50 protein-coding genes and 2 riboswitches (2 of these 52 running past the window's edge) are annotated in these 56,298 nt (G+C 72.6%); of the genes, 21 read left to right on the top strand and 29 right to left on the bottom strand.

Translation table 11 applies throughout. The annotated features are described in order from the left end of the window. On the top strand, window positions 1-71 hold the final stretch of the coding sequence (locus tag FXF60_RS16715) for a DUF3253 domain-containing protein (RefSeq protein ID WP_238335647.1). 331 nt of this gene lie to the left of the window's left edge; the window shows 71 of its 402 coding nt (coding positions 332-402); its start codon lies off the left edge, out of view; the stop codon is at window positions 69-71. A gap of 12 nt (window positions 72-83) precedes the next feature. Here FXF60_RS16715 and FXF60_RS02085 read toward each other — a convergent pair whose 3' ends face one another. From FXF60_RS02085 to FXF60_RS02045, 9 genes are all read right to left on the bottom strand, one after another. After that, window positions 84-839 (bottom strand): iron ABC transporter ATP-binding protein, encoded by a 756-nt coding sequence (locus FXF60_RS02085; protein ID WP_151523564.1) that lies wholly within the window; start codon window positions 837-839, stop codon window positions 84-86. Beyond that, window positions 836-1,888, bottom strand: coding sequence for an iron chelate uptake ABC transporter family permease subunit (locus FXF60_RS02080; protein ID WP_238335646.1), 1,053 nt, complete (start codon window positions 1,886-1,888; stop codon window positions 836-838). Before FXF60_RS02080 ends, FXF60_RS02085 begins: the two co-directional genes overlap by 4 nt. Then, a complete protein-coding gene (locus FXF60_RS02075) occupies window positions 1,881-2,801 on the bottom strand; it encodes an ABC transporter permease (RefSeq protein ID WP_238335655.1) in 921 nt (306 codons plus the stop codon). Before FXF60_RS02075 ends, FXF60_RS02080 begins: the two co-directional genes overlap by 8 nt. Window positions 2,802-2,872: 71 nt before the next feature. Continuing rightward, complete coding sequence (locus tag FXF60_RS02070) at window positions 2,873-3,943, bottom strand: siderophore ABC transporter substrate-binding protein (RefSeq protein ID WP_151523562.1); 1,071 nt, start codon at window positions 3,941-3,943, stop codon at window positions 2,873-2,875. A 124-nt stretch (window positions 3,944-4,067) separates the two neighbouring features. Continuing rightward, window positions 4,068-4,931, bottom strand: a complete 864-nt coding sequence (locus FXF60_RS02065; protein ID WP_238335645.1) for a serine protein kinase RIO — start codon at window positions 4,929-4,931, stop codon at window positions 4,068-4,070. A gap of 162 nt (window positions 4,932-5,093) precedes the next feature. Then, window positions 5,094-6,731, bottom strand: a complete 1,638-nt coding sequence (locus FXF60_RS02060; protein WP_151523561.1) for a Na+/H+ antiporter NhaC family protein — start codon at window positions 6,729-6,731, stop codon at window positions 5,094-5,096. 41 nt (window positions 6,732-6,772) lie between these two features. Further along, entirely contained in the window at window positions 6,773-8,278 is a 1,506-nt protein-coding gene (locus FXF60_RS02055; protein WP_151523560.1) for a tripartite tricarboxylate transporter permease, read from the bottom strand. A 2-nt stretch (window positions 8,279-8,280) separates the two neighbouring features. Further along, window positions 8,281-8,775, bottom strand: a complete 495-nt coding sequence (locus FXF60_RS02050) for a tripartite tricarboxylate transporter TctB family protein (RefSeq protein WP_151523559.1) — start codon at window positions 8,773-8,775, stop codon at window positions 8,281-8,283. Further along, the gene (locus FXF60_RS02045; RefSeq protein WP_238335644.1) at window positions 8,772-9,776 is read right to left on the bottom strand and encodes a Bug family tripartite tricarboxylate transporter substrate binding protein; all 1,005 of its coding nucleotides are present in this window, start codon (window positions 9,774-9,776) and stop codon (window positions 8,772-8,774) included. The genes FXF60_RS02050 and FXF60_RS02045 overlap by 4 nt, the downstream gene beginning before the upstream one ends. Window positions 9,777-9,853: 77 nt before the next feature. Here FXF60_RS02045 and FXF60_RS02040 point away from each other — a divergent pair, with 77 nt between their 5' ends. Continuing rightward, window positions 9,854-10,201, top strand: a complete 348-nt coding sequence (locus tag FXF60_RS02040) for a universal stress protein (protein ID WP_151523558.1) — start codon at window positions 9,854-9,856, stop codon at window positions 10,199-10,201. A gap of 74 nt (window positions 10,202-10,275) precedes the next feature. Beyond that, the gene (locus tag FXF60_RS02035) at window positions 10,276-11,058 is read left to right on the top strand and encodes an inositol monophosphatase family protein (RefSeq protein WP_367889951.1); all 783 of its coding nucleotides are present in this window, start codon (window positions 10,276-10,278) and stop codon (window positions 11,056-11,058) included. On the opposite strand, the gene FXF60_RS02030 is transcribed toward FXF60_RS02035, so the two are convergent. Both FXF60_RS02030 and FXF60_RS02025 read right to left on the bottom strand, forming a co-directional pair. Next, window positions 11,046-11,423, bottom strand: coding sequence for a DUF2304 domain-containing protein (locus tag FXF60_RS02030; RefSeq protein WP_151523557.1), 378 nt, complete (start codon window positions 11,421-11,423; stop codon window positions 11,046-11,048). The two genes, FXF60_RS02035 and FXF60_RS02030, sit on opposite strands and share 13 nt — an antisense overlap. A gap of 9 nt (window positions 11,424-11,432) precedes the next feature. Further along, complete coding sequence (locus FXF60_RS02025; protein ID WP_151523556.1) at window positions 11,433-12,116, bottom strand: glycosyltransferase family 2 protein; 684 nt, start codon at window positions 12,114-12,116, stop codon at window positions 11,433-11,435. Here FXF60_RS02025 and FXF60_RS02020 point away from each other — a divergent pair. The 4 genes from FXF60_RS02020 (at window position 12,115) to FXF60_RS02005 (ending at window position 16,390) form a co-directional block, all read left to right on the top strand. Continuing rightward, window positions 12,115-12,768: an acyltransferase gene (locus FXF60_RS02020; protein ID WP_202879517.1), complete on the top strand. Its 654-nt coding sequence runs from the start codon at window positions 12,115-12,117 to the stop codon at window positions 12,766-12,768. The genes FXF60_RS02025 and FXF60_RS02020 overlap by 2 nt on opposite strands. Continuing rightward, on the top strand, window positions 12,765-13,889 hold the full coding sequence (locus FXF60_RS02015; protein WP_151523554.1) for a DegT/DnrJ/EryC1/StrS family aminotransferase: 1,125 nt from the start codon (window positions 12,765-12,767) through the stop codon (window positions 13,887-13,889). Before FXF60_RS02020 ends, FXF60_RS02015 begins: the two co-directional genes overlap by 4 nt. Window positions 13,890-13,957: 68 nt before the next feature. Next, entirely contained in the window at window positions 13,958-14,929 is a 972-nt protein-coding gene (locus tag FXF60_RS02010) for a Gfo/Idh/MocA family protein (protein ID WP_202879523.1), read from the top strand. 156 nt (window positions 14,930-15,085) lie between these two features. Next, window positions 15,086-16,390: a glycosyltransferase gene (locus FXF60_RS02005; protein WP_151523552.1), complete on the top strand. Its 1,305-nt coding sequence runs from the start codon at window positions 15,086-15,088 to the stop codon at window positions 16,388-16,390. A gap of 21 nt (window positions 16,391-16,411) precedes the next feature. On the opposite strand, the gene FXF60_RS02000 is transcribed toward FXF60_RS02005, so the two are convergent. Then, the gene (locus FXF60_RS02000) at window positions 16,412-16,600 is read right to left on the bottom strand and encodes a hypothetical protein (protein WP_151523551.1); all 189 of its coding nucleotides are present in this window, start codon (window positions 16,598-16,600) and stop codon (window positions 16,412-16,414) included. A 142-nt stretch (window positions 16,601-16,742) separates the two neighbouring features. On the opposite strand from FXF60_RS02000, the gene FXF60_RS01995 reads away from it, so the two are divergent. After that, complete coding sequence (locus tag FXF60_RS01995) at window positions 16,743-17,246, top strand: DnaJ family domain-containing protein (RefSeq protein WP_151523550.1); 504 nt, start codon at window positions 16,743-16,745, stop codon at window positions 17,244-17,246. Between the two features lie 97 nt (window positions 17,247-17,343). On the opposite strand, the gene thiD is transcribed toward FXF60_RS01995, so the two are convergent. The 4 genes from thiD to FXF60_RS01975 form a co-directional block, all read right to left on the bottom strand. After that, the gene (thiD, locus tag FXF60_RS01990; protein WP_151523549.1) at window positions 17,344-18,192 is read right to left on the bottom strand and encodes a bifunctional hydroxymethylpyrimidine kinase/phosphomethylpyrimidine kinase; all 849 of its coding nucleotides are present in this window, start codon (window positions 18,190-18,192) and stop codon (window positions 17,344-17,346) included. Then, window positions 18,189-18,848, bottom strand: coding sequence for a thiamine phosphate synthase (gene thiE, locus FXF60_RS01985; protein ID WP_367889950.1), 660 nt, complete (start codon window positions 18,846-18,848; stop codon window positions 18,189-18,191). Before thiE ends, thiD begins: the two co-directional genes overlap by 4 nt. Then, window positions 18,845-19,651 (bottom strand): hydroxyethylthiazole kinase, encoded by an 807-nt coding sequence (gene thiM / locus FXF60_RS01980; protein WP_151523548.1) that lies wholly within the window; start codon window positions 19,649-19,651, stop codon window positions 18,845-18,847. The genes thiE and thiM overlap by 4 nt, the downstream gene beginning before the upstream one ends. Beyond that, window positions 19,640-19,733: riboswitch (TPP riboswitch) on the bottom strand. It overlaps the preceding gene by 12 nt. Window positions 19,734-19,790: 57 nt before the next feature. Next, window positions 19,791-21,008: a glycosyltransferase gene (locus tag FXF60_RS01975; RefSeq protein ID WP_151523547.1), complete on the bottom strand. Its 1,218-nt coding sequence runs from the start codon at window positions 21,006-21,008 to the stop codon at window positions 19,791-19,793. A 40-nt stretch (window positions 21,009-21,048) separates the two neighbouring features. On the opposite strand from FXF60_RS01975, the gene FXF60_RS01970 reads away from it, so the two are divergent. From FXF60_RS01970 to FXF60_RS01960, 3 genes are read left to right on the top strand one after another with little or no spacing between them, the layout of a single operon-like run. Continuing rightward, window positions 21,049-22,824, top strand: a complete 1,776-nt coding sequence (locus FXF60_RS01970; RefSeq protein WP_151523546.1) for an ABC transporter ATP-binding protein — start codon at window positions 21,049-21,051, stop codon at window positions 22,822-22,824. Further along, the gene (locus FXF60_RS16710) at window positions 22,821-25,229 is read left to right on the top strand and encodes a glycosyltransferase (protein WP_238335643.1); all 2,409 of its coding nucleotides are present in this window, start codon (window positions 22,821-22,823) and stop codon (window positions 25,227-25,229) included. Before FXF60_RS01970 ends, FXF60_RS16710 begins: the two co-directional genes overlap by 4 nt. Beyond that, window positions 25,219-26,367 (top strand): glycosyltransferase family protein, encoded by a 1,149-nt coding sequence (locus FXF60_RS01960; RefSeq protein ID WP_238335642.1) that lies wholly within the window; start codon window positions 25,219-25,221, stop codon window positions 26,365-26,367. The genes FXF60_RS16710 and FXF60_RS01960 overlap by 11 nt, the downstream gene beginning before the upstream one ends. Window positions 26,368-26,448: 81 nt before the next feature. On the opposite strand, the gene wecB is transcribed toward FXF60_RS01960, so the two are convergent. Further along, entirely contained in the window at window positions 26,449-27,507 is a 1,059-nt protein-coding gene (wecB, locus tag FXF60_RS01955) for a non-hydrolyzing UDP-N-acetylglucosamine 2-epimerase (RefSeq protein ID WP_151523545.1), read from the bottom strand. Between the two features lie 95 nt (window positions 27,508-27,602). Here wecB and FXF60_RS01950 point away from each other — a divergent pair, with 95 nt between their 5' ends. Next, window positions 27,603-29,951: a glycosyltransferase gene (locus FXF60_RS01950; protein WP_151523544.1), complete on the top strand. Its 2,349-nt coding sequence runs from the start codon at window positions 27,603-27,605 to the stop codon at window positions 29,949-29,951. 154 nt (window positions 29,952-30,105) lie between these two features. Here the strand turns inward: FXF60_RS01950 and FXF60_RS01945 are convergent, their stop codons facing one another. Continuing rightward, window positions 30,106-31,059, bottom strand: coding sequence for an alpha/beta hydrolase (locus FXF60_RS01945; protein WP_151523543.1), 954 nt, complete (start codon window positions 31,057-31,059; stop codon window positions 30,106-30,108). A gap of 104 nt (window positions 31,060-31,163) precedes the next feature. Here FXF60_RS01945 and FXF60_RS01940 point away from each other — a divergent pair, with 104 nt between their 5' ends. Next, a complete protein-coding gene (locus FXF60_RS01940) occupies window positions 31,164-32,498 on the top strand; it encodes a nucleotide sugar dehydrogenase (RefSeq protein ID WP_151523542.1) in 1,335 nt (444 codons plus the stop codon). Beyond that, the gene (locus tag FXF60_RS01935) at window positions 32,495-34,546 is read left to right on the top strand and encodes a DUF6541 family protein (RefSeq protein WP_151523541.1); all 2,052 of its coding nucleotides are present in this window, start codon (window positions 32,495-32,497) and stop codon (window positions 34,544-34,546) included. The genes FXF60_RS01940 and FXF60_RS01935 overlap by 4 nt, the downstream gene beginning before the upstream one ends. Here FXF60_RS01935 and FXF60_RS01930 read toward each other — a convergent pair. Genes FXF60_RS01930 through FXF60_RS01920 form a run of 3 tightly spaced genes read right to left on the bottom strand, consistent with a single transcriptional unit; the run spans window position 34,530 to window position 38,664 of the window. Further along, on the bottom strand, window positions 34,530-34,955 hold the full coding sequence (locus tag FXF60_RS01930; protein ID WP_151523540.1) for a hypothetical protein: 426 nt from the start codon (window positions 34,953-34,955) through the stop codon (window positions 34,530-34,532). The two genes, FXF60_RS01935 and FXF60_RS01930, sit on opposite strands and share 17 nt — an antisense overlap. A gap of 54 nt (window positions 34,956-35,009) precedes the next feature. Next, window positions 35,010-36,017, bottom strand: coding sequence for a ribonucleotide-diphosphate reductase subunit beta (locus FXF60_RS01925; RefSeq protein ID WP_151523539.1), 1,008 nt, complete (start codon window positions 36,015-36,017; stop codon window positions 35,010-35,012). A 40-nt stretch (window positions 36,018-36,057) separates the two neighbouring features. Continuing rightward, window positions 36,058-38,664: a ribonucleoside-diphosphate reductase subunit alpha gene (locus FXF60_RS01920; RefSeq protein ID WP_151523538.1), complete on the bottom strand. Its 2,607-nt coding sequence runs from the start codon at window positions 38,662-38,664 to the stop codon at window positions 36,058-36,060. A 123-nt stretch (window positions 38,665-38,787) separates the two neighbouring features. Beyond that, a riboswitch (cobalamin riboswitch) is annotated at window positions 38,788-39,027 on the bottom strand. 90 nt (window positions 39,028-39,117) lie between these two features. Here FXF60_RS01920 and FXF60_RS01915 point away from each other — a divergent pair. The 4 genes from FXF60_RS01915 to FXF60_RS01900 all read left to right on the top strand — a co-directional run bounded on the left by FXF60_RS01915 (window position 39,118) and on the right by FXF60_RS01900 (window position 45,627). Continuing rightward, window positions 39,118-41,175 (top strand): NAD(+) synthase, encoded by a 2,058-nt coding sequence (locus FXF60_RS01915; RefSeq protein WP_151523537.1) that lies wholly within the window; start codon window positions 39,118-39,120, stop codon window positions 41,173-41,175. 159 nt (window positions 41,176-41,334) lie between these two features. After that, the gene (cysI, locus tag FXF60_RS01910; protein WP_151523536.1) at window positions 41,335-43,047 is read left to right on the top strand and encodes an assimilatory sulfite reductase (NADPH) hemoprotein subunit; all 1,713 of its coding nucleotides are present in this window, start codon (window positions 41,335-41,337) and stop codon (window positions 43,045-43,047) included. A gap of 19 nt (window positions 43,048-43,066) precedes the next feature. Beyond that, window positions 43,067-43,813 carry a phosphoadenylyl-sulfate reductase gene (locus FXF60_RS01905; protein WP_151523535.1) on the top strand — a complete coding sequence of 249 codons (747 nt, stop codon included), beginning with the start codon at window positions 43,067-43,069 and terminating at the stop codon, window positions 43,811-43,813. Next, a complete protein-coding gene (locus tag FXF60_RS01900) occupies window positions 43,810-45,627 on the top strand; it encodes an assimilatory sulfite reductase (NADPH) flavoprotein subunit (RefSeq protein ID WP_151523534.1) in 1,818 nt (605 codons plus the stop codon). The genes FXF60_RS01905 and FXF60_RS01900 overlap by 4 nt, the downstream gene beginning before the upstream one ends. A gap of 21 nt (window positions 45,628-45,648) precedes the next feature. Here FXF60_RS01900 and FXF60_RS01895 read toward each other — a convergent pair whose 3' ends face one another. Genes FXF60_RS01895 through FXF60_RS01870 form a run of 6 tightly spaced genes read right to left on the bottom strand, consistent with a single transcriptional unit; the run spans window position 45,649 to window position 50,768 of the window. Continuing rightward, a complete protein-coding gene (locus FXF60_RS01895) occupies window positions 45,649-45,984 on the bottom strand; it encodes a YnfA family protein (protein WP_151523533.1) in 336 nt (111 codons plus the stop codon). Beyond that, window positions 45,981-46,706: a MerR family transcriptional regulator gene (locus FXF60_RS01890; RefSeq protein ID WP_151523532.1), complete on the bottom strand. Its 726-nt coding sequence runs from the start codon at window positions 46,704-46,706 to the stop codon at window positions 45,981-45,983. The genes FXF60_RS01895 and FXF60_RS01890 overlap by 4 nt, the downstream gene beginning before the upstream one ends. Before the next feature lie 42 nt (window positions 46,707-46,748). Further along, the gene (locus FXF60_RS01885) at window positions 46,749-47,534 is read right to left on the bottom strand and encodes a glycerophosphodiester phosphodiesterase family protein (RefSeq protein ID WP_151523531.1); all 786 of its coding nucleotides are present in this window, start codon (window positions 47,532-47,534) and stop codon (window positions 46,749-46,751) included. Between the two features lie 31 nt (window positions 47,535-47,565). Then, window positions 47,566-48,384, bottom strand: a complete 819-nt coding sequence (locus FXF60_RS01880) for an HAD-IIA family hydrolase (protein WP_151523530.1) — start codon at window positions 48,382-48,384, stop codon at window positions 47,566-47,568. Between the two features lie 58 nt (window positions 48,385-48,442). Beyond that, entirely contained in the window at window positions 48,443-49,237 is a 795-nt protein-coding gene (locus tag FXF60_RS01875; protein ID WP_151523529.1) for a spermidine synthase, read from the bottom strand. A gap of 1 nt (window position 49,238) precedes the next feature. Continuing rightward, complete coding sequence (locus tag FXF60_RS01870; protein WP_151523528.1) at window positions 49,239-50,768, bottom strand: helix-turn-helix domain-containing protein; 1,530 nt, start codon at window positions 50,766-50,768, stop codon at window positions 49,239-49,241. Between the two features lie 126 nt (window positions 50,769-50,894). On the opposite strand from FXF60_RS01870, the gene FXF60_RS01865 reads away from it, so the two are divergent. Both FXF60_RS01865 and FXF60_RS01860 read left to right on the top strand, forming a co-directional pair. Next, entirely contained in the window at window positions 50,895-51,536 is a 642-nt protein-coding gene (locus FXF60_RS01865) for a DUF3000 domain-containing protein (RefSeq protein WP_151523527.1), read from the top strand. A 1-nt stretch (window position 51,537) separates the two neighbouring features. Continuing rightward, window positions 51,538-52,800, top strand: a complete 1,263-nt coding sequence (locus FXF60_RS01860) for an HRDC domain-containing protein (protein WP_151523526.1) — start codon at window positions 51,538-51,540, stop codon at window positions 52,798-52,800. 102 nt (window positions 52,801-52,902) lie between these two features. On the opposite strand, the gene hemE is transcribed toward FXF60_RS01860, so the two are convergent. Together hemE and FXF60_RS01850 are read right to left on the bottom strand one after the other, a co-directional pair. Beyond that, window positions 52,903-53,970 carry a uroporphyrinogen decarboxylase gene (hemE, locus tag FXF60_RS01855; protein WP_151523525.1) on the bottom strand — a complete coding sequence of 356 codons (1,068 nt, stop codon included), beginning with the start codon at window positions 53,968-53,970 and terminating at the stop codon, window positions 52,903-52,905. Further along, on the bottom strand, window positions 53,967-54,890 hold the full coding sequence (locus tag FXF60_RS01850; protein ID WP_151523524.1) for a DUF4349 domain-containing protein: 924 nt from the start codon (window positions 54,888-54,890) through the stop codon (window positions 53,967-53,969). The genes hemE and FXF60_RS01850 overlap by 4 nt, the downstream gene beginning before the upstream one ends. 161 nt (window positions 54,891-55,051) lie before the next feature. On the opposite strand from FXF60_RS01850, the gene hemG reads away from it, so the two are divergent. Next, window positions 55,052-56,298, top strand: the 5' portion of a protein-coding gene (hemG, locus tag FXF60_RS01845; RefSeq protein ID WP_151523523.1) for a protoporphyrinogen oxidase. 169 nt of this gene lie beyond the right edge of the window; only the first 1,247 of its 1,416 coding nucleotides appear in the window; its start codon is at window positions 55,052-55,054; the stop codon falls past the right edge of the window.

Below are 56,298 nucleotides of genomic sequence, written 5' to 3'. Positions count from 1 at the left end.
TCGACCCCTCGCGGGCCACCGGCCCGATCCGCCTGCGCCGGGGACCGGACTGGGGCCACCAGCCATCCTGAGCGGCGGATCGCTCAGTAGTAGACCGCGAGCGGGCCGTCCGGGCCGTCGATGACCTTGACCGGGGTGTGGAAGACCCGGCTCAGGGTCTCGTCGGTGAGGATCCGCTCGGGGGGTCCGAACTCGGTGATCCGCCCGTCGTTCATGGCCATGATCTGGTCGGCGTAGCGGGCCGCGAAGTTGATGTCGTGGAGCACGATGACCACGGTCCGACCGAGCTCGTCGGCGGCCGCGCGCAGCTGCCGCATCATCTGCACCGAGTGCTGCATGTCCAGGTTGTTGAGCGGCTCGTCCAGCAGGATGTAGTCGGTGTCCTGGGCGAGCACCATGGCGACGTAGGCCCGCTGCCGCTGCCCACCGGACAGCTCGTCGAGGTAGCGGTGCTCGAGGCCGGTGAGGTTGAGGAAGTCGATCGCCTCGCTGATGTGCCGCTCGCAGTCCGGCGTGAGCCGCCCGTGGGAGTGCGGGAAGCGGCCGAAGCCGACCAGCTGGCGGACGGTCAGCCGGGTGATGAAGTGGTTCTCCTGGCGCAGGATCGACAGGATCTTGGCGACCGCCCTGGACGGCGTGTGGACCACGTCGTGCCCGGCGACCGTGATGGTGCCCTGGTCCAGCCCGAGCAGCCTGCCGATCATGGTGAGCACCGTCGACTTCCCGGCCCCGTTCGGCCCGATGAGCGCGGTGATGCCGCCGGCTGGGATCTGCGTGGTGAGCGGTCCGATGAGGGTCTCGGTGCTGTAGCTCTTGGTGACGTCGGTCAGCTCGATCACAGCCGCCCCTTTCGCATGATGTAGACGAGGAAGGTCAGTCCGCCCACGAGCTCGATGATGATGGTGACCATGCCCTGGGCGTAGAACACGTGGCGCAGCACGAAGTAGGCACCGGTCAGCACGACGTAGCCGAGGAGGAACGCCATCGGCAGCAGCAGGCGGTGGTGGTAGGTGTCGGCGAACTGGTAGGCGAGCATGGCGACCAGGAAGCCGAGGAAGGTCATCGGCCCGACCAGTGCGGTGGTCATGGCCATGAGCACCGAGACCAGGAAGAGGACCACGATGACCTCACGCTTGTGGTTCAGCCCCAGGTTCGTCGTCGCGTCCCGGCCGAGCGAGAGCACGTCGAGCCGGCGGGCGCGCCACCACAGGGCGCCCCCCGCGGCGAGCGCGATCGGGACGGCATAGGGCAGGTATGCCGCGTCCGCGTTGCCGATGTTGCCGAACAACCGGGCGGTGAGGATGTCGAACTCGCTCGGGGTGAGCAGACGTTGCATGAAGGTGGACAACGACCCCAGCCCGCCGCCCAGGATGACCCCGACCAGCAGCATGATGTGGATGTTGCCGAACCGGCCGCTGAGCAGCCAGCTGTAGAGGATGGTGGCGACCACGATCATCAGCCCCGCCTGCAGCAGGAACTGCGTCGTGCCGGTGACCATCGCCACCCCGGAGGCCCCGAGGAAGAAGACCGCGCCGGTCTGGACCACGATGTAGAGCGCCTCGAAGCCCATGATCGACGGCGTGATGATGCGGTTGCTCGTCGCCGTCTGGAAGCTGACCGTGGCGAAGGCGTGGCAGAAGGCCACCACGAGGATGACCGCGATGCTGGTGACGCGGAGCTCGGCGATCCGCCAGAACCCGTCGCTGCCGACCGGCATCGGGTTGTCGTAGGCCAGGATGCCCGCGGTCAGGGCCACGGCGAGCAGCGCCAGCGCGACCATGGTCACGGCATACCTGATCCGGTCGCGCCGGCGGACGAACGCGCCCGTGCGCCGGGTGGGCTCGCCGACGGGCGGTGCGGCGGGCCTCACCCGCGTCGCCTCAGCCACGGCGCTGCCGGATCACGAGCAGGGCGATGAAGAAGACCGCGCCGATGACGCCGAGGATGAGCGACACCGGCACCTCGAACGGCATGATGATGGTGCGTCCGATGATGTCGCAGACGGTCACCACCCAGACCCCCAGCAGGCAGACCCAGGGCAGGTTGCTGCGCAGGTTGTCACCCCGGACGAGGGACACCACGTTGGGGACGATGAGGCCGAGGAAGGGCAGCGAGCCGATGACGACGGTGACGATGCCGGTGGCGACGGACACCATCGCCACGCCCGCGAGGATGATCCGGTCGTAGTTGAGCCCCACGTTGGTCGCGATGTCCTTGCCCAGCCCGGCGACGGTGAGCCGGTCGGCCAGCAGGAAGACCAGCAGCGTCACGAGCAGGACGATCCAGAGCATCTCGTAGCGCCCGCGGACCACGGAGGTGAAGCTGCCGGCGAACCAGATGCCCATCTGCTGCAGCATGTTGGTCGCCATCGCCAGGTAGGTGGACACCGCGCCCACCACGGCGCCGATCATGATGCCCACGATCGGCACGATGAGGGAGGACTTGAGCGAGACCCGGCGCAGGAAGAGGAAGAAGATCGTGGTGCCGATGAAGGCCATGACCACGGCACCGGTCATCTTGGTGAGCAGGCTCGCCCCGGGCACCAGGATGAAGACGAGGAGCAGGCCCAGGCCGGCCCACTCGGTGGTGCCGGTCGTGGTCGGCTCCACGAAACGGTTCTGGGTGAGCAGCTGCATCACCAGCCCGCACATGGACATGGCAGCCCCGGCCAGCACCAGCGAGATGGTGCGCGGGGCCCGGGTGATCCCGAACATGTCCCACCCGTCCTGCCCGTCGGTGATGTCGTAGACGCCGACGGAGAGGGACACCGCGAGCAGGCCGAGGGTGAGGACGGCCGCCAGCGCGAGGAACCACGCCGAGGACCCCCGGGTGTGGCGTCCCGGGGATCCTCGGCGGGCGGACTGGACGGTCGTCAGCGCGCCGAACCCATGGCGTCGGCCATGGAGGTGAACAGCTCGGTGTAGGCCTGGATGTCCTCGGTGAGGTAGAAGTCGGCCGGCAGGTAGACGATGTTGCCCTCCTGGACCGCGGTGACGTTCTGCAGCGCCTCGGACCCGGTGATGAGCTCCTCGGCGCTGGAGTACTCGTCGCCCTCGGCGGCGATCGCCGCGTCCCGGTCCATGACCACGATCCAGTCAGGGTTGGCGTCCGCGATGGCCTCCACCGAGATGTCGTCGCCGTGGCTGGTGTCGTCGGCCGCCAGCTCCAGGGCTGGGTTGAGGCCCAGCACCTCGAAGACCGGGCCGATCGAGCGACCGGTCACCGGCGCGACGTAGGAGATGTCACCGCCGGAGGTGAGCAGCCCCATCACCGTCGACTCGCCGTCGTAGGCCTCGGTGGCGGCGGCGATGGAGGACTCGAACTCCTCGACCAGCGCGGCCGCGTCGTCCGGACGGTCCAGCGCGTCGCCGACGAGCGTGATCTGACGGATGAGCTCCTCGTCGAGCGGGGCGTTCTCGTAGTCCGTGGTGGTGTCGACGATGGCGGCCTCCGGCGCGAGCTCCTGGATGTCGCCGTAGTAGTCCTGGAAGCGGTAGCCGTTGAAGACCAGGTCGGGGTCGGCGGCGACGACGGCCTCCAGGTCCGGCTCGCCGTGGTTGCCGAGGTTCATCACCGCGTCGTCGCTGGCGTAGGACAGGTCGCTCGGGAAGACGTCCAGGGGAGCCGCGACGATGTCGACGCCCCACTCGTCCAGGGCGCGCACGACGCGGTTGTCCGTGACCATGACCCGCTCCGCGGGGACCGGGACCTCGACCGTGCCCTGGAAGTCGGTGACCTCGACCGTGCCGGCGGCGGCCTCGTCCGCTGCGGCGTCCTCCTCGCCCGCGTCGTCGGCGGACTCCTCCTCGGCCCCGTCGTCGGCGGCGGACTCGCCCTCGGCGGCCGCGGTGTCGGCCCCTTCGTCGCTCCCGCAGGCGGCGAGGGTCAGGGCGGCGGCGGTCGCGACGGCGACGAGGCCTCCGCGGGAACGTCGCAGGTGCATGGTGTCTCTCCTCAGGTCAGGGTGGTCCGCACCGGGACCCCGGCACGGACAAGGTAACCCTAACCTAAGTTGGAATATCGCCGAAGCATCAGGGCTAATGATGTGGTGCAGGTCACGCCGGTGATCAGGTGGCCAGGGCCAGGGCCTCGGCGAACAACGCCTCGCCGTCGGCACCTACCCCACGTTGGCCGAACCACGCCGCGACGGTGGTGCAGTCGCGGTGCAGCAGCTCCGGACCCTGGGGGTTCGTGATCACGTCCACCACCTGAGGCAGGTCGATGACCACGAGCCGGTGCCGGTGCGCCAGCAGGTTGTAGGCGGACAGGTCGCCGTGCGCCCACCCGCGCTCGGCGAGCTGGAGGACCACCTCCCGGGCCTGCTGCCACAGGTGGTCCAGCAGGTCGGCGTCGTGACCGCACGCGGCCAGGCGCGGGGCGGCCTCCCCGTCGTCGTCACCGATGAACTCCATGAGGATCTCGGTGCCGTCGAGGGACACGGGATAGGGCACGGGGACGCCGTGCTCCCAGGCCCGGCACAGCGCCTCCCACTCGGCGTACGCCCACCGCCCGGCCGCGACCTGGCGGCCGTAGGCGGTGCCCTTGGCGAGGGCGCGCTGGTCCCTGGAGCGGCGCACCCCGCGACCTTCGGCATAGATCGCGCTGCGGTGGAAGGACCGGTGGTCGGCGTCGCGATACCGCTTGGCGGCCAGCAGGCAGGAGCTGTCGGACGCCCCCGTCACGGTGGCGCGTTCGACGAGGAAGACATCCGCCTCCTTGCCGGTCTTGAGGACGCCCAGGTCCGTGTCGACGGCTCCTGAGTCCTGCACCAGCCAGGTGGGGACGGGCGCGGGGCCGCGGTTGCCGGCCTCGACGTCCCAGTAGGTGGTCAGGCGTTGGTCGGTGGTGAGATGGTCCGCCGCGTCGAGCGGCGTGTAGTCGAAGACGAAGAACGGGTCGACGTCATCGATGCGGTGCGAAGAGTGCTGCACGGGTGCTCCTGCGAGGAAGAAGAGGGTGGGGCGGACGCCCCGGGGCGGGGTGTGGCACGGGTCGCCCCCTTCCTTGCACGGAGCACGCCGGGTGCGCGCTCGCCGATCACCGCAGACTGTGCCGCAGTTGGCGCGCCGCGGCAACGGGTTTTCGGCACGGCCTCAGGTGAGGGACCGCTCGGCCTGCTCCTCCTGCGGGATCTCGTCCTCGAGCCGTTGCAGCACCGTCTTGCCCAGCACCGCCACCACGGCCAGACCGACGAGCACCGCGACGAAGCCGGCCCAGCCGCTGCCGGTGAGGGCGAAGACGACATACCCCAGCAGCGCGATGAGGGCGCCCGAGATCGCATAGGGCAGCTGGGTCGTCACGTGGGTGATGACGTTGCAGCTCGCACCGGTGCTGGACAGGATCGTGGTGTCGCTGATGGGGGAGCAGTGGTCGCCCCACACGGCCCCGGCCAGCACCGCGCCGAAGGCGGCCAGCAGCAGCTCGTCACCTCCGCTGACGTTGTTCATGATGTCGCCGGCGATCGGCAGCAGGATCCCGAAGGAGCCCCAGGAGGTGCCGGTGGAGAAGGCCATCGCCCCGGCGAGGACGAACATCACCGGGATCAGCCACTGCGGTGCCATGTTGGCGCTCTCCACGAGCCCGCCGAGGTACTCACCGGTGCCGAGCTCGCTGATCAGACCGCCGAGGATCCACGCCAGCAGCAGGATGTAGACCGCGGGGAGCATCGACTGCAGCCCGCTCCACACGCCACGCCCCAACGTGCTCGTGGAGAACTTGGGGTTGGAGGAGGTGTAGCGCACGTAGTAGTAGAACGCCGAGGCCAGCCCGAGCACGGCGCCGTAGATGAGCGCCTCGGTGACGTCGGTGGAGGCCATGATGTCCAGGACGGTGACGCCGCTCCCGGCGACGAACTCGTCGGCCGTGACGGTGCCGCGGTAGCCGGTCCAGATGATGCCGCCGAGGACGCCGGCGACGAGCAGCAGGAACGGGATGACCAGGGCCCGCTTGTGCCCGGGGGCGTGGACCGGCAGGTCCGCCGCGATCTCGCCGGGGATCTCCTCGGTGGCGTCGTAGGTCTCGCCGTCGGTGATCGCGCGTCGCTCCTGGCCCCGCATCGGGCCGAAGTCGATCCCGAAGACGACCACGATCCACACCAGCAGCACCGCCGCGATCGCGTAGTAGTTCATGCCGGCGGCTCCGAGGAAGGCACCCACGTCGCTGACGGTCAGCGCCGAGGCCGCCACGAGCGGTGCCATGATCCCGATGATGCTGGCGCCCCAGCTGGAGAAGGGCACCAGCACGGCGACCGGTGCCGAGGTGGAGTCGATGAGGTAGGCCAGCTTGGCCCGCGCGACGTGGTGCCGGTCGGTGACCGGGCGGGCGACCTGGCCCACCGCCAGGGCGTTGAAGTAGTCGTCGATGAAGATCGCGATGCCCAACCCAGCAGCCAGGGACTGCGCACCCCGCCGGGTCCGGATCCGCTGGATCGCCCAGTCGGAGAAGGCCTGGCTGCCTCCGGACATGAGGATCAGCGAGGCGATCACGCCGAGCGCGAGCGTGAACAGCAGGATGTAGACGTAGTAGGTGTTGACCGCGCCCTCGTCCCAGAAGATGGACGAGAAGCCGGTCCAGACCAGGCTCAGCGTCTCGAGCGGGTTGAAGTTCGCCACCAGCAGCGCGCTGGCCAGCACACCGGCACCGAGGCTCAGCAGCACCTTCTTGGTGGCGATGACCAGCGCGATCGCGATGATCGGTGGCAGCAGCGTCAGGATCGGCAGGTTGTCGGTCATGGTGCCTCCTCGACGGCGGTGATGCCCCAGGCTAGACCCAACTAGACGTCGGTGGCACGACGTCCGCGGAGTTTCGTCCGCACGGTGACGACGAGCACGACGGCGAGGATGCCGTAGAGCAGCCAGGCGATCCAGCTGCTCACCAGGACCGAGTAGTCACCGTTGGAGGACAGCAGCGCCTCGCGCAGGGAGCTCTCGGCGAGCGGACCGAGCACCATGCCGATCATCAGCGGCGCCAGCGGGATGTCGTAGCGACGCAGCAGGAAGCCGACCAGCCCGATGAGCAGCAGCAGGTAGAGGTCGAACTGGGCGGCCGAGAGGGCATACACCCCGAGCCCGCAGAAGACGGTGATCCCGGCGTAGAGGTAGGGCGCGGGGATGAGCAGCAGCTTGGCCCACAGCTGCGCGAACGGCAGGTTGATGATGAGCAGCACGACCAGGGCGACGAAGAAGCTCGCCAGCAGCGACCACACCAGGTCCGGTGCCCGGTCGAAGAGCAGCGGCCCGGGCTGCAGGCCGTACTGCTGGAAGGCCGCCAGCATGATCGCCGCGGTCGCCGACACCGGGAGGCCCAGCGCCAGCAGGGCGCCCATCGCGGTGCCGGTGGTGGCGTTGCCCGCCGCCTCGGGGGCGGCCAACCCCCGGATCGCGCCCTTGCCGAACATCGGCCGGGGGCGCCGTCGGTCGATCCGGCGCTCCAGGTCGTAGGCCATGAAGGTGGGGACCTCGGAGCCGCCCACCGGGATGATGCCGAAGGGCAGGCCGATCGCCGTGCCCCGCGCCCAGGCGGGACCGGCCTCGCGGAACTCGGCTCGGGAGAGCCAGGCCCGCCCGCTGGTCTTCATCGCCACCGTCTTGGGGTCGCGCCGGACCCGGGAGGCGATGTGGAAGACCTCGCCGAGCGCGAGCACCGCCACCGTGACGGTGACGATGGAGATGCCGTCGAACAGCTCGGGTATGCCGAGGGTCGACCGCTCGGTCGCCGAGATCCCGTCCATGCCGATCGTGGCGAGCCCGAGGCCGATGACGAGGGCCGCCAGACCCTTGGCCACCGAGTCACCGACGATCGAGGAGGTCGCCACGAAGGCGAAGAGCGCCAGCGCGAAGTACTCCGCCGCCCCGAATCCCGCGGCGAAGTCGGCCAGCCCCGGCGCGAGGAAGACCACGACCACGGCGGCGCAGAACCCGCCGAGGAAGGCGCCGATCGCCGCGGTCGCCAGGGCCTGCGGGGCACGGCCGTCCTTGGCCATCCGGTGCCCCTCGAAGGTCGAGGCGATGGCCGACGCCTGGCCCGGGGTGTTCATCAGGATGGCCATCGTCGAGTCGCCGAAGAGGCCGCCGAAGTAGACCCCGGCGAACATGATGAAGGCGGCGGTCGGCTCCAGGGCGAAGGTCATCGGCAGCAGCAGGGCCACCGCCATCGAGCTGCCCAGGCCGGGCATGACGCCCACCGCGGTGCCGAGGAGGCACCCCAGCACCACCCAGAGCAGGTTCATCGGGGTGAGGGCGCCGGCGAAGCCCTCCATCAGCAGCGACAGGGACTCCATGCTCACATCCCTCCCAGGAAGCCGGCGGGGAGGTTGAGCCCCAGGCCCTGGGCGAAGGCCAGGTAGATCACCGAGGAGACCAGCAGCGCGAGGGAGGCGTCGAAGAGCGGGCGGGCCGAGCCGATGCCGCGGGCGACGCACCAGAAGAGGACCGCGGCCGCGATGATCCAGCCCAGCAGCTCGATCGTCAGCGCGAAGACGAGGAAGCCGCCGACGCACCAGGCGACGGCCCGCCAGTCGGTGAACGTGCGCCACCTGCCCTCACCCTCGCCGACCTCGACCGGCTCGGGGTGGCGCAGGTAGTGCAGCACCAGCAGGGCAGCCAGCAGGTAGCCCGCGGTGATGAGGATGATCGGGAAGAAGCGCGGCCCGGGGAAGTCGGTGCCCTCCGGCACCTCCATGGTCAGCACACCGACGAGCAGGTAGGTGACGAAGGCGGCCAGCAGGGCGGGCACCGCCAGGCCGGAGCGACCGTGCCAGAAACCGACGTCGGTCACAGTCCCAGCTCCTCGACGAGCTGCTCGTTCTGACGGGTGTCTTCCTCGATGAAGTCGAGCAGGTCCTGCCCGGTGAGGAAGACGTCGGTCCACTTGTTGCGCTCCATCGCCTCCTGCCACTCGGGGCTCTGCGCCGTCTCGGTGACGATGGCCTCCAGCTCGGCGAACTCCTCGTCGGTGATGCCGGACGGCGCCAGGAACCCGCGCCAGTTGGTCATCGACACCTCGTACCCCTGCTCGATGAGGGTCGGCAGGTCGATGCCCTCGACCCGCTCCGGCGACACGATCGCCAGGCCTCTCATCCGCCCGGCCGCGATCTGGTCGGCGAACTCGTTGTAGCCGGACACGGCCGCCTGGGCGTCGCCGGAGGAGAGCACCTGGATGGCCTCCCCGCCGCCGGACTGCGGGATGTAGGTGATCTGGGTCGGGTCGATCCCGGCCTTGATCGCCAGGTCCGCGACGATGAGGTGGTCCAGGCCCCCGGCAGAGCCGCCGGTGAAGGGGAAGGCGCCGGGGTCCTGCTCCCAGTCGGCGACGAGGTCCTCGATGCTCTGGTAGGGCGAGTCCGCCGGGACGACGATGATGTCGTACTCCTCGCTGATCCGGGCCAGCGGCCGGACGTCGGTCATCGCGACCGGCGAGTCGTTGAGCGCGATCGCGCCGGACATCACCGTGCCGGTCGTGAGCAGGTTGGTCGCCCGACCGTCGAGGGTCGAGAACTTGCCGAGCCCGATGGTCCCTCCCGCCCCGGCGATGTTCAGCACCGTGGCGTTGTTGACGATCCCGTTGGCGCGCATCGCCGCCTGCTGCTCCCGGGTGAAGGTGTCCCACCCGCCGCCCGGGCTGGCCGGCGCGATGAGGGTGAGGGTGGACCGCAGGTCGTCCCCCTGCTCGGCCGACCGTGCGGACACGGTGAGGGCCCAGCCGACGACCAGTGTCGCCACCACGGCATACACGATCATCCCCCACCCCCGACGACGGCTGCTCGCGTCCCCGCTCATCATGCTCCTTTGCTGGTCAGCGTCTGCGACTACTATCACTGACGCAGCGTCAAGAGACAAGGAAGCGGGGACAGGACATGACCGTGGTGCTCGCGTGGACGACCACACCGGAGGGACAGGCGGCGCAGGAGACGGCGCTCGCCGAGGCACGCCGGCGGTCCCGGGCGTTGGTGGTGGTGCCGCTCCAGGAGGGCGAGCCCGACGTGCGGGCCGACGACGTGGAGGTGCGTGTGCACGCGCCGGACGCGCGCGACCGGGACGTCGTCGGAGACTTCCTGGACATCGCGGCCGAGGAGGACGCCACCCTCATCGTCATCGGCGTCAAGCACCGCTCGGCGATCGGCAAGCTGATCCTGGGGTCGACGGCGCAGCAGATCCTGCTCGAGGCGGCCGCGCCCGTGCTCGCCGTGAAGACGCCGCGCTGACGCGGAGGGCCGCCAGCGGCCCTCCGCGCGGGATCGCCCGCACGCCGTCCGACGCCTCGTGACATGGTGGTGCCGTGGCCGCGCTGACGACGGATGCCGTGCTGACCCTCCTGCAGGAGGTCGCCGACCAGGTCATCACCCCTCGGTTCCGCGCCCTGTCCGAGGACCAGATCAGCTCCAAGACCCACCCGGGCGACCTCGTGACGGTCGCCGACCGCGAGGCGGAGGTGCTCATCACGGCCGAGCTGCGGGCCGCCTACCCGCAGGCGGTGGTCCTGGGCGAGGAGGCCTTCGCCGACGACCCGGACAGCCTGGAGCGGTTCCGCGCCGCCGAGCACGCGTTCACCGTCGACCCGGTGGACGGCACGCGGAACTTCGTGCACGGGTCCCCGGACCATGCGGTGATGGTGGCCGAGACCCGGGACGGGCAGACCGAACGCGCCTGGATCTGGCAGCCGCAGCACCGGCTCGCGTTCGTCGCCGAGCGTGGCTCGGGCGCGACCCGCAACGGTGAGCCGCTGCCGCGGCTGCAGGTCGGCCCGGACCCGCGCGGCTGGCGGGTGCGCACGTCATCCCGGCGGCAGGTCGGGGAGCGGCTGGCGGACACACCGCCGATGGAGCTGACCTGGGTGAGCTGCGGCATCGACTACCCCAAGCTGGCGCAGGGCGAGTGCGACGCGCTGCTCTACCGCGGGACCCGCCCGTGGGACCACGTGCCCGGCGCGCTGCTGGTCAGCGAGGTCGGCGGCGTGGTGGGCGCGGCCGACGGCGGGCCCTACACCCCGCGCAGCGACCCGCAGGGCATCCTCGCGACGTCCGGCCCGGCCGTCTTCGAGCACCTCCGTCAGGAGTCGTGAGCCCCTGGCGGGTCGTGCTCGGTGCTGTCGTGGACGGCCGCGCGCAGCGCCAGCTCGCGGGCGAGGGTGGTGACCTGCTGCTCCAGCTGCCGCATCCGGCGGTAGGAGGCCGCGACATACCCGAGGAAGACCACGGTGAGGCCGTAGAGCAGCAGGTCGGCACCACGTCCGACCCCGAGCAGCTGGGCCACCTGCGTCATCAGCCGGGGGAAGAGGATCGCCAGGGCCGCCAGCACGACGAAGCCGACGAGCAGCAGCCGGCGGACCGCCTGGTGCCGCACCCCGGCGGTGGACCGGGTGAGCATCGCGGTCACGACGACCACGCTGACCAGCAGCACCAGCTTGATCACGGGTTGGTCCAGCATCTCAGCGCCTCACTTCAGGATGGAGTCGACGAGGATGTTGACGGAGTTCATCAGCGACTGCCCCTTGGTCCGGCTGTAGTCGGTGTAGAGGACGTGCACGGGGTGCTCGGCCCACGGGAGCCGGGTCCGGCCCAGCTGCAGCACGATCTCGGTGGCGTGCGCCATCCTGTTCTGCCGCAGGTCCAGACGGGTCGCGGCGTCCCGGCGGATGACCCGCAGCCCGTTGTGCGCGTCGGTCAACCGCATCCCCGTCTGCTGGTTGGTGAGCCAGACCGCGACCTTGAGCACGAGCTTCTTCAGCCACCCGGGCCGGGTGCGGTCGTCCAGGAAGCGCGACCCGAAGACGATCGCGAGGTCCTCGTCCCTGGCCCGCTGCACCATCGCGGCGGCGTCGACGGGCTGGTGCTGGCCGTCGGCGTCGAAGGTGACGAGGTATGCCGCGTCCGTCGCCTCCAGCACGAACCGCATACCGGTCTGCAGCGCCGCCCCCTGACCGAGGTTGAACGGGTGCCGCACCACCACCGCGCCGGCGGCGCGGGCACGTGCCGCCGAGTCGTCGCGCGAGGCGTCGTCCACGCAGACGACGTGCGGGAAGTAGGCCCGTGCCTCGCGCAGCACCTCCTCCACCACCTGCGCCTCGTCGAACAGGGGGATCACCAGCCAGGTGTCCTCCTGCGCGGGCGTTAGAGTCATGACTGCATTGTCCCCCACCGACACCACCGGGAGTCCCGTGACGACACGCATCGTCGACAGTGCCGATGTCGCCGACAGCGCCAGCATCGGCGAGGGCAGCTCGATCTGGCACCTGGCCCAGGTGCGCGAGGACGCCGTGCTGGGCGCCGGGTGCGTCGTGGGCCGGGGAGCCTACGTCGGGACCGGGGTGCGGCTCGGCGACCACTGCAAGATCCAGAACTACGCGCTCGTCTACGAGCCCGCCGAGCTGGGGCACGGCGTCTTCGTGGGCCCGGCCGCCGTCCTGACCAACGACACCTTCCCGCGGGCGGTCAACCCGGACGGGTCGCTGAAGGCTGCCGACGACTGGGACGCGGTCGGCGTGACGGTCCGGGAGGGTGCCTCGATCGGTGCCCGCGCGGTCTGCGTCGCGCCGGTCACCGTGGGCGCGTGGGCGACGGTCGCGGCCGGCGCGGTCGTCACCAAGGACGTCGCGCCGCACGCGCTCGTGGTCGGCGTCCCGGCACGTCAGGTGGGCTGGGTCGGGCACGCGGGGCGCCCGCTGGAGCCCACCGGCACACCGGGCCGGTGGCGGTGCACGCAGACGGGCGACACCTATGTCGAGAGCGACGGCACCCTGCGCCGGGCCGACGTCGAGGAGGAGACCTCATGACCGAGCAGCCGATGATCCCTGCCGCCAAGCCGCTCATCGGCGAGGACGAGCGGGCCGCGGTGGATCGTGTCCTGCGCTCGGGCATGGTCGCCCAGGGCCCGGAGGTCGCCGCCTTCGAGGGCGAGTTCGGTGCACAGCTGGTCGGGGGGCGCACCTGCGTCGCGGTCAACTCGGGGACGTCCGGGCTGCACCTGGGGCTGCTGGCCTGCGGGATCGGCGCGGGTGACGAGGTCGTCGTGCCCAGCTTCACCTTCGCGGCGACCGCGAACGCCGTCGCGCTGACCGGGGCGACGCCGGTCTTCGCCGACATCAGCCCGGACACCTTCAACCTGGACCCGGAGTCCGTGCGTGCCGCGCTGACCGACCGGACCGCGGCGGTCATGCCCGTGCATCTCTACGGCCATCCCGCGGAGATGGATGCGCTGCGCGCGGTGACCGCGGAGCACGGCATCCAGCTCTTCGAGGACGCCGCGCAGGCCCATGGGGCCACCTACCACGGGAAGCCGGTGGGCAGGTTCGGCTCGTTCGCCATGTTCAGCCTCTACCCGACGAAGAACATGACCTCCGGCGAGGGCGGGATGGTCGCCTGCGCCGACGAGGAGATCGCCCGCGGGGTGCGGCTCCTGCGCAACCAGGGGATGGAGCGGCAGTACGCCAACGAGGTCGTGGGGCTGAACAACCGGATGACCGACATCCACGCCGCGATCGGGCGGGTCCAGCTGACCAAGGTGGGGGCGTGGACCGAGGCGCGGCAGGCGAACGCCGCCTGGCTGGACGAGCGCCTGTCCGGCGTCGCCGGAGTCGTCGTCCCGCCCGTCCGGGAGGGCTGCACGCACGTCTATCACCAATACACGGTGCGGATCGACGGGGCCACGGGTGAGCAGCGGGACGAGATGGTCACCGCGCTGCGCGAGGAGCACCGGGTCGGCTGCGGGGTGTACTACCCGACGCCGAACCACGAGCTGGTCTCGCTGGCCCGGTTCGCGCCGGCCGGCGAGCTCCCGCACACCTCCCGCGCGGCGGCCGAGGTGATCAGCCTGCCGGTGCACCCGTCGCTGACGCGGGACGACCTGGAGCGGGTCGCGACGGCGCTGCACGCGGTGGTCGGGGCGGGCGCGTGATGACGGACGGTCAGGCAGAGACCGGGCAGAGGGCCCCGGCCGTGCTCCCGGACGGGCAGACCGTCCGGATGGGGTTGATCGGGCTGGGCTCCATGGGTCGGCACCACGCCCGGGTGATCCGCGAGGTCGAGGGGATGGAGCTGGTCGCGGTCGCGGACCCCTACGGGGACAAGCACGGCGTGGCCGGGTCGCTCCCGGTGCTGGAGGACGTCCAGGGCCTGATCGCCGAGGGCATCGACGCCGCGATGGTCGCGGTCCCGACCTACCTGCACGAGGAGGTCGCGCTGGCGCTCGCCGAGGCCGGGGTCCACACGATGGTGGAGAAGCCGATCGCCGCCACGGTGGAGTCCGGTCGGCGGGTCGCCGAGGCGTTCGCCGGGTCGGGGCTGGTGGGCACGGTTGGCTACGTCGAGCGCTGCAACCCGGCGCTGCTGGAGATGCGGCGGCGGATCGCGGCGGGGGAGCTGGGCGAGGTCTACCAGATCACCACCTCCCGACAGGGTCCCTTCCCGGCCCGGATCGCGGACGTCGGGGTGGTGAAGGACCTGGCCACGCACGACATCGACCTGACGGCGTGGATCGCCCGCTCGCCCTACGCGAGCGTCGCCGGTCAGGTCACCCACCGGTCCGGGCGGGAGCACGAGGACATGGTCGTGGCCACGGGTCGGCTGGAGAACGGCATCATCGTGTCCCACGTCGTCAACTGGCTCAGCCCGCTCAAGGTGCGCGCCACCGTCGCCACGGGGGAGAAGGGCGCCTTCGTCGCGGACACGCTGCAGGGTGACCTGACCTTCGTCGCCAACGGTGACGTGCGCTCGGAGTGGGATCGCGCCGCCACCTTCCGCGGGGTGTCCGAGGGCGACTCGATCCGGTATGCCATCGCCCGTCGGGAGCCGCTGCGGGTGGAGCAGGAGAACTTCCGGGACGCCCTGTGGGGCCGCGAGGCGGACGTGGTCTCGATGGCCGAGGGCGTGCACACGCTCGAGGTGGTCGAGGCGGTGCTCGCCTCGGCCGCCACCGGCAGCACCCAGACGCTGTGACCCACCGGGCGTCGCCTGTGGTTGCCCAGGCACCGACCGGGCGTCGCCTGTGGTTGCCCAGGCACCGACCGGGCGTCGCGTGTGGTTGCCCAGGCACCGACCGGGCGTCGCGTGTGGTTGCCCAGGCACCGACCGAGCGTCGCTCGTGGTTGCCTCATGAGTGACCGGGCGTCGCGTGTGGTGCTCGCGACCCGGATCTATGCCCCCGAGGCGGCGGCCGCGACCTTCCGCCTGGGTGCCCTCGTGCGCTCTCTGTCCGCCCGGGCCCGTGTGCGCGTGCTCACCACCACGCCTCCCCCCGCACTGCGGCAACCACGAGCGACGCCCGGTGGGCCGCAGAGCAACCACGGGAGACGCCCGGTCGGGACGGGGGCGGCGGGCCAGGAGTGCGACAGAGCAGGTCTCGGTGGGGTCACGGTGTCCCGCTGGCCGGTGCTGCGGGACCGCACGGGCTACGTGCGCGGCTACCTGCCCTACCTCTCCTTCGACCTCCCGCTCGCGCTCCGCCTGCTGGTCGGCCCGCGACCGGACGTCGCCGTCGTCGAGCCGCCGCCGACGACCGGGGCCGTCACCAGGGTGGCCCTGGCCGTCCGGTCGCTCGTCCCGCCGGCCCGCCGCATCCCGTACGTGTACTACGCCGCGGACGTCTGGTCCGACGCCACCGCGTCCATGGGTGCTCCCCGGCCCGTGGTCCGGCTGATGCGGGCGGTGGAGGCGTTCGCGCTGCGCGGGGCGAGGGACGTCATCGCCGTCAGCGACGGGGTCGCCGAGCGCGTGCGCGTGCTGGCCGGTCCGGACGCACCGGTGACGGTGGTGCCCAACGGGATCGACACCGACGTCTTCACCCCCGACGGCGAGCAGCACCCGGACGCGCCGAGGACGGCATACCTGGTGTATGCCGGGACCGCCTCGGAGTGGCAGGGGGCCGAGATCTTCGCCGAGGCGATGCGCGAGGTGGTGGCGGCGGTCCCCGGCGCGCGCCTGGTGTTCGTCGGGCAGGGGTCGTCCTGGCCCGCGCTGCGACGGATCGCGGCCGGGCTGCCGCCCGGCACGATCGAGCTGCGGCCGCTGGTGCCGGCCGAGGAGGCCGCAGCCTGGCTGCGCGGTGCCGCGGCGGCTCTGGTGGGGGTGCGACCCGGGGTGGGCTACGACTTCGCCTACCCGACCAAGGTGGTCGCGGCCCTGGCGTGCGGGACCCCGGTGGTCTTCGCGGGCCCGGGGCCGGCGGGCGACGACGTGCGGGAGCACCGGCTGGGTCTCGCGGTGGAGCACGAGGTCGGTGCCGTCGCGCAGGCTCTCGTGCAGGTGCTGCGGACGGCGCCGGACGGGGCGGAGGCCCGACGCCGTGTCGAGTGGGTGCGGGAGCACCGCAGCCTGCGCGCGACGGGCGACGGCGCGGCCGAGGTGGTGCTGGCGGTGGGGTCCGACACCCGCCCGGTCAGCTCTCCCGCGGGCCCCTGACCCCGGGCGCTTCCCAGCACGTCACCTCGTGCCGTCCGGCGTGCTCTCCTCGGGCCTGCGGAGCTGGAGCACTCTGGCGACGGCCATGGCGATGACCCCGGCGAGTCGGAGATAGACGGACGCGTCGCGATCCTCGATCTCGGACACCAGGGAGAGGAGAAGGAGGGTCGACACCAGGAAGGCGCCGATCACGGTGAGGCGGTTCCTCATGATGCCTTTCACGGACGTGGGGGAGAGGTGTCCACACAGTGTGCGGCACCGAGCTCCGCTCGGCCACGCCAGCCATCGACCGGGAGGGCTGCCCCCGGACCCGCCCGGTAGACTGGAGCGCCCCACGACGAGGAGGGCGACCATGACGCGTTGGGGCAAGGAGGGCGAGCGCCCGGGTGCCCCGGAGGCCCGGGACCAGCTCGAGCAGCAAGGGGTGGTGCCGCGCCGTCCGCCGGCCGCGACGACAGCCCGTGCGGTGCAGTCGTGGGTCGACCAGAGCATCGAGTCGGCGCAGCGACGAGGGGCCTTCGACAACCTGCCCGGGTCGGGCCGGCCGCTGCGCGAGGTGGACACCCGGGCCGATCCCGACTGGTGGGTCAAGGACCTCATCGCGCGTGAGCAGCTGGACCTCTCCGGAGCGCTGCCGGGCGTGATGCAGCTGCGTCGGGAGAAGGCGACCTACCCCCAGGCGCTGTTCGCCCTGGAGGACGAGGTGGCCGTGCGCGCCCGGGTGGAGGACTTCAACGAGCGGGTGCTCGCCGACCGTCGCCGTCCGCACGCGGGGCCGACCTCGCCACCGGTCGTGGGCCGGCTCGACGTCGAGGAGATGGTGCAGGCGTGGCGGGAGGCGCGGACGCAGGGCTGAGACCCGCCCCGCGCCAGGGCCGGCCCCGCCATCGGACCCGGATGGAGTGCGCCGTCGAGGACAGCTGCCACCTGAAGATCAGGTTCGGGCAGATGGCCTACGCCCAGGAGACGTGGGACGACTCGGTGCTGCCCGTCCCAGCGGCACCCTGACGCCAGAAGTGGTGGACCGGGCCCGGGCCGTGGCCGACGCGGAGCTCGTCGGCGTGGGCCAGGGCACCGGTCAGCCACTCCTTGGCCCCGACCACGGCCGAGGCCCAGTCGGGCAACCGGGGTCGCAGCGCCACGATCGCCGAGGACAGGGAGCACCCGGTGCCGTGCGTGTGCCGGGTCCGGACGCGGCGCCCGGCCAGCACCCGGACACCGGTGGCGTCGCCCCAGATGTCGCTGGACGTGTCGCCGTCGAGGTGCCCGCCCTTCAGCAGCACCCGGCGGGCACCGAGGTCCTGCAACCGGCGGGCGTGCTCCTTCATCGTGGCCAGGTCCTGCGCCTGCTCGGCCGGATCGAGCCCGAGCAGCACGGCCGCCTCCGCCAGGTTGGGGGTGACGAGGGCGACGTGCGCCAGCATGCCGCGCACCTGGTCCACCGCGTCGCGGTCCAGCAACCGGGATCCAGCGGTGGACACCATGACCGGGTCGAGCACGACCTGCGGCAGGACACCCTGCCGGCACAGGGCGCCGACCGTCGCGGCGACGGTGGCGGTGCCGAGCATCCCGATCTTGGTCGCGTGCAGGGTGATGTCGGCGACGAGCGTGCGGACCTGATCCTCGACGAACTCCGCCGGCACGGGGTGCACCCCGGTGACGCCCTGCGTGCTCTGGGCCGTCAGCGACGTCAGGACGGCGCAGCCGTAGGCGCCCAGAGCGCCGAACGTCTTGAGGTCCGCCTGGATGCCGGCCCCGCCGGACGGGTCCGACCCGCCGATCGAGGCGACGACGGGGATCACCGGTCGGCCCCGCTGCGTGCGGCGTCCACCCTGACGCGGAGGTCGCGGGCGGCGTCGGCCGGCCGGTCGGAGGCGCAGATGGCGCTCACGACCGCGATCCCTCCGACCCCGGCGCGCATCACCTCGTCGGTGCGGGAGGCGTCGATGCCCCCGATGGCCACCGTCGGCATCGCCGCTCGGCTCGCCTGCCTGGTGAGCTCGGCGAGCCCGTCCGGACCGATCGGGCGGGCGTGGTCGGGCTTGCTCCGGGTCGGCCACACCGGTCCCAGGCCGAGGTAGTCCGCGGTGCCCGGTGGCAGCTCGCTGGCGCTCCGGACCTGGTCAGCGCTGCTGCAGGACAGGCCGAGCACCGCACCGGTGCCCAGCAGGGCGCGGGCCTCCAGCGGGGGCAGGTCGCGCTGGCCGACGTGGGCTCCCGCCGCGCCGATCGCCCGCACCAGGTGGACCCGGTCGTCGACCACGAGCGGCACCCCGCTGCCGGCCAGGGCGCGCGCCAGGAGCCGGCCCAGCATGACGAACTCCTCGTCGCCCACGGTGTGGTCGCGTAGCTGCACGGCGGTGACGCCCCCGTCGACGGCGTCCCGGACCGTGGGCACCAGGCCTCGGCGGGAGGCCAGCGCCGTGTCGGTGACCAGATAGAGCCGAAGGTCGATCACGACAGCTGCACCCGGTCCTCGAGCGCCTCCGGCGTGAGGGTCGACAGCTCGTCCACCAGGACCACCGCGAAGCTGCCCGGCGCCGCGGCCCGGTCCGCGGCCGACTCGGCGGCGAGGGTCAGGGCGACGGTGGCGGTGACGGCCGCGACCAACCGGTCGGTCGAGACTGCGCAGCAGGCGGCCATCAGGGCGCCGAGCCCGCAGCCGACGCCGGTGACCCGGGTCATCAGCGGGTGCCCGTGCGGGACGCGGACGACCCGGCGTCCGTCGGTGAGGTGGTCCACCGGGCCACTCACCGCGACGACGCACCGGTGGTGCCGCGCCAGCTCCTCCGCGACCGGCGCGGTGGTCTCGACCGTGTCCGTCGCATCCACACCGCGCCCGCCGGCACCACCGGCGAGCGCCGAGACCTCCGAGGCGTTGCCGCGGACGACCGCCGGCCGGGACCGCTCTACCAGCTCGTGCGCCAGGGCGGTGCGCCAGCCCAGCGCTCCTGCGGCGACCGGGTCCAGGACCCATGGGGTGTTCGCGGAGGCGGCGGACGCGACGGCGACGCGCATACCCTCGGCGGTGCCGTCCGAGGGGGTGCCGAGGTTGACCAGGAGCCCACCGGCCGCAGCGGCGAACTCGCCCGCCTCGTGCAGGTTGTCGACCATGGCCGGCGCCGCACCGGCGGCGAGCAGCAGGTTCGCGCTCAACGGTGCGGCCACGATGTTCGTGATGCACTGGGTGAGCGGTGAGTCTCGTCGCAGCAGCGCCCAGCAGGAGGCGAGCTGGTCGGGCAGGACAGGTGCAGACGTCATCGACGTTCCCTTCGCTAGTACGAGCTAGATCAGGTTCGACGGGTGTGATCTCAGCCGCACAGCGGCACCCCGCGTCGAGATCGAGGCTAACGCAGCCCGCCCCGCTCCCGCTGCGGGGGGAGTGAGCCGAGGGATCGGCTCAGCGCGACAGCAGCACCTGGTCCAGCACTGCGGCGGCGCGTCGTCCGTCGTGGTGCCGTCGTGCCCAGTCAGGGCCCCGGGCCGCCAGCTCGGCGTGCCCGGCCCGGTCGGCGAGGACGTCCAGCAGCGCGCTCTCCAGGGTTTCCGGGTCGGCCTCGACCACCGGCACGACGCCCTCGCCGCCGAGGTCACGGTCGGCCCGGGACATGCGCTCGCGCACCGCAGGACCCAGGTGGGCCACCGCCACGCGGCCGGCGGCCATCGTCTCCGCCAGCAGCACCCCGGGGTTGCCGAGGACGACCTGGTCCACCACCACGTCGGCCGCGCCGACGAAGGAGGCCATCTGCTCGTGCGGCACCCCGGCGAGCCGGCGGTACTCCACCAGCCCGGCCGCCTGCATACCCTCCAGGACCCGCTCGATCACCGCCGTGCCCTTGAGCCGCGGGTTGGACGGTGCGTGCAGGACGACCGGGCGCCGACGCCGCAGCACCGGGCTGTCCGCGGCCGCGGTGAAGCGGTCGCCGTCCACCACCAGGGGCAGCCAGGTCGCCTCCGGCAGCACGTCCAGCAGGTCAGGGGTCGAGACGAGCACCGGTCCGGCGTAGGCGGACAGGTCGCGGGTGTTGCGCTGCACCACCGAGGCCAGGGTGCGGACGTACTCGTCCCACGCGGCGGCGAACGGGCTGTGCGGCTCGCGGTCGGCGTGCTCACGCGGGCCGCGGATCTCGCTGCCGTGGAAGAGCACGGCGTGCGCGATGCCGGCCTTCTCCAGGGCAGCGACGTCGTCCAGCATCGACCCGGCATGCAGGTTGCCGAGCACCGGCCGGCCGGACTCGAAGAGCACGTGCGTCGCCTCGCGCAGCACCCGCTCCCCGTGGATCTGCCGGACGTGCCCGCGCTGCGCGAGCACGGAGAGCTCGTGGTCGGCGGGGAACCGGAACGGCGAGGTCGTGGCCGAGCGCGCGGCGACCAGGCTCTGGGCGGCGACGTCCGGCAGGTGCATGCGCGCTGCGCGGGCCCAGCCCGACCCCTGTCCGGCGGTGTTCCACGGCCCGATGTAGAGCCGGCGCCCAGCCCCCGGCATGGGGGTGAGCGCCCGGAGCTGCCGGTCGGCCCGCCGACGGACCGGGACGCTCGCGAGCTCGCGCACGGGGCCGGGCAGGGCGGCGACGCCGCGCCAGGCGAGGCGGCGCAGGCGGTTGACGGGTGCGGCCACGCCCGCAGCCTACGATGGAGGCCATGACCAGGCGGCCCGCATGATCCGGTTGCTGCGGGCCCTGCGTCGCCTGCTGCCGCTGCTGCCGCCGAGCACCCGCTGGTTCCTCCTCGGCTTCACGGCCGCCTCCAGCGTGCTGGCCGTCGTCGACATCCTGGCCCTGTCGCTGCTCGCGCTCACCCTGGCCCCGATGATCCAGGGCAACCCGGTCCAGCTGCCGGTCCTGGGGGCCGTGCCGCCGGAGCGGTATGCCTGGCTGCTCGGCACCATCTGCGCCCTCGTCGTGGTCAAGGGGCTCGCGACGATGGCGCTCCAGTGGGCGGTGGCGAAGCGGCTCGCGGCCTACGACCTCGTCATCGGGGACCGCCTGTTCGGGGCATACATCCGGGCGCCGTGGACCGAGCGGCTGCGCCGGAACACCTCCCAGCTGGTGCGTCTGGCCGACGTGGGGATCGCCAACACCACGACCGGGCTGCTGCTCCCGGCCGCCTCGCTGCCGGCGGAGCTCGCGACCTTCGGTGCCGTCCTCGTCGTCCTGCTCGTGGCCCAGCCGCTCACCGCGCTGGTGACCTTCGCCTACCTCGGCGGTCTGGCCGTGCTGATGTATGTCGTCATCTCCCCGCGTGCGGTCGTGGCCGGCCGGGTGGGGCGCGACTACTCGTTCAAGGTCGCCGGGCTGATGACCGAGATGATGGGCGCGCTGAAGGAGGTGACCCTCCGCGGCAAGGCGGATGAGGTCGCGGCGGAGGTGCACGCCAACCGGGTGCACGCCACCCGGGCCCGGTCGCACCTGATGTTCCTCAACACCGTCCCCAAGTTCGTCACCGACACCGGGCTGGTGCTCGGCTTCGCGGTCGTCGGGGGAGTCGCCTTCCTGCTGGGGGGCCGGGACCAGGCGTTCGAGGCGATCGCGCTCTTCGCCGTCGCCGGGATGCGGATGATCCCCAGCGTCAACCGCTTCCAGTCGATCATCACCCAGACCGCCTCGACGCTGCCGCACGCCGAGGCCGTCATCACCGACATCCAGGACGCGCAGGGCTATGTCGCGGCGGCGGAGCAGCTCGGCACCGAGCCGCTGCCGGACGACCCCCGGCTGCTCGCGCTGCGCGAGGTCTCCTTCAGCTATCCGGGTGCTGCCGAGCCGGCCCTCCGGGAGGTCGACCTGGACATCCCGCTCGGCTCGTCGGTGGCCCTGGTCGGCGCCTCCGGCGCCGGGAAGTCGACCCTGGTGGACGTGCTGCTGGGCCTGCTCACGCCCTCGGCCGGAGAGATCCGGGTGGACGAGCGTCCGCTGCCGGAGGTGCTCGGCGCCTGGCGGGCGCGGGTCGGCTACGTGCCGCAGGAGGTCAACCTCTTCGACGGCACCATCGCCCAGAACGTCGCCCTCACCTGGGGCGAGGACATCGACGAGGCGGCCGTCACGCGCGCCCTGGAGCGCGCGCAGCTGATGGACGTCGTCACCGAGCGGGGCGGGCTGGGCGTGCGGGTCGCGGAGCGGGGCCTGGCCCTGTCCGGTGGCCAGCGTCAGCGGCTCGGGATCGCCCGCGCGCTCTATGCCGACCCGCTCGTGCTGGTCCTGGACGAGGCCATGTCGGCGCTCGACACCACGACCGAGGACGCCGTGGCCACCGCGATCCGGGACCTGCACGGCCAGGTGACGGTCATCGCGGTCGCCCACCGGCTCTCCACGGTCCGGCACAGCGACCAGGTCTGCTTCATGAAGGACGGCACGATCGTGGCCCGGGGCAGCTTCGAGGAGGTGGTCGCGGCGCACCCGGAGTTCGCGACCCAGGCGCGGCTGTCGGGGCTGGCATGACCTCGGGAGAGCCCGCCCGAGGACCGGTCCTGCCGGCGGTGGACGTGGACGTCGTCGTCGCGGTGCACGACCTGACCCGGCCGGTCTGGCGGGTGGTGCACTCGGCCCTGCGCGGCGCCGACCTGCGCGGGGTGGTCGACGGGGGACCCCGGGTGCGGGTCACCGTGGTCGCGCACGAGGTCGGGCAGCGGGAGGTGCGGCGTGCGGTCGAGGACGCGCTGGTGGCGCGTGGTGAGGACGCGGCCGAGCTCGCGGCGCACGTGCGCTACCTCTCCGTGCAGGACGGGCTGCGCAGCCCCGCCGGCCCGTTCAACGCGGGGATCCTGGCGGCCGACGGTCGCTACCTGAGCATCATCGGCTCGGACGACTGGTATGCCGACGGTGCCCTCGCCGCCTGGGTGCGGCTCGCCGACGAGCTCGGGTCGGCGTGGCTGATGGCGCGGGTCGAGACCGAGGACGGCGAGCAGGTGCCGACCCCGCGGACCCGGCCGGGCCGGAGCCGGGACCTGGACCTGGTGGCCGACCGGCTGGCCTACCGCACCGCACCGCTGGGCCTGCTGCGCCGGGCCACGCTCGACGAGCTGGGGCTGCTCGACGGCGAGGGTCCGCTGACCCCCGGCCTGCAGACGGGGGAGGACGTCGAGCTGTCGCTGCGGCTGTCCAGCTCCGGTGAGCGCGTCGACCTCGCGCGGGAGGCGCCGGCCTACGTGATCGGCACCCGCGGCGAGGGGCGGACCACGTCGACCGCCCGCCCCGTGTCCGACGAGCTCGCGGCGCACGCCCGCCTCCTCGACCAGCGCTGGGTGCGCGCCCTCCCCGGCCCGGCCCGCCAGGCGATCGTCGTCAAGACGCTGCGGATCCACGTGCTCGGCGCGGTGCGCCGCCGCCCCTCGCCGCTGGACTGGGCACCCGGCGAGGCCGCCGACGTGCGCCGGCTCACGCGGGACCTGCTGGCGATGGCGCCGGACGCGCCGCGTGCCCTGCACCGGGCGGACCAGGCCCTGCTGGACGCGGTGCTGGTGGCCGCCGACACCGACGCCCTGGCAGCAGCCGCGGCCCGACGCGCCGAGGCCTCGCGCTGGGACATCCTGCTCACCCCCGACCCGCTCGCCAACCTCGCACCGGAGGCCACGCTGCGGGCCCACGCCGAGGCCGCGGCGACCGGGCTCCTGGGTGGGGTGCGCGCCACGGTCGGCGGTCGGCATACCCCGGACGGACTCCACGACGCGTCGCGGCCACGCGTGCTCATCCTGTCCTTCAGCCCGGTCGCCCGCGACGCGCGGGTGCTCAAGCAGGTCCGCCACCTCGCCCGCGAGTTCGACGTCGTGACCTGCGGCTACGGACCGGCGCCGGAGGGGGTCTCGGGCCACGTCGAGGTGCCGGAGGGCGCGCAGAACGCGCTGGACGGCCGGCTGATCACGCTGCGCAGCTACCGCGCCGCCTATGCCGCCCAGCCGGGCGTGCGGTGGGTGCTGCGTCAGCTGCGACGCGGGTCGGCGGACGTGGTCCTGGCCAACGACCTCGACGCCGTGCCGCTGGCCCTGTGGCTCGCGCCCCGCGCGGGGGTGCACGCCGACCTGCACGAGTACTTCCCGCTGCTGCACGAGGAGGACCCGGCGTGGATGCGGCGCATCTCGCCCTTCCAGGAGTGGCTCTGCCGGACCTTCCTGCCGCGCTGCGCCGCGGTCACCACGGTCAGCGAGCGGATCGCCGAGGAGTACTCCGCACGCTTCGGGGTGGAGGTCGGCGTCGTCACCAACGCCGCGCCGTATGCCGACCTCGCCCCGACGCCGGTCCGCTCACCGGTGCGGCTGGTCCACTCCGGCGCGTGCCTGCGCAACCGGCACCTGCAGGTCATGGTCGACGCGGTGGCGGGCGCGGCCGCCCAGGGCGTGCCCGTGACCCTCGACCTCTACCTCACCCCGAACGATCCCGGCCACCTGGCCGAGCTGCGGGAGCGCGCGGGCGCGAGCGGCGGCGTGGTCACCGTGCGGGACGCCGTGCCCTACGCCGACCTGGTAGGGGTGCTCAACCGTCACGACGTCGGGATCCACGTGCTCCCCCCGCTGTCCTTCAACAACACCAACGCCCTGCCCAACAAGGTGTTCGACTACGTTCAGGCGCGCCTCGGGCTGCTCGTCGGGCCGAGCCCGGAGATGGCGAAGCTGGTGACCGGGCACGGCCTGGGGGTGGTCGCCGACGGCTTCGACGTCCATGCCGTCACCGCCGCCGTCGCCGCCGTGGGCGACGGGCGGGTCGCCGACCTCAAGGACGCCGCGGCCGCGGCCGCAGAGGGTCTGTCGGACGAGCACCAGTCCCGGCGCTGGGTGGAGTCGGTGCGCTCGATCGTCCGCTCGGCCGCCGCTCGCGCCGCCCCCACCTCGGAGCGTGGCCGTGCGCGCTGATCCCCGGCCCCGGCTGCTCGTCATGGCGTGGAGCACGCTGCGCTCGGACGCACGGGTGCTGCGGCAGATCCGCCTGTTCTCCACCCGGTATGCCGTCACCACCCTCGGCTACGGCGAGGCCCCGGACGGTGTGGTCGAGCACCTGCGGCTGCCGGACGAGGTCGTGCACTGGCACAAGGACCGCCGGCTGCTCGTGCAGCGCCGGTTCGAGCGGGCATACCGGAGCGCGCCGGTGACCGAGGCGGCGGCGGCGCTGCTGGCCGACCAGCGCCGCTTCGTGGTGGTCCTCGCGAACGACATCGACACCCTGCCCCTGGCGCTGGACCTGGCGCCGACCGGAGGGGTGCACGCCGACCTGCACGAGTACCACCCGCGGCAGAACGAGGAGTCGCGCCGGTGGCGTGCCTTCGTCGCGCCCTACTACCGCTGGCTGGTGCGCCGCTACGGACCACGCGCGGCCTCGGTCACCACCGTCGGCGACGGCATCGCCCGGGAGTACCGCCTGCGCTTCGGGCTGCGCGCCGGTGTGGTCGTCAACGCGCCGGACTTCGTCGACCTCGACCCGGTGCCGGTCGAGCCGGACGCGCCGCTGCGCCTGGTGCACTCGGGCAACGCGCAACGGCACCGGCTGGACGTCATCCTCGACGCGATGGACCGCCTCACCCGGCCGATGACCCTCGACCTCTACCTCATGCCGAACGACCCGGCCTACCTCGACCAGCTGCGGGAGCGGTATGCCGGGTCCGACCGGGTGCGGATCCACCCGCCGGTCGCGCCGCACGAGCTGCCGGTGACGCTGAACGCGCACGACGTGGGGGTCTACGTGCTGCCGCCGGTGTCGTTCAACCACCTCTGGGCGCTCCCGAACAAGATCTTCGACTTCGTCCAGGGGCGGTTGGCGCTTGTGGTCGGGCCGAGCCCGGAGATGTCGGCGCTGGTGCGGCGTCACCGGCTCGGGCTGGTCAGCCCGGACTTCACCGCCGAGGCGCTGGCGCGCACCCTGGACGCCCTGGACCCGGAGCAGGTGAGGGCCTTCAAGCGGGCGGCCGACGACGCAGCGCGCGAGCTGTCGGCCGAGCGGCAGGTGCACGGCTGGTCGCGGGCGGTCGACACGCTCGCCGCCCGGGTGGGCGGCTGACCCGATCCCTGTGCAGGTGCTCGTGACACATGCGTGCCGGGGGGCACGCCCGGGACACGAGGGAGCGCACAGCGGTGCCCCTCAGTGGGCCAGCAGGGCGTCCAGCACCGCCGCGGCCGCGCGGCCGTCGCCGTAGGGCGTCGCGTCGGTCGGCCCGGGCGCCGGGCGGGACGCGGCCTCCCGCAGCCCTGGGCCGGGCTCGACCAGGACGTTCCACCCCAGCTCGACGGTCTCGACCCACTCCGTCTCGGTCCGGACCGTGGTGCACGGCGCCCGCAGCGCGAAGGCCTCCTTCTGCAGGCCGCCGGAGTCGGTGATCACGCCCCGCGCCTGGCTGACCGCGCCGACCAGCTGGGGATAGGGGAGCGGGTCGCGTGCCACCAGCGCCCCGCCGTCCAGGTCCAGGCCGTGCTCGGCCGCCTTCGCCCGCAGCCGCGGGTGCGCCAGCAGCACCACCGGGTGGTCCATCTGCTGCAGCGCCGTGATGATGGCGCCCAGGCGTGTCGGGTCGTCGGTGTTCTCCGCGCGGTGGATGGTGGCGACGGAGAAGCCGCCGGCGGGCATACCCAGGTCGGCGAGCACGCGACCGGTGTCCACCATGGCGTCCCGGACCCGGTGGAGCACGTCGATCATCACGTCCCCGACCACCACCGTGCGCCCGGCCAGACCCTCGGTCGCCAGATGGTCCGCCGCCACCCGGGTCGGTGCCAGCAGCAGGTCGGCGGCGTGGTCGGTGAGCACCCGGTTGTGCTCCTCCGGCATCCGGCGGTTGAACGAGCGCAGCCCGGCCTCGAGGTGGGCCACCCGCAGCTGCTGCTTGACCGCCGACAGCGCCCCCGCGAGCGTGGAGTTGGTGTCGCCGTAGACCAGCACCCAGTCGGGACGGTGCGTCGCCAGCACCTCGTCCAGGGCACCGAGGATCGCCCCGGTCTGCACACCGTGGCTGCCGGAGCCGACGCCGAGGTGGACGTCCGGGTCCGGGATGCCCAGGTCGGAGAAGAAGACGTCGGACAGCATCGGGTCGTAGTGCTGGCCGGTGTGCACGATGACGTGCTCGACACCGCGCCCGGCGCACTCGCCCGCGATCGGGGCGAGCTTGACGAACTGCGGTCGGGCGCCGACGACGGAGAGGATCTTCACCCGGCCGACTCTAGCCAGGACGGGTGGACGCGCGCCGGAGGACCACGGCCTGCCCGTTTCCGCTGCTCACGCGGGGTGCGCGATACCGTGCGGGTATGCGCGTGCTGGTCGTGACCACCTGGTTCCCGACCGCGTCGTCCCCGTCGACCGGTGTCTTCGTGGCGCGGGACGTGGCGGCGATCTCAGTGCGGCACGAGGTCGTCGTGCTGCACCTGGTGGTGCCGCACCTCGCCGGCGGCGGCGCACCGTCAGGCGACCCGGCAGCGTCGACGACCTCGGTGCCGGTCCAGCGGCTGGTCATGGACCCGCGACGCCCCGACCAGGTGGCGCGGGCATACCGCCGGGTCGCCGCGCTCGAGCGCGGGGCCGACGTGGTCCACACGATGGCGATCTCGTCGCTGCTGCCGTTCGCGGCGCAACGCCCGGCACGCCCGTGGGTGCACACCGAGCACTGGTCCGGCCTGGGCGCGCCGGACACGCTGCCCCGGTCGCTGCGGGTGGCCCGGCACGCCGTGCGCCCCCTGCTCGCGCGCCCGGACGTGGTGGCCGTCGTCGGGGAGGGGCTGGCGAGCCAGGTCCGCTCGCTGCGCCGCGGTCCGGTCCGGGTGGTGCCCAACATCGTCGCCGGACCGCCGCAGCTGGTGCCGCGGCGGCGCCCCGACGCGGATCTGCTGGACCGTGGAGCCCTGGAGCTGGTGGGCGTGGGTGGGCTCATCCCGCGGAAGGACCCGGTGCGTGCGGTCCTCACGGCGGCCGAGCTGCGGACCCGGGGGGTCGACGCGCGGCTGACCTGGGTGGGGGAGGGCGTGCTGCGCGACGAGCTGGAGCGCGAGGCCCGGGCGCACGGGGTGCCGCTGCAACTGACCGGGGAGCTGGGTCAGGCCGAGGTCTGGCGCGTCCTGGGCGGTGCGGACGTCTTCCTCCTGCCGACCCGGGCCGAGACGTTCTGCCTCGCCGCCGCGGAGGCGTTGGCCTGCGGGCGGCCGGTGGTGGTCGGCGACGTCGAGGGTCCGCGCGACTTCGTGGCGCCGCCCGCGGGTGCGCTGCTGCCACCCGGTGCACCGGCGCAGGCGTGGGCCGACGCCGTCGAGCGGGTGTGGCAGGACGCGGCCCACGCGTCTGCCGAGGACATCGCGGGGGAGGTGCGCGAGCGGTTCGGCGCGGAGGCCTACGCCCGGCGGGTGGACGAGATGTATGCCCGCGTCACCGCCGCCGCTCCTCCTCACCGCGGTGGGAAGGTGCTGCCCGGGCCGCAGCTTCCCACCGCACACCACCTCCCCGACCGCGGTGGGCAGGTGCTGCCCGGGCCGCATGTAGCCACCGCGGTGGGGGCGAGCGGCCGCGAGCCGCTGGTCGACGTCGTGGTCGCGGTGCATACCCCCGAGCGCGAGGTGCGCCGCGCGGTGCGGTCCGTGCTGGACGGATCGACGGGTATGCCGGTGCGGGTCAGCGTCGTCGCGCACAACCTCCCGCGCGAGGTCGTGCGGGGGATGCTCGGCGACCTCGCCGACCACCGGCAGGTGCGGGTGCTGGAGGTGCACGACGCTGTCCCGAGCCCGAGCGGACCGTTCAACGCGGGGATCGAGGCCGCGAGCGCGCCCTGGGTGGCGATCATGGGCTCCGACGACGCGCTGGCCCCCGGTGCCCTGGCCGGCTGGCTGGCGGCCGCCGAGGGGCTGGACCCGGAGGAGCCCGTCGTGGTGCTCCCGCGCCTGCAGCTGGCCGGCCGACGTGTCCCCACGCCACCGGCCCGCCCGTCGACCCGGCGTGGAGAGGCGGCTCGGGACCTGGTGCGGGACCGGCTCAGCTACCGCTCCGCCCCCCTGGGCCTGATCTCCCGCGGTGCCCTGCGCCTCCCGGGCGCGCGGCTCCACCCGGGGGCCAGGGTGGGGGAGGACCTGCCGATGATGACCGCCCTCTACGCCCGAGCCCGGGTGGTGCTCGCGGACGGCGCACCGGCATACCTCATCCACGACGACGCCCCGGACCGGATCACCGCCGACCCGCGCCCGATCCGCGAGCAGCTGGAGACGGCGGACGCGCTCTGGGACCTGCCCTGGATGTCGCGGCTGACCACGGCGCAGCGCCGGGCGGTGGCCACCAAGGTGCTCCGGATCCAGGTCTTCGGGGCCATCCTCACCCGCCCCGACCCCGCGTGGTGGACCCCCGCGGAGCGGGCCGAGCTGTCGCGCGTCACCCGCCGCGTGCTCGAGGCCGCGCCCGGGTGCGCGGACCCGCTCAGCCTGGCGGACCGCGACCTGCTCGACGCCGCCCTCGACCCCGCCGTCCCCGCCCCGCGCCTCGTCGAGCTCGCGCACGCGCGCCGGCGGCACGGCACCCCGCGCACGCTGCTGCCGTCGTCGTGGCGGCACGCGCTGCACCGCGAGGCCCCGCTACGGTTCATGACCGCCTCGCTCCTCGCCACCCGACGCCGCACTCATTGACCGACCGCACACTCTGCGCGCACCGACCGCACAGTTTGCGTGCACCGACCGCACAGTTTGCGTGCACCGGCCGCACACTCTGCGTCATCCCGCGCAATCCGTGCGGTCGGTCGACGCAAACCGTGCGGTCGGTCGGCGCAAACCGTGCGGCCGGTCAGGAGGCCGGGGAGGCAGGGGCCGCCGGGAAGCGGTCGTCCAGCCAGGCCAGCAGCTCGGTCTCGACCTCGTCCCGGTTGGTCTCGTGGAAGACCTCGTGCCGGGCGCCCGGCCAGATCCGGGTGGTGACGTCGCGGACGCCGACGTCGCGGAAGATCGCGGCCACCTCCTCGACGCCGGCGGCACCGCCCACCGGGTCGACCTCGCCGGCCACGAGGTGCACCGGCAGGTCCTTCGGCATCCGGGCCGCGACCGAGGGCTCGCTCACCCAGCGCAGCCCGGTGAACAGGTCGCGGTAGAAGCTGGCGCTCGCGGTGGCCCCGGACAGCACGTCGGCCTCGTAGGCGTCCACCTGCTCCTCGTCGCGGGAGAGCCAGTCCGACCGGGTGCGGTTCGGGCGGAACTTCGCGTTGTACGGCCCCAGGGTCAGGGCCGACATCAGGTGGCTGGTGGCCCGTGGCCCCCGCAGCCGGGCCTCCAGCGAGGCGACCTTCAGCCCCAGGAGGGCGAGCGGCCCCGGAGGCCCGGCCGTCCCCGAGAGGATCAGCGCCGCCAACCGGTCCCCGTAGCGGGCGGCGAAGGCCCGGGCGAGGAAGGAGCCCATGCTGTGACCGAGCAGCACCAGCGGCACGTCGGGGTGCTCGGCCTCGATCCGCTCGGCCAGCACCAGCAGGTCGTCCACGACGGAGGCGAACCCGTCGGCGTCGGCCAGGTGGCCGAGCACCCCGTGCTCGCCCCGTCCCGCCACGGTATGCCCGTGGCCGCGGTGGTCGGGCGCGTAGACGGCATACCCGTGGTCGGCGAGCCGCTGCGCCAGGTGCGCGTAGCGCGCGGCGTGCTCCACCATGCCGTGCGCCACCAGGACCACCGCGCGGGGCGCGGTGTCGGGCTGCCAGGTGGTGACGTGGATCGCGGTGTCGTCCGTGGGCAGGGTGAAGGTCGAGCGGGCCATGGACCGATGATCCCCGATGCGGTCCCGAGCCGCACCGGGGGCGTCGCCACCGGCGCACGTATCCTGATCCGGCAGGGTTCCCGACGAGGACGGACACAGCAGGGATGAAGATCGCCGTGGTCGCGATGGGCAAGATCGGGTTGCCGCTCGCGGTGCAGTTCGCCGACGCGGACGAGACGCACGAGGTCGTCGGGATCGACGTCAACACCGAGACTGTGGCGGCGATCAACGCCGGGCGCGAGCCGTTCCCCGGTGAGGCGCACCTGGGCGACAAGCTCGCCGAGCTGGTGCCGGCCGGGAGGCTGCGGGCCACGACGGACTACGCCGACGGCATACCGGGGGCGGACGCCGTGGTGGTGGTCGTGCCGCTCTTCGTCGACGAGGCGACCGGGGCGCCCGACTTCGCCTGGATGGACAGCGCGACCGAGAGCCTGGCGGCCCACCTCACCCCGGACACCAGGCCGCTCATCTCCTACGAGACCACCCTGCCCGTCGGCACCACGCGGGACCGGTGGCGGCCGATGATCGAGGAGGTCTCCGGGCTCACCGAGGGCACCGACTTCGACCTCGTCTTCTCGCCGGAGCGGGTGCTGACCGGGCGGGTCTTCGCCGACCTGAGCCGCTACCCCAAGCTGGTGGGCGGGCTCGGCGACGAGGAGTCGCGCAGGGCGCGGGAGTTCTACGAGGCGGTCCTCGACTTCGACGTCCGGGAGGACCTGCCCCGGCCGAACGGCGTCTGGGACATGGGCAGCGCCGAGGCCGCCGAGATGGCCAAGCTCGCCGAGACCACCTACCGGGACGTCAACATCGGCCTGGCCAACCAGTTCGCCCGGTTCGCCGACGGCGCGGGCATCGACGTGCACCGGGTGATCGAGGCCTGCAACTCCCAGCCCTACAGCCACATCCACCAGCCGGGGATCGCGGTGGGCGGCCACTGCATCCCGGTCTACCCCCGCCTCTACCTCTCCACCGACCCCGGGGCCACGGTGGTCCGCACCGCCCGGGAGGCGAACGCCGCCATGCCGGGGTATGCCGTCTCCCGGGCGGAGGCGCTGCTCGGGTCGTTGCGGGGGCTGCGGGTCGTGGTGCTCGGCGCGTCCTACCGCGGCAAGGTCAAGGAAACTGCCTTCTCCGGTGTCTTCGCGACCGTCGACGCCCTGCGGGAGCGGGGTGCGCAGGTGCTGGTGCACGACCCGATGTACTCCGCCGAGGAGCTGCGCGGGTTCGGGTGGGAGCCCTATGCCTGGGCGCCCGGGGAGCCGGGCGAGCCGGTGGACGTCGCGATCGTGCAGGCCGACCACCCGGAGTATGCCCGCCTCGCCGCCACGGACCTGCCCGGGTTGCGGGTGCTGCTGGACGGGCGCCGGGTGACCGACCCCGAGCGCTTCGTCGGCGTGCCCCGCCTGACCATCGGCGGGGGCGAGCCGGTCACCGCATGAGCGACCCTGTCGGCTGGGTGGCCGTGGCCCCCGGGATCGTCGCGATGGCGGTGCTCTGGGTGCTGCCGGGGTATGCCGTGCTGCGGGTCCTGGGGGCGCGTGGGCTACTCGCGCTGGGGGCCGGGCCGGCGGTCACGACCGGTCTGGCCGGGGTGCTCGCCGTCGGCTACGAGGTCGCCGGTCTCCCCTGGGGGCTCGCGACCTTCGGGGTGGGCGCCCTCCTCGCGGTCGTCGTCGCCGCCCTGATCGGCCGGGCTCTCGGCAGCACGCACGACCCCACGGGGATCACCGTGGCGGGGGAGGGCCCGTTGCGGCCGGCCGAACGCGGGTGGCTCGCCCTCACCTGGGCCCTCGGCGGCGGCACCCTGGCGGCGGCCATGATGACCGGGATGGGCCGGGCCTCCCAGCCGCCGCAGGCCTGGGACGCGGTCTTCCACCTCAACGCGTTGTGGTTCGTCCGGGAGACGGGCAACGCCAGCTCGTTGGGTGGGCTCTCGCCGATGTATGCCGAGCAGGCGGCGCCGTTCTACCCCGCGGTCTGGCACTCCCTCGTCGCCATCACCCCGGGCTTCCGGGGCGTCACCGAGGCCGCCAACGCCTCCTCGCTGGTGCTCGGGTCGGTGATCTGGGTCGCCGGCCTGGTGGCCCTGGCCCGGGTGGTCTGGCCGGCCCGGGCCCTGCCCACGATCCTGACCCCGGTCCTCGCCGCCACCTTCGTCACCTTCCCGGCCGTCGCGGTCTCGATGCTCGCGGTGTGGCCGTTCGCGCTGTCCACCGCCTGCGTCCCGGGGACGATCGCGCTGCTCATCGCGACCTTCCGCGGCGTGCTCCGCTGGCGCATGCACCTGTCCCTCGCCCTTGGGCTGGCCTGGGCGGTCGCCGGCGTCGTCCTGGCGCACGCCTCCGGCCTGTTCTCGCTGGCCCTGCTGGCCCTCCCGGTGCTGACGGTCCTGCTGGTCCGGCAGCTGCGGCGGCAGTTCCGGCTCGGGCGGCGCGCCAGCGCGATCGTCGTGGGGGTGGCCGGGGCGGCCGCCGTGCTCGGCCTGGCGGCCTTCCTGCTCACCTTCCCGCCCGTGCTGGCGATCATGGACTACCAGCGTGGCGGGCAGGACTCCTACCTGCCGGGGATGGGCTCGCTGGCCCTCGACCACCCGCTGGTCTACGTCTACAAGATCACCTCCGTCAACCTCGTCGTCACCCTGCTGGTGTGGCTGGGGATCGCGCTCGCGGTGCGGTGGCGGCACGCGCGCTGGCTGGTGGTGTCCCTGGTCGTGGCGGTGGTGCTCACCCTGCTCGCCGCCGGGCCGCCCGATCAGCCGCTGCGGGTGCTCGCCGGCTTCTGGTACACCCAGGCGTCCCGGATCAACCAGCTCGTCCTCGTCCCGGCCGTCATGCTCGCCGGTGGTGCCGCAGGGTGGCTCTGCGGCCGCCTGTCGCGTCAGCTCAGGGTGCGGGTGGAGTGGGTGGCCGCGGGGCTGGTGGTCGCGCTCGTCGTGCTCACGTCCGGCCTGCGGTGGACCAGCCAGGTGCAGGTCATGGCCTCGACCTACACCACGTCGCCGATCGCCTGGGGGACCATCCTGGAGCCGGAGGAGATCGCGATGGTCGACCGGGCCGGCTCGACGCTGCCGGAGGGCGCCGTGGTGCTGGGGGAGCCGGTCGCCGGGTCGCCCTACCTGCTGCACCGCGCCGGCGTCGACGTGGTCTTCCCCCAGCTCAGCCCGATCCCGGACAGCCCCGAGCGCGCGGTGCTGATGGACCGCTTCGACGACTGGGACAGCGACCCGAGCGTCTGCGAGGCGGTGCGCGCGCTGGGCGTCACCCACGTGTATGCCGACGCGCTCACCTTCGAGGACCCGGCGAACGCCAAGTGGGAGGAGTCCACCCCCGGCCTGCGCAACCTCGACCCGGACGGGGGCAAGGGGAGCGGTGCCCCGGGATCGGTCGGGATCGGTGCGGGGGACGAGGACGAGGGCTGGCGCGAGGCGTGGACCCTGGTCGACGAGGGCGGCCACGCCTCGCTCTGGGAGTTCAGCGGCTGCTCGTGACCATGGCGACGACGGCCCGCACCTGGGCGTCGTCGTCCTGCGCCAACCGGTCCCGCACCGCGGGTGTGGTGGAGGTGTGCACCGCGACCCACTGGCGCACCGCCGGTGCCGCGTCCCCGGCCAGCCGGCCCAGCAGGTCCGCGCCGACCCACGCGTTGCGGGCCAGCGCCACCCGGACCCTCGTGTCCGGGTCCTCCGCGAGGAGGTGCAGGAGGTCCTGCGGGGCGTGCCGGTGGGCCGCGGCGCTGGCCCGGATCCCCGGTCGGGGATCCTGGCCCAGCGCGGCGATCCGGCGCAGCGTCGACTCGGTCACCTCGGGCGAGCGGAAGGTGGACACCGGGGAGCCGTCCAGCGCCGCGAGGTGCAGGCGTCGGCGCTGCTCGTCGGTGAGGAAGGTCACGCACGACATGTCGGTGAACTCCTTCCGTGCCCCTCGGGCGGCGGGCCCTGGCGGGCCTCGCGCTCAGGAGTCGGCGCGGGTGTTGACCTCGTAGGAGGTGTTGATCGACTCGAAGAAGTTGACCAGCTGCAGGGTGTCGTTGGCCGCGGCCATCCACTTGGCCGGGTTGGCCACGCCGTACTCCGGCTCGAACCCGAGCTCCTCGAGCCGCCGGTCCGCGAGGTAGCGGACGTAGGTGTTGATGTAGTCCGCGTTGAGCCCGAGGATGCCGTTCGGCAGCATGTCCCGGTTGTAGGCCTCCTCCATCTCCACCGCGTGCAGGATCATCCCGCGGATCTCGTCGGCGAACGCCGGCGTCGCGACGTCCGGGTTCTCGTCGAGCACGGTGAGGATCAGGTTGATCCCGAACTTCAGGTGCAGGCTCTCGTCCCGGACGATCCAGTCGATGAGCGAGCCGAAGTTCCGCAGGAGGTTCCGCTGCCGGAAGCTCAGCGCCACCATGAAGCCGGAGTAGAACCAGATGCCCTCGAGGATGACGTTGTAGGCCACGAGGTTGCGGACGAAGTCCTGCTTGCCCTCGGTCGTGGAGATGTCCAGGGTCTGCTCGGTCATCCGCCGGATGAACCGGACCTCGAACTCCTCCTTGGCCGCCATCGACGGCACCTCGACGTGCGAGTTGTAGGCCGCCTCCCGGTCGATCGGGAACGTCTCGAGGACGTACTCGAAGCTCATGCAGTGGTTGGCCTCCTCCCACATCTGCTTCGCGAGGTAGAGGTGGCACTCGGCGGCGTTGACGTAGGGGTAGACCCCGAACGCCAGCGCCTTGTTGACCAGGAGCTCGTTCGGGTTGAAGTAGCTCATGAGGAAGGTGAGCGCGTGCCGCTCGTCCTCGCTCATCCGGTCGAAGTCGCCCAGGTCCTCGCCCAGCTGCACCTCGTTGGGGAACCAGGTGTTGGCGACCGCCTGGTCGTAGAGCTCCATGGCCCAGGGGTAGGTGACGGGCTTGAGCAGCAGGCCCTCACGGATCCCGGTGCCGAGGATGCCGGTGCTCGTCTCGGTCGTGTCGGTCATCAGGTCGTCCTCTCGCAGGGTCGAGATGTGGGGGGTGCGGTCACTGGCAGGACTCGCACTGCAACCGCTCCATCGGGTCGATGGGGCACTGCTGGCCGTCGACCTCGTCCACGACGGGCAGCTGCTCGGCCTGGGGCGGCGCCGAGACCGGTGGCGGCTCGGTCACGGACGTGGCGGCGCTCGCGCCGAAGCCACGCCGCGGCGTGCCGGAGCCGCCGCTCGCGCCGAAGCCGCGCCGGCCACCTCCGCCGCCGTTGCCGCTCGAGGTCGGCTGGGCCGCCTTGTTGACCTTCACCGTCGACTGCTCCGCGGTGTGGCGCGGCATCATGTGCAGGTAGTAGGTCGTCTTCACGCCCATCCGCCACGCGGCGGAGTAGAGCTCGGCCATCGACCCGACGTCCCGGCTCGCGAGGTAGATGTTGCGGCTGATCGCCTGGTCGATCCACTTCTGCGCGCGGGCGGCCACGTGCAGGAAGGCATACGGCGAGAGCTGGAAGCTGGTGCGGTAGATCTCGGTGAGCTCGGCCGGCACCCCCTCGACCTTGCTCAGGTCGCCCTGGTGGCGGAGCAGGTCCTCGCGCACCTGCTCCCACAGGCCCAGCTTGCGCAGGTCCTCGACCAGGTTGCGGTTCACCTCGAGGAACTTGCCGGCGCTGGTGGCCCGGCTGAAGATCTGGCTGAACTGCGGGTCCAGGCCGGGCGTGGTGCCGGCGACCAGACCGATCGACGCCGTGGGGGCGATCGCCATGAGGGTCGAGTTGCGCATACCACCCTGGACCTTCGCCCGCAGGGCGTCCCAGTCCATGGTGCTGCTGCGGTCGACCTCGACCGTGAGGCCGCGGTCCTGCTCCATCAGCTCCAGGGTGTCGACGGGGACCATCCCCTCGCTCCACCGCGAGCCCTCGAAGGTGGGGTATGCCCCACGCTCGCGGGCCAGGTCGGCGCTCGCGTCGATGGCGTGCCAGGACACGAACTCCACCAGCCGGTCGATCAGCTCGTAGGCCTCCTGCGACTCGTACGACAGGCCCAACCGCTCCACGACGTCGGTGAAGCCCATGACACCCAGGCCGAGCGCCCGGTTGAGCTCGTTGGAGCGCTCCGACTCCGGCACCGAGCTGATGGTGATGTCGATGAGGTTGTCCAGCTGCCGGACGGCCAGCCGGGCGGAGTGCGCCAGGCGGTCCCAGTCGATGGTGACGTCGCCGGTGCTGTGCCGACCGTGGACGTGTCGGGACAGGTTGATCGACGCCAGGTTGCACACCGAGACGTTGTCGCGGTCCTGCGGCAGGGTGATCTCCGTGCACAGGTTGGAGGAGTGGATCGTCCCGGTGTTGTTGTTGAGCGCCCGGGTGTTGATCGAGTCCTTCCAGGTCAGCCACGGGTGGCTGGTGGTCTGCAGCGAGACCAGGATGGCCTTCCACTGCTCGCGGGCGCGCAGCTTCTTGTGCCGTAGCTCGCCGGCCTTGGCCTGCGCGACGTAGCCGGCATACCGGGCGGAGAAGTCCGCGCCCGTCGCCTCCACCAGGTCCGGCGTCTCCAGCGGGTCGAAGAGGAACCACTCGTCGTCCGCGGCCACCCGCTTCATGAACTCGTCGCTCAGCCAGACGGCGGTGTTCGCGGTGCGGGTGCGGCGGTAGGGGTCGCCCGAGTTCTGCCGCAGGTCGAGGAACGCGGGGAAGTCGAGGTGCCAGTTCTCCATGTAGAAGCACAGGGCGCCGAACTTCTTGCCTCCGCGGCTGACCGCGCGCAGGGTCGAGTCGATGGTGTGCATGAAGGGGATCGGGCCGGTGGAGGTCGTGTTGTTGGACCGGATCGGGCTGCCCTCGCACCGCAGCTTGGAGACCGACATGCCGATGCCGCCGGTGCCCTTCGTGAGCCACATGACGTCGCGCACGCTCTTGGCGATGTGCTCGATGTCGTCCTCCATCTGCATCACGAAGCAGTTGGACAGCTGGCTGTAGGCGGTGCCGGCGTTGACCAGGGTGGAGCCGGCGGCGAGGTACTCGAGCCGGGACATGGCGTCGTAGAACTGGAGCGCGGCGGCGGTCGGGTCGGCCTCGTTCAGCGCCAGCCCCATCGAGACCCGCATCCAGAAGAACTGGGGCGTCTCCAGGACGGTCTTGGCCCGGTCGGAGTCGTTGAGGGCGTAGCGGGTGCGCAGGGTCTGGGCACCGATGTAGCGGAGCAGGTCGTCGCGCGAGGGGTCGAGCGCGTCCGCGAGCACCTCCAGGTCGAACAGCTCGGTGAGCCGCGGGTCGAGCAGGCCCGTGCGCACGCCCCTGGCGACCACGCCGGGGAAGTACTGCCGGTGCTTGGACCGGATGACCTCGGGGTCGTCCTCACCCAGCAGGTCGCGGGTGTCGCCGAAGACGGCCTTGTACATCGTCTTCACCAGCAGGCGCGAGGCGATGGTGTCGAACGCCGGGTCGTCCTTGACGTTCTGCAGCGCGACCTGGATGACGGCCTCGTCCAGCTGCTCGCTGGTGATCCCGTCGAACAGCGTGATCTCCAGCTCGGACTGCAGCTGGGTGGCCCGCACCACGGCGTCGTCCAGGCCGCGTGCCGCTGCCTCGATCGAGCGCGCGATCTCCAGGCCGTCGTAGTCAGCGCGGCTCCCGTCGCGCTTGATGACAGAGATACTCACCATCGTTCACCCCTCGTGAACTCGTGCAGCGTCGGTGCGCCCGGGTCCGGGGGGAGGTGAGGAGGTCGCGGGGACGCCGCTTCCAGCCCCAGACCGTCCCACGCGGTCACGAGCCACGGACGCCATCCGGGCGCCCGTGCACTGGCAGGTCTTCGGACTCACGGGCGACCGGTCGGCTCTCGCCTCCCGGACCTACTGGTCGCGGCTTCCCACGCCCCGTCGGGGCGCAGTGCCTGATGTGCGACGGTCGTTCCCGTTCACCGCTGCGGGGCAGTCCCGGAGTCTCACCGGGTTCCCTCTTGCGACGGCCGGGGCGCTCGGACGGATCCGGGTGCCCTGGCCGAACCAGCTGCACGAGACACTATATACACGAAAACCACACGGATGTAACCCCTACATCTTGTGTGTTTCACGGCGGACCGCGGAGAGCCTCACCGAGCCTGACAGACTGAGCCCGTGGAGTTCTACAGCGCCTACGACCAGGGCTTCGCCCGCATCGCCGCGTGCACCTTGCCGGTGGCGCTGGCCGACCCGGCCACGAACGCCGAGCGCACCATGGCCCAGCTCCGCGAGTGCGACGCCGAGGGCGTCGCACTCGCCGTCTTCCCCGAGCTCGGGCTGACCGGGTATGCCATCGACGACCTGCTGATGCAGGACGCCGTCCTCGACGCGACGGTGACCGCGCTGTGGTCGATCGCGCAGGCGAGCCGCGAGCTGCTGCCCGTCGTGGTGGTGGGCGCACCGCTGCGCCACCGCAACCGGCTCTACAACTGCGCGGTCGTGATCCACCGCGGTCAGATCCTGGGCGTGGCCCCGAAGTCGTACCTGCCGAATTACCGCGAGTTCTACGAGAAGCGTCACTTCGCGATGGGCGTCGGGACCGACGGCCAGACGATCCGGCTCCCGCGGGGGAGCCACGCCGACGCGGTGGACGTGCCCTTCGGGCCGGATCTGCTCTTCCGCGCGATCGACGTGCCCGGCCTGGTGCTGCACGTGGAGGTCTGCGAGGACCTGTGGGTGCCGGTGGCGCCGTCCTCCGAGGCGGCCCTGGCCGGCGCCACGGTCGTCGCGAACCTCTCGGGCAGCCCGATCACGGTGGGGAAGTCCGCGGAGCGGCACGCCCTGGCCGCGCAGTCCAGCGCCCGGCTGCTCTGCGCCTACGCCTACGCCGCCGCGGGGGAGGGCGAGTCCTCGACGGACCTGTCGTGGGACGGGCAGACCATGGTCCACGAGCTGGGCCGGCTGCTGGTGGAGTCCGAGCGCTTCGGACAGGGAGCGCACCGCAGCGTCGCCGACGTCGACCTGATGCGGATCCGGGCGGACCGGGCCCGCCAGGGCAGCTTCGACGACAACGCCCGGGCGTTGGGGGAGCGGGTCACCCGCTTCCGGACGCTCGACCTCGTGCTGGACCCGCCGCAGACCGATATCGGGCTGAGGCGGGTCGTCGACCGCTTCCCGTTCGTCCCCGACGACCCCGACGACGTGGCGCTGGACTGCTACGAGACGTTCAGCATCCAGGTCACCGCGCTGGCGCAGCGGCTCGCCGCGATCGGCGAGCCCAAGCTGGTGATCGGCGTCTCCGGCGGCCTGGACTCCACCCACGCGCTCATCGTGGCGGCCCGGGCGATGGACCGCGCGGGGCGTCCGCGCAGCGACATCCTCGCCTTCACGCTGCCGGGCTTCGCCACGAGCGACCACACCAAGGACAACGCGACCGAGCTCGCGGCCTCCCTGGGGGTGACCTTCGAGGAGATCGACATCACCCCGATGGCCCGGCAGATGCTGGAGGACCTGGGGCACCCGTTCGCCGACGGCGAGCCGGTCTACGACGTCACCTTCGAGAACGTCCAGGCCGGGCTGCGGACCGACTTCCTCTTCCGCGCCGCCAACCAGCGCGGGGGGATCGTGCTCGGCACCGGCGACCTGTCCGAGCTGGCCCTCGGCTGGTGCACCTACGGCGTGGGCGACCAGATGTCGCACTACACCGTCAACTCCGGGCTGGCCAAGACCCTGATCCAGCACGTCATCCGCTGGGTGGTCGGCGAGGGCATGTTCGACGACGCGACCGGCCGGGTGCTCACCTCGATCCTGGACACCGAGATCACCCCGGAGCTGGTCCCCGCCGGCGAGGACGGCAGGGTCCAGTCGACCCAGGAGAAGATCGGGCCCTACGAGCTGCAGGACTTCACCCTGCACCACGTCATCCGCTTCGGTATGCCCCCCAGCCGGGTCGCCTTCCTCGCCTGGCACGCGTGGCGGGACGCGGAGCAGGGCCCGTGGCCGCCCGGCTTCCCGGACGAGGGTCGCCACGCCTACGACCTGCCGACCATCCGCCGCTGGCTCCAGCTCTTCGTCGAGAGGTTCTTCGCCTTCAGCCAGTTCAAGCGGTCCGCGCTGCCGAACGGCCCGAAGGTGTCCTCGGGGGGCGCCCTCTCGCCCCGCGGCGACTGGCGCGCCCCCTCCGACGCGAACGCCCGCGTGTGGCTGGCGGAGCTGGAGCGCAACGTCCCGTAGCGGGGCCGTGACCGATCTCACGCACGTGCGGGTGCGCCTGTGGTTGACCTCACGTCCATGCCGTGGAATAAGGTTAGGCATAATCCTTGCTTACCGATGAGCAGGCACACCGACGTGGGTGCCTGCTCTGACCGTGTCACCCGACCGAAAGCCGCACCCATGCCCGAGCAGCAGCACGGCCCGCTGATCGTCGACGGGCCGCTGTCCGACAACGAGCGCCTCAAGGGCGAGAGCAACTTCCTGCGCGGGACCATCGAGGAGGACCTGCGGGACCAGATCACCGGGGGCTTCGGGCCGGACAACTTCCAGCTCATCCGGTTTCACGGGATGTACCAGCAGGACGACCGGGACCTGCGTCCGGAGCGGGCGAAGCAGAAGCTCGAGCCGCTGATCAACGTCATGCTGCGGGCCCGGATGCCGGGCGGCGTCATCACCCCGGAGCAGTGGTTGGTCGTCGAGGACTGGGCGGAGCAGCACACGATGTACGGCTCGGTCCGGCTCACGACCCGGCAGACGTTCCAGTACCACGGCGTCTTCAAGCCCGACATCAAGGACACCCACCGCGCGATCAACGCCGCCGGCATCGACTCCATCGCCACCGCCGGCGACGTCAACCGCAACGTGCTCTGCACGAGCAACCCGCTGGAGTCCCAGCTGCACGCCGAGGTCTACGAGTGGTCCACCCGGATCTCCGAGCACCTGCTGCCCAGGACCAAGGCCTACGTCGAGATCTTCCTCGACGGCGAGAAGGCGAGGAGCACGCAGGAGCCGATCCTGGGCAGCACCTACCTGCCGCGCAAGTTCAAGACGACCGTCTCGCTGCCACCGAACAACGAGGTCGACGTGCACGCCAACGACCTCAACTTCGTCGGGATCGTCGAGGACGGCGAGCTCGTCGGGTGGAACGTCCTGGTCGGCGGCGGCCTGGCGATGACCCACGGGGACACCGCGACCTACCCGCGCCGGGCGGACGACCTCGGTTTCGTCCCGCTCGAGCACACCCTCGCCGTCGCCGAGCACGTCGTCACCGTGCAGCGGGACTGGGGCAACCGGGTCGACCGCAAGAACGCCAAGACGAAGTACACCCTCGACCGGGTGGGCACGGACGTCTTCAGGGCCGAGGTGGAGCGGCGGGCGGGCGTCACCTTCGAGCCCTCGCGGCCGTATGAGTTCACCTCCCGGGGCGACCGGTTCGGCTGGGTGAAGGGTCACGACGGCAACTGGCACCTCACCGTCTTCATCCTCAACGGCCGGATCAAGGACCGGCCCGGCTCGCCGATCAAGACCGGGCTGCGCAAGATCGCCGAGGTCCACCAGGGCCACTTCCGGATGACCGCCCACCAGAACCTCGTCATCGCCGGCGTCCCCCCGCGGCAGAAGCGGGTCATCGACCGCCTCGCCCGCGAGCACGGCCTGGTCGACGACAGCACGACCCCGCAGCTGCGCAACTCGATGGCCTGCGTGTCCTTCCCCACCTGCCCGTTGGCGATGGCCGAGGCCGAGCGCTTCCTGCCCGAGTTCGTGGAGCAGGTCGAGGGGCTGCTGGCGAGCCACGGCATACCGGACGACCACATCGTGCTGCGGGTGTCGGGCTGCCCGAACGGCTGCTCCCGCGCCATGCTCGCCGAGGTCGGCCTCGTGGGGAAGGGCCCGGGCAAGTACAACCTGCACCTCGGCGGGAACCGCGTCGGCACCCGCGTGCCGAAGCTCTACCGCGAGAACGTCAGCCCGGAGGTCATCCTCACCGAGCTGGACCAGCTGATCGGGGCCTGGGTCTCCGGGCGCGAGGAGGGAGAGGGCTTCGGCGACTTCCTCATCCGCACCGAGGTCGTGGCCGAGGTCAAGGTCTCCCGCACCGACTTCCATGCATGAGCAGCGAAAAGGACACACCATGACCGCTCTCGCCAGGAACGACGCCCGCTGCCCGACCGTCCCGCTGATGCCGCACGACCTCGGGTCGGCCGCGGCGCGGCTCGGCGACGCCAGCGCCCAGGACCGGGTCGACTGGGCGATGCAGCACCTGCCCGGCGGGTATGCCCTCACCTCGAGCTTCGGGGTCCAGTCGGCCGTGATGCTGCACCTGGTGACCCGGCGGGTCCCGGACCTGCCGGTGCTCCTCTTCGACACCGGCTACCTCTTCCCGGAGACCTACCGCTTCGTCGACGAGCTCACCGAGCGGCTGGACCTCAACCTGCACGTCTACCGCTCCGAGCTGTCCCCGGCCTGGCAGGAGGCGAAGTTCGGGCGGCTCTGGGAGCAGGGCGTGGACGGGATCACGGAGTACAACCGGATCAACAAGGTCGAGCCGATGCAGCGCGCGATGGACGAGCTGGGCATCAACACCTGGTTCAGCGGGCTGCGCCGTGAGCAGTCCAGCGGCCGGGCCGACCGCCAGCCGGTCGAGCGGCAGGACGGCCGCGCCAAGGTCCACCCGATCATCGACTGGACCAGCCGCGACGTGCACCGCTACCTCACCGAGCACGAGCTGCCCTACCACCCGCTGTTCCACGAGGGCTACCTGAGCATCGGTGACACGCACACGACCCGGAAGGCGTCGGAGGAGCTGACCGAGGAGAGCACCCGCTTCTTCGGACTGGTCCGCGAGTGCGGCCTGCACGTGGAGCAGGGCCCGCGATGACGGCCACCACCACCAGCGCGCTCACCCAGGGCAGCAGCCCGCTGTCGCCCGAGCAGCACCAGCTGGTGCTCGAGCTCGCCTCGACCCTGACGCCGACGCAGAAGGTCTGGCTGAGCGGCTACCTCGCCGGCAGCGCCGAGACCGCGGGCGGCGCACCCGGCGCGCCGCCGGCCAGCGCCGCCGAGCCCGCGACGCTCACGGTGCTCTACGGCTCGCAGACCGGCAACGCCAAGCACGTCGCCGGCGACCTCGCGGCCGCCGCGTCGGCACGCGGCCTGACCGTCGCGCTCACCGACATGGCGGACTACAAGCCGAACCAGCTGAAGAACGAGAAGTTCGTCGCCGTGGTCGTCTCCACCCACGGGGAGGGCGACCCGCCGGAGAGCGCCGAGAAGCTGCACACCTTCCTGGCCTCGAAGAAGGCGCCGGACCTCTCCGGGGCACAGGTGTCCGTGCTCGGCCTCGGCGACTCCAGCTACGAGTTCTACTGCCAGGCCGCCGTTGACTTCGAGGACCGGCTGCGCTCCCTGGGGGCCAGCGTCGTGTCCGAGCGGCTGCTGCTCGACGTCGACTACGAGGACCAGATCCCGGGGTGGGTCGAGACCACCCTGGACGTCTTCGAGCCCGAGCTCAACGCCGTCACCCCCGCCGGGGGCACCGTGGTGCAGCTGCCCGGGCTCGCCGCCACCGCGCCCACGGCATACTCCAAGCGGAACCCGTTCGTCGCCGAGGTCGGCGAGGTGCAGAAGATCACCGGCCGGGACAGCACCAAGGACGTCCGGCACGTGGAGATCCTGCTCGAGGGCTCGGGCCTGGCCTACCAGCCCGGTGACTCGCTCGGCGTCTTCTTCAGCAACGACCCAGGGTCGGTCGACTCCCTCCTGGAGGCGCTCGGCCTGGACGGGGCGCAGGAGATCACCCTCGGCGGGCAGGACAAGCCGCTGCGCGAGGCGCTGCTGGAGGACCTCGAGCTGACCCAGTCCTACCCCGGCTTCGTGGAGAAGTATGCCGCGGCGGCCGCGACCCCGGTCCCGGCCCTGGCCGAGCTGGGCGAGGACAAGGCGGCGCTGCGGTCCTTCCTCGAGACCCGGCAGATCTACGACATCGTGCACCAGCACCCCGCGCAGGTGACCGCCCAGCAGCTGGTGGACTCGCTGCGCAAGCAGCAGCCGCGGCTGTACTCCATCGCCTCGAGCCAGCAGGAGGTCGAGGACGAGGTGCACCTGACCGTGGGCGTCATCGAGTGGCGCGACTTCGGCCGCGAGCACGTCGGCGGCTGCTCCGGCTTCGTGCGGCGCGCCGAGGAGGGGGACAGCGTCCGGGTCTTCGTCGAGCCGAACGACCACTTCCGGCTGCCTGCCGACCCCGGCGCGGCCACCATCATGATCGGCCCGGGCACCGGCATCGCGCCCTTCCGGGCCTTCCTGCAGGAGCGGGACGCACAGGGCGCCGACGGCGACAACTGGCTGATCTTCGGCAACCCGCACTTCACCCAGGACTTCCTCTACCAGGTGGAGTTCCAGGGCTACCTCAGGTCGGGGCTGCTGACCCGGATGGACGTCGCCTTCAGCCGCGACCAGGCGGAGAAGGTCTACGTCCAGCACCGGATCAGGCAGCACGGGGCCGAGGTGTTCTCCTGGCTCGAGCAGGGTGCCCACCTCTACGTCTGCGGCGACGCGAACCGGATGGCCAAGGACGTGCACGCCGCGCTCGTCGAGGTGGTCGCCGAGCACGGGCGGATGGACGCCGACGCGGCCGAGGACTACCTGGCCACGCTGCGCGACGGCAAGCGCTACCAGCGGGACGTCTACTGACGCGGAGTGTCGGGTGTCCGGTCAGGCGGGTCGCGGCGCATACATGATGATGGCGACGCCGGCCAGGCAGACCAGGGCTCCGATGACGTCCCACCGGTCTGGCTCGAAGCCGTCGACGGCCATCCCCCAGGCGAGAGACCCGGCGACGAAGATGCCGCCGTAGGCGGCGAGGATGCGGCCGAAGTGGGCATCGGGCTGCAGGGTGGCGAAGAAGCCGTAGAGCCCGAGGGCGATGACCCCCGCGCCGATCCAGACCCACCCCTTGTGCTCCCGCACCCCTTGCCACACGAGCCAGGCGCCGCCGATCTCGAAGAGGGCGGCGATCCCGAAGAGGAGGATCGACCGGAGGACGATCATCGGGCGGCCTCCTGGGTCGGGAGCAGGTCCTCGAGCATCTGTCGCGCCTCAGGTGGCGCGGTGATCGTGAGGTCGAGGGTGGGGCCGTGCAGGTCGATCTGGAAGCCGTAGAAGGCGCAGCAGACCTGCTCCGCCTGCGCGAGGGCCGCGGTCTGCCTGAGCGCGGTGATCGGCAGGGTCACGCGCACCCCGTCGGCGACCTCCACCCACGAGGATCCGGTGAACAGATCGCGCCACTGCGTGACCCGCGCCCCGTAGTCGGCGCCGTCGAGGGAGCAGGCCAGGGGCGGGTGGTGCTCCGCCACGACCGGCGCGGTCCTCGGGGTGCGGTCGAGGAAGGCGCAGCCGGCGTCGCACGGCTGCTCGCGGTCGGGAAGTTCGTCCAGCCTCTCGAGCGCCGTATCCAGGGTGGACCGCAGGGCTTCGAGCGAGATGATGCGGTCGTCGACCCGAGAGGCATGCTCGAGCAGCACGGGGCGGTACTTCGCGCGGACGTCCTGACAGGGCTCGGACTCCCACGCCCTGACCAGGGTGCGGACCGCGGCGAGCGGAAGGTCGAGGTCCTTGGCCTGGGCGATGAACGCCAGCCTGTCGACGTCCGCCTCGCCGTAGTCTCGGTATCCGTTGGCCGAGCGGGAGACGGGCAGCAGGCCCTCGGACTCGTAGAAGCGCAGCGTCGAGGCGGGGAATCCGGAGCGCCGTGACAGCTCGGAGATCTTCATGGGCAGACGATAGACGTTCGACCCCACTTCAAGGTCAAGGCGTCAGGCCACCCACTGGCCGCGCTCGGTGAGCACGTCCTTGAGGACGTCCGCGCGGTCGGTCATGATGCCGTCCACGCCGAGGTCGAGCAGCCGGTGCATCTCCACCGGGTCGTCGATCGTCCAGACGTGCACCGCCTTGCCGATCTCGTGCGCCGCCGCGAGCGCCTTCGGGGTGACGACCTCGATCCCGTGGTGGTGCGGCGGCACCTGGAGCGCGTCGACCGAGCGCAGCGCCCGCGCGGCCACCGAGGCACGGATCAGCGGCGGGAGCTCGGCGGCGGCACGGAAGGACGCGGTGCTGCGCTGCCCGGCGGAGGTGGCGACCGGCCGGGTGAGCCGCATCACGGCCGCGTCCCGCCGCTGGTCCGAGAAGCTGGTCACGCAGACCCGGTCGTGCGCTCTGACCCGCTCGATGACGCGCACCAGCGGCACGATCGCGCCGGGCGTCTTGATGTCGATGTTGACCCGAAGGTCGGGGAAGCTGCCGAGCAGGTCCTCCAGCCGAGGCACCGGCTCCTGGCCGGCGATGAGGGCGCGGGACACCTCCCGCCAGGACAGCTCGGGGATGAGGCCGCGACGGTCCGTGACCCGGTCCAGCGGCTCGTCGTGGAAGGCCACCACGACCCCGTCCCGGGTGGCGTGCACGTCCGTCTCGACGTAGCGGTAGCCCAGGTCGACGGCCGCCTGGAAGGCGGGCATGGAGTTCTCCAGCCCGGCGCGCCGGGTGTCGAACCCGCGGTGGGCCATCGGGATCGGACCGGGGTGGTCCAGGTATGCCGTCCGCACCCGTCGAGGGTAGCCGCTGCGCAGCGGCGGGTCAGACGTCGCTGCGCGGCGGCTCGATCTCGGAGGTGACCGGGTCGGTGGGCACCAGCTCGGCCACGCCGCCCAGGACCTCGTCCGGGCGGAACGGGTAGGACGCCAGCGTGTCCAGGCTGCTGATCCCGGTGGTCACCAGCACGGTGTGCAGCCCGGCCTCCATCCCGGCGACGATGTCGGTGTCCATCCGGTCGCCGATCATCCCGGTGCTCTCGCTGTGCGCCCCGATGGCGTTGAGGGCGGAGCGGAACATCATCGGGTTCGGCTTGCCCACGACGTAGGGCTCCCGGCCGGTGGCCTTGGTGACCAGCGCGCTGATCGCGCCCGTCGCCGGGAGGATGCCGTCGGCGCTGGGGCCGGTGGCGTCCGGGTTGGTCGCGATGAACCGGGCTCCGTCGGCCACCAGCCGCACGGCGGTCGTGATGGCCTCGAAGGAGTACTGCCGGGTCTCGCCGATGACGACGAAGTCGGCGCCCTTCTCGGTCATCGTGAAGCCGGCCTCGTGCAGCGCGGTGATGATCCCGGCCTGCCCCACCACGTAGGCCGACCCACCGGGCTTCTGCGTCGCGAGGAAGTCGGCGGTGGCCAGGGCGCTGGTCCAGATCCGCTCCTCGGGCACGGGCAGCCCGGAGCGGTGCAGCCGGGCGGAGAGGTCGCGCGCGGTGAAGATCGAGTTGTTGGTCAGGACCAGGTAGGGGGTGTGCGTGACCTCCCAGTGGTCGATGAGGGCACGGGCCCCGGGCAGGGCCTGGTTCTCGTGCACGAGGACACCGTCCATGTCGGTGAGCCAGGCGTCGATGTCGTCACGGGTACGCATACCTCCAGGCTACGGCCGCCAGATGACGGCGAGGTTTCCCCGAACCCACCGCCCGAGGTCAGCGCAGCCGCAGCGCGCCCGCGTCAGGCGGGGCGGGCGAGGGCTCGCCGGTCTCGCCGAACGGTCGGACGCCCCGTTCGAGGGCCGCCACCTCAGGGGAGGGTCGCCACCGGGTCGGGAAGGTGGCCCGCGCCGCCTGGCGGGTGAGGGTCACGTCGTCAAGCGGCTGCCGGGAGGCCACGAGCACCACGTTGCCGTAGCGCTTGCCGGTGGCGACCTCGCGCAGCAGCAGCTGCCCCACCTGGGGGAGCGTCGTGCGCAGCGTGGAGCCGAGGCGGGCCACCCAGCGCAGCCCGGGCAGGTCCGCGCCGTTCACCAGCAGCAGGCCGTCCGGCGCCAGCACCCGGTCGACCTCCCGGGCGAAGGACTGCCCCGCCAGCGCGGCGGGCACGCGGCCCTCGTCGTAGGCGTCGACCACGACCAGGTCGGCGGACCCGTCCTTGAGGCCGGTGATGCCGGTCTCGCCGGTCTGCGGCCGCACCCGGATCCGGTGGCCGCGGGGGAGCGGGAGCTCGCGGCGCACCAGCTCGGTGAGGGCGGCGTCCGGCTCCAGCACGATCTGCGGCGACCCGGGGTGGGTGCGGTGCACCCACCGGGCCAGCGTCATACCGGCCCCGCCCACGTGCGTCACCGCGAGCGGTGCCGGGTCCGGACGCAGCGCCCGCAGCACCAGGGCGAGGTGCTCGACGTACTCGAAGACGAGCAGCTCGGGGTCGTCGGGATCGACGTAGGACTGGGGATGGCCGTCCCGGACGACCGTGGCGCCGCCCCGCTCGTCCCAGACGATCTCCACCTCAGATGTCGCGGAAGGTCTGGATCTCGGCGCCGAGCGCGTTCAGCCGGGAGGCGAGGTCCTCGTAGCCGCGGTTGATGACGTAGACGTTGCGCAGCACCGACGTGCCCGGCGCGGCCAGCATCGCGAGCAGGATGACGACCCCCGGGCGCAGCGCCGGCGGGCACATGATCTCCCCGGCACGCCACTTCGTCGGACCCTCGATCATCACCCGGTGCGGGTCCATCAGGTGCACCTTCGCGCCCAGCGTCGTGAGCTCGGTGAGGTAGATCGCGCGGTTCTCGTAGACCCAGTCGTGGATGAGCGTCGACCCCTGCGCGCACGCCGCGATGATGGCGAAGAACGGCAGGTTGTCGATGTTCAGCCCGGGGAAGGGGAGGGGGTGGATCTTGTCCAGCGGGGCCTTGAGCGGGCCGGGGGAGGTGGTGAGGTCGACCAGCCGGGTATGCCCGTTGGCGCTCGGGTACTCCTCGGACAGGTCGCACTCGAAGCCCATGGTGCCCAGGACCGCGAGCTCGATCTCCATGAACTCGATCGGCACCCGCCGGATGGTGATCTCGCTCCCGGTCACCACGGCGGCGGCCAGCAGGCTCATCGCCTCGATCGGGTCCTCGGAGGGGGCGTACTCGATGTCGGTGTCGACCCGGTCCACCCCGGTGACGGTGAGGGTGGTGGTGCCGATCCCCTCGATGCTCACCCCGAGCTGCTGCAGGAAGACGCAGAGGTCCTGGACCATGTAGTTGGAGCTGGCGTTGCGGATCACCGTGGTGCCGGTGTGCCGGGCCGCGGCCAGCAGGACGTTCTCGGTCACGGTGTCGCCGCGCTCGGTGAGCACGATCGGCTTGGTCGGCGAGACGGAGTCGTCCACGGTGGCGTGGTAGCTGCCCGTGGTCGCGGTGACGTCGAGGCCGAAGTGCCGCAGCGCGATCATGTGCGGCTCGACGGTGCGGGTGCCGAGGTCGCAGCCACCGGCATACGGCAGCTCGAAGGCGTCGAACTCGTGCATGAGCGGGCCGAGGAACATGATGATGGTGCGGGTGCGTCGGGCCGCGGCCTCGTCCATCGAACCCAGGTCGATCTTCTCCGGCGGGACGATCTCCAGGTCGGAGGAGTCCGGGAGCCAGCGGATCTTGAAGCCGATGCTGGTCAGCACCTCGGTGATCCGGTTGACCTCCTCGATCCGGGCGAGGTTGCGCAGCGTGGTCCGCCCCTTGTTGAGCAGCGAGGCGCAGAGCAGGGCCACCGCGGCGTTCTTGGAGGTCCGGACGTCGATCGCCCCGGAGAGCTTGACGCCGCCCTCGATGCGCAGGTTCTGCGGGATGCCCGAGGAGACCTGGACGATCTCCGAGTCGAGCTTCTCGCCGATCCGCGCGATCATCTCCAGGGAGAGGTTCTGCTTGCCCTGCTCGATCCGGGCGACCGCGCTCTGGCTGGTGCTCAGCAGCTCGGCCAGCTCGGCCTGGGTGAGGTCCTTGTGGCGGCGGGCGTCGCGGATCAGCCCCCCGATGCGGGACAGGTAGCTCTCAGTCATCCTGCCACTGTAGATCACATATATGAGATATCCCTGAACGGGTGGGGGTGGGTCGGGCACCGGTCGCCGGTCGATCGCGGCGTTGCGCTGCTGTCGGCCACGGCTCCGGCGTCCTAGGCTGGAGGGGTGGTGAGCCGGATCTCCGACCAGCGACCGCGGCAGCGCGCCGCGGGTGGCCAGGGCGCGCCCGAGCCGGGTGTCTTCCAGCGGGGCCTGGAGGGGATCCGGGCGGCACAGGTCAGGCCCGAGCTCATCCTGGAGGAGGTGCCCGCGCCGAGCCGGCTGGCACCGCACGCCGTGGCGCTGTCCGGAGAGGTGATCCCCTCCCGGCTCGAGGACGAGGACCCCATCGCCACCGGGCGGTTCGTCGTCCTGCACGACCCGGACGGCCCGGAGCCCTGGGAGGGGACCTGGCGCGCCGTCACCTACGCCAAGGCGCAGATGGAGCCCGAGGTCGGGCACGACCCGCTCGCGGGCCAGGCGGGGTGGTCCTGGCTGACCGACGCGCTGGACGAGGCCGCCCTGGGGTGGGCCGCCGCGGCCGGGACGGTCACCTGCGTCACCTCGGAGAGCTTCGGGGCGCTCGCCGACCGCCAGCCCACCGTCGAGCTGGAGATCCGCGCGTCGTGGACCCCGGTGCTCACCGACGGCGACGAGGCCCGTGAGCTCGCCGCCCACCTCGGGGCGTGGGGCGACCTGCTCTGCACCCTCGCGGGTCTGCCCCCGCTCCCGGACGGTGTGGTGGCCCTCACGGGGGTCCGCCGCTGAGATGACCCGAGACCTCACGGACGAGGACCCCGGCAGCGACTACGAGCGCCTCGAGACGCCGCCCGACGGCATACCCGGCGTGGTGGACACCGTCGCCGGCAAGGAGGCACTGCTCGCCGCGCTGCACGAGGGGCGCGGCCCGGTCGCCGTCGACGCGGAACGCGCGTCGGGCTACCGGTACGGCCAACGGGCATACCTCATCCAGCTGCGCCGTGAGGGCGCCGGGACGTGGCTGGTCGACCCCACCGTCTTCGACGGTCTCGGCGATGTCGACGAGGCCCTGGCCGGGGCCGACTGGGTGCTGCACGCGGCCACCCAGGACATCCCGTGCCTGGCCGAGGTCGGTATGCGCCCCCGCGGGCTCTTCGACACCGAGCTCGGGGCGCGGCTGGCCGGGTTGCCGCGGGTCGGGCTGTCGGCGGTGCTCGAGTACTACCTCGGGGTGACGCTCGCCAAGGAGCACTCCGCGGTCGACTGGTCCACCCGGCCGCTGCCCGAGCCGTGGCTGCGGTATGCCGCGCTGGACGTCGAGCTGCTGGTGCCGCTGCGCGAGCGGATGGAGCGCGACCTGCGCGAGCAGGGCAAGCTGGACTGGGCGGAGCAGGAGTTCGCCGCGCTGTGCCACTTCACCGGGCCGCCCGGGCCGGACGACCCCGACGCCTGGCGCCGGACGACCGGCGTGCACCGGCTGCGCAAGCGGCGCGCCCTGGGCGCGCTGCGGGAGCTGTGGCTGACGCGCGACCGGATCGCGCAGGAGCGGGACGTGCCCGCGGCACGGGTGCTGCCGGACGGCACGCTCATCGACCTGGCCCACCGGATGCCGGCGCAGGCCTCCGGGCTGGGGTCGGACCGCAAGGAGAGCTCGCGCACCCGGCAGCGACGGGCCGAGCAGGGGCTGCTCCGGCACCAGCGGGCCTGGCTCGCCGCGATCAAGACCGCGGCCCAGCTGCCCGAGGAGGAGCTCCCCGAGCCGGCGCGTCGCGGCGACACGCCGCCGCCCCCGCGCGCCTGGGCCGAGCGGGAGCCGGCCGCCGCGGAGCGGCTCACCCGGGTGCGGGCCGACCTCGCCGACCTGTCCGACCGGCTGGAGATCCCGGTCGAGAACCTCATGACCCCCGACGTCGTCCGGCGGGTGCTGTGGCGTCCGCCCGAGGAGCATGACGCCGACGCGGTGGACGCCGCGACGGCCGAGCTGGGCGCCCGCCCGTGGCAGCGCGAGCTCGTGGTCCCGATCCTGGTCGAGGCGCTCACCGCCCACCCCTGACCGCCCACCCCCGACCGAGCGTCGCTCGTGGTTGCCTCCTGACCCACCGAGCGTCGCCTGTGGTTGGCTCTGGACCCACCGGGCGTCGCTCGTGGTTGGCTCCTACCGCGCGGACACCTCGTGCACCAGCTCGACCACCCGGGTCAGCACGGTCGGGTCCGTGTCCGGGAGCACGCCGTGCCCGAGGTTGAAGATGTGGCCCGGTGCCTCACGCCCCTCGTCCACGATCTCGCGCACCCGCGCCTCGAGCGCCTCCCACGGCGCGAAGAGCAGCGCCGGATCGAGGTTGCCCTGCACGGCATACCGCCCCTCCGTCCGCTGCACCGCGTCGGTCAGGCTCACCCGGTAGTCGACGCCGATGACGTCCGCCCCGGCCCGCGCCATGGCGGGCAGCAGCTCCCCGGTCCCGACCCCGAAGTGGATGCGCGGCACCCCGAGGTCGGCGACGCCCTCGAGCACGGCGCGGCTGTGCGGCTCGACGTGGCGCAGGTAGTCGGCGCGGGACAGGTGCCCCGCCCAGGAGTCGAAGAGCTGCACGGCGCCGGCGCCCGCGCCCGCCTGGACCCGGAGGAAGGCGCCGGAGATCTGCGCCAGCCGCGCGCACAGGTCGCTCCACAGCTGGGGGTCCCCGTGCATCAGGGCCTTGGTGCGCTCGTGGTTCTTCGACGGGCCACCCTCGACCAGGTAGGACGCGAGGGTGAACGGGGCGCCCGCGAAGCCGATGAGCGGGGTATGCCCCAGCTCGGCGACGAGCAGCCGCACCGACTCCGCGATGTCCGGCACGTGCTCGGGCGTGAGCTCCGGGAGCCGGTCCAGGTCCGCCCGGGCCCGGATCGGGTGGGCGATGACCGGGCCGGTGCCTGGCACGATGTCGACGTCGACGCCGACGGCCTGCAGCGGGACGACGATGTCGCTGAAGAAGATCGCCGCGTCCACCCCGTGCCGCCGCACCGGCTGCAGCGTGATCTCGGTGACCAGCTCGGGGGTGCGGCAGCTGGTGAGCATCGGCACGTCCCGGCGCAGCTCGCGGTACTCCGGCAGCGACCGTCCCGCCTGCCGCATGAACCAGACCGGGGTATGCGGTGTGGGGAGCTGCCGGGCGGCGCGCACCAGGGTGCTGTCGGCGCCGGCGCGGGACGGGTCGAGCGTCGGTGTCGCGGGGGAGGTCACTCCTCGATCGTCTCACGGTCGGGGGTGCTGGCCGCCCGCCGGCGACGGTGCCAGACCAGCGCCGGGACGAGCACGGCGGCCGCGAGGACGAGGAAGGGGAGCAGGGCGCCGAGGGCGGTCAGCAGCATGGTCACCGAGGTGGTGAAGGCGGACCAGCCCTGCGACAGGCCGGCGACGAAGCCGGTGTCGGGGACGACCTCGTCCAGGTCCTCGGACTCCTCCGCCAGGTGCAGCGTGATGGTGGAGCGGGCGACGTCGTCGGAGAGCACCTGCATCCGGGCCTTGAGGGCGTCGAGCTCGGCCTCGCGGTCGGTCAGCTCGCGTTCCAGGGCGGCGATGTCCTCGAGGTTCGCGGCCTCGGCCACCAGCTCGCGCAACCGGGTCGCGCCGGCTTCCATGGTGGCGATCCGGGCCTCGACGTCGCGGTACTCGGCCGTCACGTCGTCGGCGTTGCTGCGGCTGGCCCGGACCTCGCCCAGCTCGGACAGGCTGGTCACGACCTGGTCCAGGTCCGCGGCGGGGACGCGCAGGACGAGGGAGCCGTAGCCGGTCCGCGTCCCGGTCGCGGGGGAGACGTCCTCGGAGGAGACGAAGCCCCCGGCCCCGGTGGTGGTGGCCCGTGCCCGGGTGACGGCGGCCGCCACGTCCTCGACGACCATCTCCAGCTCCACGCTGCGCACCATGAGCGGAGCCTCGCCGTCCGCGACGGTCGGGCCGAGGTCGGCGGCCGCGCCGCGCGACTCCTCGCCGGACCCGTCGGCCGACTCGCCCTCGGACGCGGCGTCGCCGCCGTCGGCCTCACCGCCGGGGGAGGAGGCCGCCTCGGCGGCCGAGTCGTCCGAGCCGCCCGAGCCATCTGCGGAGCATCCCGCCAGCAGGAGCACCATCGCCACCAGCGCCGTCATCAGTCGTGCGGTCATCGCCCAGCCTCTCGCCACCGCCGCGGGCCGGTCCCGGCGGCGTCGTGGCTGGGACGGAGGTCCGGGCGCGGCACGTTCCTGCACCCGGGTCACGATCCGGGCACGATCACCACGAGGGGGTCACGGTCGGGTCACGGCGGCGTGGTGAGACGCTGGACGGCATGACGTCCACCCTGGTCCTCGGCGGCGGCATCAGCGGACTGGCGGCGGCGCAGGCCCTGGTCGACGCCGACGGCGAGGGCCGGGTCACCGTCCTGGAGGGGAGCGACCGGGTCGGCGGGAAGCTGCGCGCCGGGAGCCTGGCCGGGCGGGAGGTCGACGTCGGGGCCGAGGCGATGCTGGCCCGTCGGCCCGAGGGGGTGGACCTGCTGCGGCGCGCCGGGCTCGGGGCGGACCTCGCCCATCCGACCCCGGCGCGGGCGCAGGTGTGGAGTCGCGGGGTGCTGCAGCCGCTGCCGCCGCGGACGCTCATGGGGGTGCCGGCCGACCCGCGCGGACTCGCCGGCCTGCTCACCGACGGCGAGGTCGCCCGTGCCCTGGCCGAGCCGGCGGACCCGCTGGAGGCCGACGACGTGAGCGTCGGCGACCTCGTCGCGGCACGCCTCGGGACGGCGCTGACCGACCGGCTGGTCGAGCCCCTGCTCGGCGGGGTGTATGCCGGCCACGCGCGTCTGCTCTCGGCCCGGGCCGCCGTCCCGGGGCTGCTCCGGGCGGCGCAGCGCGGCGAGCGGCTGCAGGACGCCGTCGCCCGGTTGCTCCCGCTCGCGCCGGGTGATGGTCCCGCCGCCCCGGTCTTCGCCGGGGTCCGTGGGGGGCTGCACCGTCTGCCCACCACCCTCGCGCAGGCGCTGTGCGACCGCGAGGTGCAGATCAGGACGGGGACGACGGTCCGGGAGCTGACCCGCACCGCTGACGGGGGCTTCGAGGTGGTGACCGGTCCGCGCCCCGACCCGACCGCCTACCGCGCCGACCGGGTTGTTTTGGCCCTGCCACCGGCCCCCGCGGCACGGCTGCTGGAGCAGGTCGCGCCCACCGCCGCCGGGGCGCTGGCGACCGTCGAGACCGCCTCGATGGCGGTGCTGAGCCTCGCCTTCGAGGCCGAGCCGCTGGGGGCGCTGCGCGGGTCGGGTTTCCTCGTGCCTCCGGTCGAGCAGCGGGTCATCAAGGCGGCGACCTTCAGCGCCACCAAGTGGGACTGGGTGCGTGAGCTGGGGCTGGACGCGGGCGATCCCGGCCGCGCCAGGGATCTGGTCCTGCTGCGAGCCTCGATCGGGCGGCACGGCGAGGAGGCGACCCTGCAGCGGCCGGACGCCGAGCTGGTCGACGCCGCGCTCGCCGACCTGTCCGACGCGCTCGGTCGACCCCTGCCGGCCCCGGTCGACGCGGACGTTCAGCGGTGGGGAGGTGC

Source organism: Serinicoccus kebangsaanensis, from assembly GCF_008919445.1.
In the GTDB taxonomy this organism is placed as follows: domain Bacteria; phylum Actinomycetota; class Actinomycetes; order Actinomycetales; family Dermatophilaceae; genus Ornithinicoccus; species Ornithinicoccus kebangsaanensis.
This window is presented reverse-complemented; position numbering and strand designations above follow the sequence as displayed.

What these genes read in the sequence shown, in the direction of transcription:
- FXF60_RS02070 (WP_151523562.1), bottom strand. Translation starts at nt 3,943, where the DNA reads ATGCACCTGCGACGTTCCCGCGGAGGCCTCGTCGCCGTCGCGACCGCC.
- FXF60_RS02060 (WP_151523561.1), bottom strand. Translation starts at nt 6,731, where the DNA reads ATGACCGACAACCTGCCGATCCTGACGCTGCTGCCACCGATCATCGCG.
- FXF60_RS02055 (WP_151523560.1), bottom strand. Translation starts at nt 8,278, where the DNA reads ATGGAGTCCCTGTCGCTGCTGATGGAGGGCTTCGCCGGCGCCCTCACC.
- FXF60_RS02045 (WP_238335644.1), bottom strand. Translation starts at nt 9,776, where the DNA reads ATGAGCGGGGACGCGAGCAGCCGTCGTCGGGGGTGGGGGATGATCGTG.
- FXF60_RS02040 (WP_151523558.1), top strand. Translation starts at nt 9,854, where the DNA reads ATGACCGTGGTGCTCGCGTGGACGACCACACCGGAGGGACAGGCGGCG.
- FXF60_RS02030 (WP_151523557.1), bottom strand. Translation starts at nt 11,423, where the DNA reads ATGCTGGACCAACCCGTGATCAAGCTGGTGCTGCTGGTCAGCGTGGTC.
- FXF60_RS02020 (WP_202879517.1), top strand. Translation starts at nt 12,115, where the DNA reads ATGACTGCATTGTCCCCCACCGACACCACCGGGAGTCCCGTGACGACA.
- FXF60_RS02025 (WP_151523556.1), bottom strand. Translation starts at nt 12,116, where the DNA reads ATGACTCTAACGCCCGCGCAGGAGGACACCTGGCTGGTGATCCCCCTG.
- FXF60_RS02015 (WP_151523554.1), top strand. Translation starts at nt 12,765, where the DNA reads ATGACCGAGCAGCCGATGATCCCTGCCGCCAAGCCGCTCATCGGCGAG.
- FXF60_RS02010 (WP_202879523.1), top strand. Translation starts at nt 13,958, where the DNA reads ATGGGGTTGATCGGGCTGGGCTCCATGGGTCGGCACCACGCCCGGGTG.
- FXF60_RS02005 (WP_151523552.1), top strand. Translation starts at nt 15,086, where the DNA reads ATGAGTGACCGGGCGTCGCGTGTGGTGCTCGCGACCCGGATCTATGCC.
- FXF60_RS02000 (WP_151523551.1), bottom strand. Translation starts at nt 16,600, where the DNA reads ATGAGGAACCGCCTCACCGTGATCGGCGCCTTCCTGGTGTCGACCCTC.
- FXF60_RS01995 (WP_151523550.1), top strand. Translation starts at nt 16,743, where the DNA reads ATGACGCGTTGGGGCAAGGAGGGCGAGCGCCCGGGTGCCCCGGAGGCC.
- thiM (WP_151523548.1), bottom strand. Translation starts at nt 19,651, where the DNA reads ATGACGTCTGCACCTGTCCTGCCCGACCAGCTCGCCTCCTGCTGGGCG.
- FXF60_RS01970 (WP_151523546.1), top strand. Translation starts at nt 21,049, where the DNA reads ATGATCCGGTTGCTGCGGGCCCTGCGTCGCCTGCTGCCGCTGCTGCCG.
- FXF60_RS16710 (WP_238335643.1), top strand. Translation starts at nt 22,821, where the DNA reads ATGACCTCGGGAGAGCCCGCCCGAGGACCGGTCCTGCCGGCGGTGGAC.
- FXF60_RS01950 (WP_151523544.1), top strand. Translation starts at nt 27,603, where the DNA reads ATGCGCGTGCTGGTCGTGACCACCTGGTTCCCGACCGCGTCGTCCCCG.
- FXF60_RS01945 (WP_151523543.1), bottom strand. Translation starts at nt 31,059, where the DNA reads ATGGCCCGCTCGACCTTCACCCTGCCCACGGACGACACCGCGATCCAC.
- FXF60_RS01940 (WP_151523542.1), top strand. Translation starts at nt 31,164, where the DNA reads ATGAAGATCGCCGTGGTCGCGATGGGCAAGATCGGGTTGCCGCTCGCG.
- FXF60_RS01935 (WP_151523541.1), top strand. Translation starts at nt 32,495, where the DNA reads ATGAGCGACCCTGTCGGCTGGGTGGCCGTGGCCCCCGGGATCGTCGCG.
- FXF60_RS01930 (WP_151523540.1), bottom strand. Translation starts at nt 34,955, where the DNA reads ATGTCGTGCGTGACCTTCCTCACCGACGAGCAGCGCCGACGCCTGCAC.
- FXF60_RS01925 (WP_151523539.1), bottom strand. Translation starts at nt 36,017, where the DNA reads ATGACCGACACGACCGAGACGAGCACCGGCATCCTCGGCACCGGGATC.
- FXF60_RS01920 (WP_151523538.1), bottom strand. Translation starts at nt 38,664, where the DNA reads ATGGTGAGTATCTCTGTCATCAAGCGCGACGGGAGCCGCGCTGACTAC.
- cysI (WP_151523536.1), top strand. Translation starts at nt 41,335, where the DNA reads ATGCCCGAGCAGCAGCACGGCCCGCTGATCGTCGACGGGCCGCTGTCC.
- FXF60_RS01905 (WP_151523535.1), top strand. Translation starts at nt 43,067, where the DNA reads ATGACCGCTCTCGCCAGGAACGACGCCCGCTGCCCGACCGTCCCGCTG.
- FXF60_RS01900 (WP_151523534.1), top strand. Translation starts at nt 43,810, where the DNA reads ATGACGGCCACCACCACCAGCGCGCTCACCCAGGGCAGCAGCCCGCTG.
- FXF60_RS01895 (WP_151523533.1), bottom strand. Translation starts at nt 45,984, where the DNA reads ATGATCGTCCTCCGGTCGATCCTCCTCTTCGGGATCGCCGCCCTCTTC.
- FXF60_RS01890 (WP_151523532.1), bottom strand. Translation starts at nt 46,706, where the DNA reads ATGAAGATCTCCGAGCTGTCACGGCGCTCCGGATTCCCCGCCTCGACG.
- FXF60_RS01880 (WP_151523530.1), bottom strand. Translation starts at nt 48,384, where the DNA reads ATGCGTACCCGTGACGACATCGACGCCTGGCTCACCGACATGGACGGT.
- FXF60_RS01870 (WP_151523528.1), bottom strand. Translation starts at nt 50,768, where the DNA reads ATGACTGAGAGCTACCTGTCCCGCATCGGGGGGCTGATCCGCGACGCC.
- FXF60_RS01860 (WP_151523526.1), top strand. Translation starts at nt 51,538, where the DNA reads ATGACCCGAGACCTCACGGACGAGGACCCCGGCAGCGACTACGAGCGC.
- FXF60_RS01850 (WP_151523524.1), bottom strand. Translation starts at nt 54,890, where the DNA reads ATGACCGCACGACTGATGACGGCGCTGGTGGCGATGGTGCTCCTGCTG.